Source organism: Burkholderia pulmonis (assembly GCF_984667975.1).
On sequence record NZ_OZ480187.1, the window covers coordinates 909,421 to 964,384 of the forward strand.

Below are 54,964 nucleotides of genomic sequence, written 5' to 3' on the forward strand. Positions count from 1 at the left end.
ATTCGACCCGGTGCGTGCGGTGATCGAATCGCTCAGTTTCGTCACCATTGTGTGCAGCCCGTCGGGCCAGGTCAGCACCGCGCCGTCGCTCGCGTCGCCCGCATGGCCGCCGCGCGACGAGAAGTAGTGCAGGCCGGCCCAGGCCGACACATGCTCGTAGCCCGCGCCGTAGTCGTCGCGGCAGCAATAGTTCAGGTACCAGTGCAGCGCCTTCGCCGTGTAGCCTTCGTCGAGCAGCCACTGGCGGAACGAGCGCCGGTCGAGCGCGCGCCAGCGCGGGTCGCGCGACGATTCCGCGATCGGGATGCAGAACACCTTGCGGCCGTCGGCGCCGCGCGCGGTGCGCAGCCCGTCCGTGTATGCGAAGAAGCGCGCCTGCTGCGCGAGTTCGTCGGCGCCGAGGCCGGCGGTCGGCACGATGCCGTCCTGCCACTGGCCGCCGATGAAGAGCCGTTCGTCGGGGGCGTGGACGAGCACGCGCTCGTCGTACACGGGGCGCGCGGAGAACGGCGCGGATTCGATCACGCCGAGATCGGCGAGCATGTCGCGCAGATGCGCGGATTCGAGCGAAGGCAGCGGCAGGTAGTGCGCGCCTTTCGGATAGCCGAGATCGCCGAAGCGGCCGCCGGCCGCATTGCCGCCGAATTCGGGGCCTGCGAGCACCGTGAAGCGCTGGTGGCCGGCGCGCGCGAGCTGCCACGCGCACGACAAGCCGGCTGCGCCGGCGCCGAGGATCGCGATATCCGTCTCGATCGTGCCGGAAGGCAGCGGCAGCGTGGCATGGTCGCGCAGCGCATGGCCTTCGCGCATGCCGGGGTAGCCGATGCGCGGCGTCGTCTCGATCCAGCCGGTGCGGCCGCAGGCGGCGAGCGACGCGGCGGCCGACGCGACGAGGAACGTGCGGCGGTCCATCAGCGCAGCACGTGTTTCCAGTCGTCGTCGAAGCGGCGCACGAGCGGCTGGTCGTTGAGTTCGTTCGGCGACATCGGCAGCGCCGGCATGTCGGCCGGGAAGTGGAACATCTCGACGGCCGTCTGCGCATCGAGCCAGCGCGTCGGCACCGAGTAATGCGTCGGCACCGTGAAATCGCGGCGCTTGCCGGCGATCACGAAGCCCCAGTCGCCGAACGACGGCACGTAGCAGTGGTACGGCCACGTGTTGAGCCCGGCTTCGTGCAGCGTCGCGATGATGGTCCAGTACGCATGCGGCGCGAAATACGGCGACGTCGACTGGATCACCGCATAGCCGTTCTCCGACAGGTGGCGCGCCAGCAGCCGGAACACCGGCACCGAATACAGCCGGCCGAGCCCGAAGTTGGTCGGATCGGGGAAGTCGACGACGATCGCGTCGTACACGTCGGCATTCGATTCGAGCCAGCGCACGGCATCGTCGTTGATCACGTGTACGCGCGGATCCTTCAGCGACCCCTGGTTCAGCTTGACGAGCGGCGCGGACGTCGAGAACAGCTTCGTCATCGCGGGATCGAGATCGACGAGCGTGATCTGTTCGAGATTGCGGTGCTTGAGCAGTTCGCGCACGGCGAGCCCGTCGCCGCCGCCGAGCACGAGCACGCGCTTCGCCCACGGCAACGCCTCGATCGTCGGATGGATCAGCGCTTCGTGATAGCGGTGCTCGTCGCGCGACGAGAACTGCAGGTTGCCGTTCAGGTACAGCCGCATGTCGTCGTGCCACTGCGTGAGCACGATGCGCTGGTACGGCGTCGTTTCCGAATAGATCGTCTCGTCGCCGTACACGCCGTGCTCGGCCCAGTGCGTGATGCGGTCCGACAGCGCGAACCCGGCGACCAGCAGCCCGATCACGAGCGCCGCGCGCATCAGCTTGCCGCGCACGTTGCGGATCTCGTCGCGGAACAGGTGCGTCGTCCACAGCGCGACGAACGCGTTCAGGAGGCCGAACAGGAAGCTCGTGCGCAGCAGGCCGAGACGCGGCGCGAGCACGAGCGGGAAGATCAGCGATACGGCGAGCGAGCCGAGATAGTCGAAGGTCAGCACTTCGCTGACGGTATGGCGGAACGCCTGGCGCCGCTGCTGGAACGCGCGCATCACGAGCGGGATCTCCATCCCGATCAGCAGGCCGAGCGCGAGCACGAGCGCGTAGAGCGCCGCGCGGAACGGTGCGGCGAGCCACGCGAACACCGCGAACAGCAGCGCGGCCGACACGCCGCCGAGCAGGCCGACGAGCAGCTCGATGTCGACGAAGCGGTCGAGCACGTCGTCGTCCTCGACAAACTTCGCGAGCCACGAGCCGATCCCCATCGCGAACAGGTAGCAGCCGATCACCGACGAGAACTGCAGGATCGAATCGCCGAGCAGGTAGCTCGACAGCGCGCTGCTGATCAGTTCGTAACCGAGCCCGCACGACGCGAGCACGAGGATCGACAGGACGAGCGCACGCTTATGCAGCATGGGGCATCCGTTGTGCAGTGTTCGGCAATGTGGATATACTGGCGCGGATTTTCGTGGGGCGGCCATCTGTCGGCGGGCCCCGCAAAATCCGGCCGGCGGCGGGGCGGCGAACCGAGCACAAAATCCGAGGGAAAGAATGAATAGTGCCTATCTTTATGCGGTTCATTTACTGTCGGCGTTCGTGCTGCTTCTTGTGTTCGCGGCAGTGTACCTGAAGGTCACCCCGTTCGACGAACTGGCGCTGATCCGCGACGGCAATGCGGCCGCGACGCTGTCGTTCGGCGGCGCGCTGGTCGGTTTCTGCCTGACGCTCGCGTCCAGCATCGCGCACAATTCGACGCTCGGCGATGTCGTGCTCTGGGCGGTCGGCGCGATGATCGTCCAGCTGATCACCTATGCGGCGCTGACGCGCCTGATGCCCGGCATGAATCATGCGATCGAGGATCGCAACGTCGCGATGGGCGGCCTGATGGGCACCGCGTCGCTCGTCGTCGGCATCATCAATGCCGCCTGCCTGACCTGACGCACCACGCGTTTCGAGGAGACCGACATGAGTCTGGGTTCATTCATCCGCAAGCAGTTCATCGACGTCCTGCAATGGACGGAAGACACCGACGGCGTGCTGGCCTGGCGCTATCCGATGGAAGACCAGGAAATCCAGTACGGCGGCAAGCTGACCGTGCGTGAAACGCAGGTCGCGATCTTCGTCAACGAAGGCAAGGTCGCCGACGTGTTCCAGCCGGGGCTGTACACGCTGGAAACGCATACGCTCCCGGTGCTCACGTACCTGAAGAACTGGGACAAACTCTTTCAGTCGCCTTTCAAGTCGGACGTCTATTTCTTCAGCACGCGGCTGCAGCTCGGCCGGCGCTGGGGTACCGCGCAGCCGGTGACGATCCGCGACCGCGAGTTCGGCTTCGTGCAGGTGCGCGCGTTCGGCATCTACTCGTACCGGATCGTCGATGCGGCCGCGTTCCACCGCGAAGTCAGCGGCACGCGCGCGGCGTACACGGTCGACGATCTCGAACAGCAACTGCGCAACCTGGTCGTCACCGCGATGAGCACGACGTTCGGCTCGGCCGACGTGCCGTTCGTCGACATGGCGGCGAACCAGTCGCTGCTGTCGCAGCGTGTGGCCGACGCGCTGGCGCCGGTGTTCACGCGCTACGGGCTCGCGCTCGACGCGTTCGCGGTGGAAAGCGTGTCGCTGCCGGCCGAGCTGCAGAAGGCGCTCGACCTGCGGATCGGCGCGGGCATGGCCGGCGATCTCGCGCGCGCGACGCAATACCAGACCGCACAGGCGATTCCGCTCGCCGCGCAGAACCCGGGCGGCATCGCCGGGGTCGGCGCAGGGCTCGCCGCGGGCGCGGCGATCGGGCAGGCGATGGCCGGCCAGATCGCGGGCGCCGCGCAACCGGCGCCGGCCGCGCCGCCCGCGCCCGTCGCGGCGCCGGTGGCCGCCGCGCCGGCGGAGAGCACCGATTACGTGCAGCGGCTCGAGCAGCTGAAGGCGCTGTTCGACAAGGGCCTCGTGACCGAAGACGAATATTCGCGCGCGAAGGCCGAGATCCTCGCGAAGCTCACCCGGTAAGCGTCGCGCATGTTCAGTACTTCGTGCCCCCAGTGCGGCGCGCCGGTCGAGTTTCGCTCGGCGGCGGCGGTGATGGCCGTCTGCGCGTCCTGCCGCAGCACGCTGCTCAAGCGCGGCGCCGACGTCGAGCGGATCGGCGAACTCGCCACGGTGCTCGACGATGCGTCGCCGATCCAGATCGGCACGGCCGGCCGCTACGGCAAGCGCATGTTCACGGTGCTCGGCCGCATCCAGATGACCTACGACGCCGGCGCGTGGAGCGAGTGGTACGTCGTGTTCGACGACGGCACTTTCGGCTGGCTGTCGGATGCGTCGGGCCAGTACGCGATCACCGTGCGCGAGCCCGACGACGCGTCCGGCGGCGCGTGGCCTGCATTCGGCACGCTCGAGCCGGGCATGCGGATCGATCATGGCGGCCGCGCGTATCTGGTTTCCGACGTGCGCACCGCGCGTTGCACGGGCGGCGACGGCGAGCTGCCGTTCCGCGTCGACGCCGGCTGGGAGGCGCGCGTCGTCGACCTGCGCACGGGCAATGCATTCGCGACCTACGACTATTCCGACGCCGATTCGAACGGCGGGAGCCCGGCCGTCTATACGGGCGAGGCGCTGGAGTTCGACGCGCTCGCGTTCACCGGGCTGCGCGATACCGAGAACGACACACGCGAGAAGCGCGGCGCGGAAATGGTGCCGTTCGCCTGCCCGAGCTGCGGCGCACCGCTGTCGTATGCACCGAACGTGGCCGACTACGTCGTGTGCGGCAGCTGCCACGCAGGCGTGCAGTGCACGGCCGAGCAGCAGACCGTATTCGCGGCGCAGCGCAAGCTCGAATCCGTGAAGGGCGCGCTGGCGCTCGGCGCGATCGGTACGTTCGACGGCGTGAAGTACACGGTGATCGGCATGATGCGTTGCCGCGTGCCGGGCGACGACGAGACGTGGGACGAATACCTGCTGCTGAACCCCAAGCGCGGCTTCCTGTGGCTCGTGCAGAGCGAAGGGCGCTGGGAGCGCGTACAGGTGCTCGATCAGTGGCCGACGATCGGCAGCGAAGCCGACGTGACCGACGGCGGCAAGACCTACCGGCTGCGCGAGGAATACGATTCGGAGGTCGTCTACGTGGTCGGCGCGTTCAACTGGCGCGTGCAGGTGGGCGATCGCACATCGATCATCGACTACGGCTGGCAGAAGGACAAGCTGACGCGCGAGCGCAGCGATGCGGAAATCGTCTGGTCGCGTGCACGGCCGCTGTCGGGCAGCGCGCTCGCCGAACGGTTCGGTACGCCGGCGCTCGCGACGGCCGCGGCAGCCGCTACGGGCGCCGCATCGACGGGCCTGTTCGGCGGAAAGGGGCCGCACAGTTTCGCGCCGCTGCCGTGGGTGTTCAGCGCGTTGCTCGTGATCTTCAACATGGGGTCGCTGTTCTCGTTCAGCGGCCGCACCGTCTACGTGCTGGTCGGCCTGCTGGTGCTGTGGCTGCCGGAATGGCTGTGGAAGGGATTTGCATCGGACGGGGGCAAGTCGTGATCCGGTACATCCTCTACGGCATCTACGGCCTGATCGTCGTCACGCTGTTCAGCTGCGCCTCGATCGGCGGCAGCGGGTCGGGTGGCAGCGGCTGGGGCAGTTCGTCGGCCCGCAGCGGTTACTCGTCGTACGGGTCGCACAAATGACCGCACGCGACGGCATCGCGCCGCCACGCTCGGCGCTCGGCTCACACGTGCTGGCGGACCTGGCCGGCATCGATGCGGCGCTGCTGCGCGACGCCGCGCGGCTCGAGACGATCCTCACCGACGCCGCGCGGCAGGCCGGCGCACGCGTGATCGGCGCGCACTTCCATCACTTCGGCGGCGAGCATGGCGTGACGGGTGTCGTGCTGCTCGCCGAATCTCACATCACGATTCATACGTGGCCCGAGCATCGCTTCGCGGCCGTCGACGCGTTCATGTGCGGCGCGGCACGCGCGGCCGAAGCGATCGATGCGATCGCCGCGGCGCTCGGCACGCACGCGCAAGTCCGGCAACAGGTGGCACGCGGCGGTACGCCGGCCTGAAAGGGCGTCGCTCAATCGTTACCGACATGCGTAAAAGAGCCGGAATCGCCGCCTTGCTCGGCCTGGTCTGCTTCGCCGGCAACCTTGCCGCGGCGTCGGAGTCGCCTCCAAAGCCGCCCGGGCCGGCCGTGATGATCCATTTCGATTACGACGAGAAGGACAAGGCACGGCTTCATGCGCTGGAGCAGCGGCTGGATCGCGCCGTGCGTCAGGCAGGGGCGGGCGAGCTCGGCGAGACCGAACTGCATCGCGACGGCAACGACGGCTACCTGTATTTCTATGGCGCCAGCGCCGATCGGCTGTATGCGATTGCACGCCCGATCCTGAAATCGTCAGGATGGCTGACCGGTATGGAAGTGACGTTGCGTCGCGAGGCGGGGGCGGCAGCACCTTCGATGGATCGGCCCGCCAGGCCTTAGCGCGCCGGCGTCCAAATGCCGCAGATCGGGCCGGAAAGTGCGCTGCTACCATTCGGGCGCATTGTCGGGCAAGCCATTGCGCCTGCGTTCGCCATTGGCGACGGGCGCGTCGTCTGCGCCGACGAGATTGCGGTGAAGCCGCGTGCCGGCGCCAGGGAGCGTGACAATGATCGATCGAGAAGTGATTGTTCCGCCGACGATGCAGCGTGTCGTCGAGCGTGCGGGGTATGCGCCGGCCGTGCGGGTCGGTGCGACCGTTTACTGCGCCGGACAGGTCGGGCGCACGCCGGATCTCGACGTGATTGCCGATCCCGAGGCGCAGTTCCTCGCCTGCTGGGACAACCTGCGCACGGTGCTGGAGGCGGCCGGCTGCACGTTCGACGACGTGGTCGACATGACGACGTACCACGTCGGGTTGAGCCGGCACATGGCGACCTTCCGCGACGTGAAGAACCGGGTGTTTCCGCGCGGGACCTGCGCGTGGACCGCGATCGGCGTAGCCGAGCTTGCGCATCCCGGGCTACTCGTGGAAATCAAGTGCGTGGCGGTCAGGCGGGATCCTCCGGCGGCATGAGCGATCGCAGCCGCGTGCGCCGTTTCCGTCAGCGATCGAACCGGAACGTCGACACGCTGTGCAGCGTCGCGTCGTCGGTGTCGACGATGCCCTGCGTCCCCGCGACGGCCGAGCGCTTGCCGTTGCTCAGCACGGCCCAGTAGCATTCGCCCGCGGCGGCGTGAAAGCCGGTTTCCGGATCGCTGATGCCGCACGTGATCGTCGCGCGCATGCCGCGCCAGCCGGGGCCGGAGAAGCGCTCGACTTCCTGCGGGATGCCGGGGCCGTATGACGTGACCCACTTGCCGTCGTCCTGCCGCACGAATCCCGCTTCTTTCTCGGCGGCCTGCTCCAGCGCGCCGTCGACGATGTCGAACGAGATGAAGCTGCTGCTGTAGGTCATGTTGCGGCCGACGATCGCGACGCAATGGTCGCCGCCGCCTTCGGGGCAGGGCTTCTTCACCTGGCGGTTCGCGAGGTATTCGAACGAGATGCCGAGCGCCGGGTCGTGATAGGTTTTCCAGCCTGCGCGCTTCACCTGCTTCAGCGCCGCGGTGCGGTCGCGGTAGGCGGTGGCGATGCACGCAGCGTCGGTGCAGGCGTCGCGCTTCACGAGCCATGCACGTTGCGACCGGATCAGGCCCTGCTGGTCGGCGGCGATGCCGATCGTGTCGTAGTAGTCGTTCGACAGCGTGCTGTCGGCCGACACGAGCGCCTTGTCGCTGCAGATCAGGCGCTCGATGCGCGTCTTCGCGCGCGCGCAATCGATGCTGTCGGCGTGGGCCGGCAACGACAGGCAGATCGCGGCCAGCGTGAGGCCCAGTCGAATGCCGAACATGGACGTCTCCTCGTCGGGTTGGAGCGGACGGCTGTCACGCAGCCGTCATGTGACGCGGCGGCGCGCGGTTCGACGACCTTGTTCGAGCGCGCGCCGGGTATCGCAATGCGTTTCAGCGATTGATTTCGTCCGCCGAGATCAGTTCGGCCACCAGCACTTGCGCGGGCCCCTGCAGGTAATACTCGTGCTCGAGCGGTTCGCGCAGCTTCATGTACGTTTCCGCGCCGATCTGCATCGTTTCGCCCGCATGCATGCGCGCCCCGCTTTCCAGCAGGTAATGCATCACGTTGTTGAAGATGCCCGAATAGCGTTCGCCTTCGTGATGACCTGCGGCGAGCGCGGCAAAATCGGGCAGGCCGAACAGGTCGGCGCCATAGGTGCGCATCCACACGCCGTCCACGCCCTCGACTTCGTATTTCACGAAGCCGCAGAAGAACAGGTTCAGCGGGATATCGCGCAGCACCTCGAGGCTTTCCGCGCCCAGTTCCTTCGCATTGAATACGCCGGCCGGCAGCGACGTATGCGCGTGCTCGTTCAGCACCGCGAGGCCGTTCTGTTCGGCCAGCGCGCCGGCGACGGCTGCCAGCGCGACATACTGGTCGAGCGGATTCGCTTCGTACCCGGCGTAGTAGAGGATCACGTGGCTGCGGCTCGCGCGCACCTGCTGCTTCAGGTCCTGCCCGTAGTGGGCGGGCGCGACGCATGCTTCCAGCGCTTCCGACGGGAAAGGTGCATCGAAGCCGACCAGCTTGACGACGTGGTTGCCCCAGCCGGCGAGCCCGAATACCTGTTCCAGCGTCGGCTCGGTTTCGACGCGTGCCTGCTTCATGCTCGGGTGGTACGCGCGCAACGCGGCGGTCAGCGCGGCGATATCGACCTGCAGCGGGCCGTCGAACACGACCGTCACGCTCAGTGGATTGTCGACGTCGGGGGCTGCGACCAGCCCGACGGGGTTTTCGGGTTCTTCCTTGCGGCCGAAGAATCGTGATATGAGGCTCATCGGATTATCTTTGTGTCGATGCCGTTACAGGGAGGCGTGCCCCGTTCTCTCGGTCGGGGCGGGCCGTCGGGATGACGGTGGCCCGTAGTTTCCCCGGGTTCGGCGAATCTGGCAAATATCCGGTGGCGCGGCCGGCGGCGCGCGCCGGTCAGCGCGGCAGCGCTTCGGCTTCGGCCCAGCGCTTGAACGAATCGAGGCGCCGCCGCGTCTGCACGAGATAAAACGCACCGATCAGCGGTTCGAGCAGCCAGCGCAGCCAGGACGGCTGGACGCGGAAGTTGTACGTGAACTTCACCTCGGTCGACCCGGGCGTGTGCTCGGTGAAGTTCCAGCTGCCGCTGAAGCGTTCGAGCACCTTCGGCCCCTCGACCATCTCGACGGCGGCGACCTGCGGCGGACGGTACGAGATGTAGCGCGACACCATGGTCGCGCCCGACTGGCTGCGGCAGAACGCGTCGACGCCGACGTTGGCCGTCGTTCCGTCGAGCAGATAGGCGTCGGTGAGGAAGCTGTCCCACACGAGCCGCCGCGCGTAATCCTGCGACCACGTGAAGAGGCGTCTGCGATCGACGCCGACGGTACGGCTGACTGAGATCCTCATGATGGCGGGCGCCGGGGCGCGGATTGGGATGAAATCGAGTGTAACCCGCCAATAACACGTGTTTCGTCAGACTTCGTCAAGTCGAGCGTGCGCTCGAATGAGCCTGATTGACGCACCCCGGGATTTCCCCTAGGATTCATTCCAACCCTTCGGGACAGACCCGGAGCGTTTCAATCTCTTGAGGGAGCCTCATGAGTACGCAACAGAACCGGCGCTTCGACGCGCTCGTTTTCATTGGTCGTTTCCAGCCTCCGCATCGTGGTCACCTGAACGTGCTGAAGTCGGCACTGAGCCGGGCCGAGCGCGTGTGCGTGCTGATCGGGTCGACCGACAAACCCCGCACCATCAAGGATCCGTTCTCGTTCGACGAGCGCCGCCAGATGCTGGCTTCGCTGCTCGACGCGTCCGAGCGCGACCGCGTGACGATCGCGCCGCTGCAGGATTCGACCTACAACGACGGCGACTGGGTGCGCTGGGTGCAGGAGGTGGTCGCGTCCACGCTCGGCGATATCGCGCACCGCAAGGTCGGGCTGATCGGCCACGAGAAGGACGCCACGTCGTATTACCTGCGGATGTTCCCGCAATGGGAGCTCGTCGACGTCGATGCGACCGAAGACATTTCCGCTACCGAGATCCGCGACCAGTATTTCGCCGAACGCACCAACAGCTTCGTGCAGTGGGCCGTGCCGGAACCCGTGTTCGGCTGGCTCGAGCGTTTCCGCACGCAGCCGGAATTCGCGCAGCTGAAGTCGGAAGCCGAATTCATCGCCGGGTACCGCAAGGCCTGGGCGGCCGCGCCGTATCCCGTCACGTTCGTGACGGTCGACGCGGTGGTCGTGCACTCGGGCCATATCCTGCTCGTGCGCCGCCGCAGCGAGCCGGGCCGCGGCCTGTGGGCGCTGCCCGGCGGGTTCGTGAACCAGGACGAGCGGCTCGATGCGGCCTGCATCCGCGAGCTGCGCGAGGAAACCGGCCTCAAGCTGCCGGAGCCCGTGCTGCGCGGCTCGATCCGGGATCGCCAGGTGTTCGATCACCCGACGCGCTCGCTGCGCGGCCGCACGATCACGCACGCGTGCCTGTTCAACTTCCCGACCGGCGAGCTGCCGCGCGTGAAGGGCAGCGACGACGCCGACAAGGCGCGCTGGGTGCCGCTCAACGAATTCGCGCAGATGCGCAACGTGATGTTCGAGGATCACTTCGACATCGCGTATCACTTCCTGGGGAAGCTGTGATCCGCTGATTCCCCGCATTCCGTCCGCCGCGACAGACGCGGCGGCACTTCAACGGCCTAGAGGAGCTCTAGCCATGCAAAACGATCCCGGCGGCTTTGCCGCGGTTCTCGCCAATCCGATCCTCAATACGGATTCCTACAAGGCTTCGCACTTCCTGCAATATCCGCCCGACGCGTCGGCGATGTTCTCGTACGTCGAATCGCGCGGCGGCCGCTACGACCGCACGGTGTTCTTCGGCCTGCAGATGCTGCTGAAGGAATATCTGTGCAAGCCGGTCACGCAGGCGATGATCGACGAGGCGCGCGATTTCTTCACGGTACACGGCGAGCCGTTCAACGAAGCGGGGTGGCGCTACATTGTCGAACGCTACGACGGTTACCTGCCGGTGAAGATCCGCGCGGTGCCCGAGGGCTCGGTCGTGCCGGTGCACAACGTGCTGATGACTGTCGAATGCGATGATCCGGAGGTGTTCTGGCTCGCGTCGTACCTCGAGACGATGCTGTTGCGCGTGTGGTATCCGGTGACGGTTGCGACGCGCAGCTGGCACGTGCGGCAGACGATTCGCGGCTTCCTCGAAAAGACCGACGACGATCTCGCGCAACTGCCGTTCAAGCTGCACGACTTCGGCGCGCGCGGCGTATCGAGTGCGGAATCGGCCGCGATCGGCGGCGCCGCACATCTCGTGAACTTCATGGGCTCGGACACGGTGCTCGGCGTGCTGGCCGCGAACCGCTTCTATCGCGAGCCGATGGCCGCGTACTCGGTGCCGGCGGCCGAGCACAGCACGATCACGTCGTGGGGGCGCGAAGGCGAAGCCGACGCGTATCGCAACATGATTCGCCGCTTCGGCTTGCCGGGCGGGATCGTATCGGTCGTGTCGGACTCCTATGATCTGTTCGCCGCGCTCGATCTGTGGGGCGGCGAGCTGCGGCAGGCCGTGATCGATTCGGGGGCAACGCTCGTCGTGCGCCCCGATTCGGGCGATCCCGTGGCGATCGTGCTGCAGACCGTGCGCGCGCTCGACGCGTCGTTCGGTTCGACCGTGAACGGAAAAGGGCGGCGCGTGCTGAACCGCGTGCGCGTGATCCAGGGTGACGGTGTCGACGAACTGTCGATCGACGCGATTCTCGCCGCGCTCGACGACGCGGGCTATGCGGCCGGCAACCTCGTGTTCGGGATGGGTGGTGCACTGCTGCAGCAGGTGAACCGCGATACGCAGCGTTTCGCGATGAAGTGTTCGGCGATCCGGCGTAGCGGCGTGTGGCACGACGTCCGCAAGGATCCGGTGACCGACCAGGGCAAGCGTTCGAAGAAGGGGCGGCTCACGCTGCTGCGCAATCGCCGTACCGGTGAGTATCGAACGGTGACGCTGCCCGTTGCGTGGGACGACCGCACGCTGGAAGGCGAATGGGACGAGGCGCTCGACACGGTGTTCGATACCGGGCGCCTGCTCGTCGATACGTCGTTTGCCGAGGTGCGGGCGAGGGCGCACGCGGGCGAGGTGTGACGCAGGCGGCGGGGTGTCCCGCCGCCTCGCTCCCGCTCAGGTGGCCTGGGCGACGAGCGTGCGCAGCACGGTGTCCGCGTCGATTTCTCCCTTCAACACGTCCGCAGGCGCCGATGCGAAATCGATCCAGCCTTCGTTGAAGCCGTCGAGCATGCGCATTCGCGGTTCGGGGTGGCGCATCTGCTGCGTATCGAACAGGGCGGCCCACGTGTCGCGCGGCACGGCTTCGGCATGCACGGAGCGCCCGAGTACGCGGGCGAACGCGGCGGCCAGGTCGTTCGGGCTGACTCGCCGCGGCCCTTCGAGTTCGACGACACGTGTGCCGGTCCATTCGTCCTGCAGCAGGGCCGCGGCCGTGCGGCCGACGTCTTCGGTGGCGACCATCGGCACCGGCCTGTCGAGCGGCTGGAGAAAGCTGCGAATCACGCCGGCGTCGCGTGCTGTCGCGACGTCCCAGGCTGCATTTTCGAGGAACCACGCGGGGCGCAGGAACGCGACGGGCATCGGCAGGTCGCCGAACGCTTCCTCGATCATCGTCAATTGCGTCAGCAGGTTCACCTGCGTGGCCTGCGCACCGATCGTCGACAGGCAGACGATCTTGCGTGGCCGCGCGGTGCGCAACGCCGTGCCGACCGCGTCGATCACGGCGCGCGTTTCGGGGAATCCCGGAGACGGGTCGAAGCACGGCGGCAGCAGCACGAATGCACCGTCCGCGTTCGAGAAGGCCGCGGTCAGCGCGGCGGCGTCGGTCATGTCGGCGAGTGCGACGTCGCAGTTGCGGGCGGCCCAGGGCGCGGCGCGATGCACGTCGCGCGCGACGGCCCGCACGGGGCGGCCGGATGCGAGCAGCGTCCGGGCGAGCGCGCCGCCCACCTGGCCGGTGATGCCGGTAATGGCGTACATGATTCGAAATCCTCATCGAGAAACAGGGAGCGCGCATGCCGGGATGGCCGGGCGCCGGATCTGCGTGTCGCGTTCGGGCTTGCCGGTGCGATGCATCGGGTTGCATGATAGAGACCGGTGATTCCTGATGGAATCGAATCCATGTCATTTGATTGGTGATCTTTTGTCATGAGTGAAATCATGAGCATCGACGGGCGGATTCTGGCGAACGTCGGCGTACTGGCTGCGATCGTCGAGAGCGGGAGCTTTGCGCGCGCGGCGGACGCGCTCGGCCTGTCGCCGTCCGGCGTCAGCCGTGCCGTGGGCCGGCTCGAGGCGCGCGTCGGCGTGCGGCTGCTCGATCGCACGACGCGCTCGGTCACGCTGACGGACGAAGGGCGCCGCTTCTACGAAGACATCGGCCCGCTGCTCGCGGGCATTGGCGATGCGGTCACGCTGGCAGCCGGGTCGGCCGCGGCCGTGCGTGGCAGGTTGCGCGTGAATGTCGACGCGTATTTTTCGCGGCGCGTGCTGGCGCCGCATCTTCCCGCGTTCCTCGCCCGCCATCCCGATCTGTCGCTGGAACTGGCGGCACGCGAGCAGCTCGGCGATCTGGTCGCCGAAGGGTTCGACGTCGCGGTGCGGTTCGGCGAACCGCCGTCATCGTCGCTGGTGGCGCGCAAACTGCTGGAAACGCGTGCGGTGACGGTTGCCGCGCCCGCCTATGTAAAACGGTACGGGCGGCCCGAAGCGCCCGCCGATCTCGTCGGCCATGCGTGCATCCAGATGCGCAACACGCTGACGGGCCAGCCGCTCGAATGGGTCTATCAGCTTGGCCGCAAGCGCGTGCCGGTGAAGACGACGGGCAGGCTGCTCGTCAACGACGCCGGCACGATGCTCGGCGCCTGCCTGGCTGGCGCCGGCATTGCACGCTTCAAGGCGAGCGGGGTGGCGGGGCTGATCGAACAGGGGCGGCTCGTCGAGCTGCTTGCGGATTGGCGCGGCGAGGCGTTCCCGCTGTTTGCGTACTACCCGTCGCGTCATCTGCCGCCCGCGAAGGTGCGGGCGTTCGTCGATTTCGTCGCGGAGATCGTGTCGGCCGGCAGTTAGTACGTCGGCTCGTCGTCACGATTCGCGAGCGAGCACGTGCGCGGTCGTGTCGGCGGCGCGCGCCGCGTCCATCGCCCGCGCGAGCGCATCGAACACCACAGGCCCCTTGCAGCGCGACACGTTGAAACGCATGTACGACGTCGCGCCGTGCGACGGACTGAACACGTTGCCCGGGGCCAGCACGACGTCGTGGTCCAGCGCGTGGCGTGCCACGCGCGCAGCGTCGAGCCCGTCGGGCAATTCCGCCCACACGAACAGGCCGCCGCGCGGCTCGGTCCAGATCCCGAGCCCGGCCCGGGTGAGGCGCCGGATCGTTTCGCCCATCGCATCCGCAAGACGCGTGTGCAAGCTGTCGAGGTGGCGCCGATACGTGCCGTCGATCAGCAGTCGGTGCACGACGTTCGCACCGATCTGCGCATTGCCGAATGACGTCGCGAGCTTCAGGTCGACGAGCGCTTCGATCCATTCCGGGCGCGCGGCCACGTAGCCGCAGCGGATCGCGGCAGACAGCGTCTTCGAGAAGCTGCCGATCGACACGACGCGCGACAGCCCGTCGAAGGCCGCGAGGCGCGGCGCGGGCGTGCTCTCGAAATCCGCGAAGATGTCGTCCTCGACGATCAGCAGGCCGTGCTCGGCCGCGAGCGTCAGCAACCGGTGCGCGACGGGCGGCGCGAGCGTCGCGCCGGTCGGGTTGTGCAGCGCCGCGTTGGTGATGTACAGGCGTGGGCGGTGTTCGGCGAGCACCTGTTCGAAGCGCACGAGATCGGGGCCGGTCGGTGTGTACGGAACGCTGACGACCCGTGCGCGGTGTGCGCGCAGCAGCGCCTGGAAATTGAAGTAGCACGGATCGTCGAGCACGACCGTGTCGCCGGGCTCCAGCAGCAGGCGGCACACGAGATCGAGCGCATGCGTGCCGCCGTCGGTCAGCATGATCTGCGTGGGCTCGGCGTGGACGCCGTGCTGCGCGAGCCGCCAGGCGAGCTGTTGGCGCAGCGCGGGCAGGCCGAGCGGCGTCGCGTAGTCGGTCAGCACGTCGGCCTCGTCGCGCGACACGGCGCGCAGCGCGCGGCGCAGGCTCTCGTCCGGCAACCACGATGACGGCAGCCAGCCGCAGCCGGGCTTGACCGATGTCGGTGCCGCTTCGAGCGACTGGCGCGACAACCACAGCGGATCGAGCTCGCGGTCGAGGCGCGGGCCGAGCTCGGCGAGCGCAAGCGGCGGCGCGTGGCCCGACACGTAAAAGCCCGAGCCGCGCCGTGCGACCAGCACGCCTTCGCTCGCAAGCCGCTCGTAGGCATCGACGACCGTCGATTTCGACACACCGAGCGCGTCGGCCATCATCCGGATCGACGGCACGCGCGCACCGGGCATCAGCGCACGGCTCGCGATCCGCGCGCGCAGGGTGTCCATCACGGTTTCCACGCGCGTGCGCGACGCGGCGGGCGGAACGGGAGTCGGGGCGGAATGGCTCATTTCGAAGAATGAACTGTACGGCCAGTTGTCCAGTACAGTTTGTCCGAATTGTATTGGGCTGTAGCTTACGCGCTTTTCACGGGCGGCGGATCATCGGTCATCCACTTTCCCCGTTCAGGATTTCCCGTGCAAAAGACGACCGACGGATGGCTCAGCGGCTTGCTGGGCGTGATCATCTTCAGTGGCTCGCTGCCTGCGACGCGTGTCGCGGTGCAGGGCCTCGACCCGCTGTTCCTTACATTTGCACGCGCGACGATCGCCGGTGCGCTCGGCCTGTTGCTGCTCGTCGTGCTGAAGCAGCGGCGGCCGACGCGTGCCGAGGCCGTGTCGCTGGCCATCGTCGCGCTCGGCGTCGTGGTCGGCTTTCCGTTGCTGACGGCATTGGCGCTGAAGCACGTGACATCCGCACACGCGATCGTGTTCGTCGGGCTGCTGCCGCTGGCAACCGCGCTGTTCGGCGTATGGCGCGGCGGCGAGCGGCCGCGGCTGCCGTTCTGGATCTTCTCGATCGTCGGCAGTGGCGCGGTGGCTGCATTCGCGCTGCGCAACGGCGGGCGGACGTCGGTCGTCGGCGATGCGCTGATGCTGGCCGCGATCGTCGCGTGCGGGCTCGGCTATGCAGAGGGCGCGCGCCTGTCGCGCCAGCTTGGCGGCTGGCAGGTGATCTCGTGGGCGCTCGTGCTGTCGCTGCCGCTGATGGTGCCGCTCACATGGTTCACGTGGCCCGCGTCGTTTGCCGCCGTCGATGCCGCCGCGCTGTGGGGGCTCGCGTACGTGTCGCTGTTCAGCATGCTGATCGGCTTCGTGTTCTGGTATCGAGGGCTCGCGCTCGGCGGGATTGCCGGCGTCGGCCAGTTGCAGCTGCTGCAGCCGTTCTTCGGGTTCCTGCTGGCGGCCGGCCTGCTGCACGAGACGGTGCCGCCGTCGATGGTTGTCGTGACGGTCGTCGTGGTCGGCTGCGTGGCGGGCGCAAAGTACTTCTCGAAGATGGCGCCCGTGCAGCGCGCGGGGTGACGGGCGGGCCGGAATGAACGCGCGGGCGCGACCGGTCGTCGGCCCGCCCGCTTTCGGCTATTGGTCCGGCATGCACACGCGCAACCGATGGCCGTCCGGGTCGAGCGCGACGAACGTCAATCCGAACACGGCCTTCATCGGCGGCTGTTCGAACGGCACGCCGAGCGCCTGCCACGCGTCGAACAGGCGTTCGACTTCGTGTTCGTCGTCGACCATGAACGCCAGCTCCGAACGATGGCCGGTGCCGCCCGATACGAAATCGCGCGCGCCGGTCGACCACAGGCCCAGATGCAGCCCGTTGTCGAACGTGAAGGCTGCATACGTGGGAAACGCGGCAACGGGCGGGCATCCGAACAGGCGCTCGTAGAACTGCGCGCTGCGCGTCGGGTCCTCGACATACAGAAGCACGAGATTCGGGGAAGTCATGCGGGGCCGTCCTGGTATCGATTAAGATGCGTGCCATTCTATGGACGGATGCTGTCAGAAAATGGCAGCATTGAACGATGACGCGCGCCGAACGATTGCTCTCGCTACTGCAGATATTGCGACGCCACCGCCTTCCGGTGAGCGGCCGCGTGCTGGCCGAAGAACTCGGCATCAGCCTGCGCACGGTGTATCGCGACATCGCGTCGCTGCAGGCGCAGGGCGCGGACATCGACGGCGAGCCGGGTGTCGGCTACGTGCTGCGTGCCGGCTTCATGCTGCCGCCGCTGATGTTCTCGCAAGCGGAGCTGGAAGCGCTGATGCTCGGGTTTCGCTGGGTCGGCAAGTTCGCCGATGCACAGCTCACGACGGCCGCATCCGATGCGCTCGCGAAGATCTCCGCGGTGCTGCCGGCCGAGCTGCGCCGCGAGATGGAATGCACGACGCTGCTCGTCGGCCCGCGGACGGTCGAGGATCGGGAAACGATCGACATGGGTGTCGTGCGCACGGCGATCCGCACTGAAAGCAAGCTCAGGATTCGCTATGCGGGCGAGGGCCGGAAGGCTATCGACGAACGGATCGTATGGCCGTTCGCACTCGGCTATTTCAATGACATGCGGATTCTGGCCGCGTGGTGCGAAGAGCGGAACGATTTCCGGCATTTCCGCACCGATCGCATCGTCGAGCTGGAGCGGCTGGAGGGGCGCTATCCGCGGCGGCGCGGCGCGTTGTTGAAGGCGTGGCGCGCGGCAGGCGCCGATGTGCGCGTGGCGGTGAGGTAGCGCGCGAGCACAGGCGGGGCGCACAAGCCGCGCGCCCCGTTCGGCGAAGCAGGCGTTACTCGAACGTCTCGAGCGAGAGCAATTCCTCGATCGTCTGCCGGCGGCGGATCAGCCGCGGCGTGCCGCGATCGACGAGCACTTCCGGCGCGAGCGGCCGGCTGTTGTAGTTCGAGGACATCGATGCGCCGTACGCGCCCGCATCGTGCAGGAACAGCAGGTCGCCGATCTGCGGCTGCGGCAGCTTGCGGTGCGTGACCACGCCGCCCGCATCCTGCGTGAACACGTCGCCCGATTCGCACAGCGGCCCCGCGATCGCGAGATCGGCCAGCGGCCGGCCGGCGGGCAGCGCGCCGTCGTGCGCATGCACGGATACCGCGTGGTAGCTGCCGTACATCGACGGGCGCATCAGGTCGTTGAAGCCCGCGTCGATCAGCACGAAATCGTGCTTCGGCCGGCGGTTGACGGCCTGCACTTCGGTGACGAGCGTGCCGGCTTCGGCGACGAGGAAGCGGCCCGGTTCGATTTCGATGCGCACCGGGTGGCCGAGGTGCCGTTCGATCCGCTTGCGCGCGGCGTCCCACTGGCTGAAGTAGTGGCCGACGTCCACGCGCGGCTCGCCGTCGCGATACGGGATCGACAGGCCGCCGCCGGCCGAGATCGCGTCGATGTCGTGGCCGAGCGACGTGACGAGGTCGACCATCGCATCGCACACCTGCGACAGGTGGCCGTAGTCGACGCCCGAGCCGATGTGCATGTGGATGCCGACGAGCTTCAGCCCGTACTGGCGCACGATCTCGATCGCGCGCGGCACGTCGTCGATCCAGATGCCGTGCTTGCTCTGCGGGCCGCCGGTGTTGGTCTTGTTGCTGTGGCCGTGGCCGAAACCGGGGTTCACGCGCAGCCACACGCGGTGGCCCGGCGCGTGCTCGCCGATGCGCGCGAGCATGTCGAGCGAACCCGCGTTCACGGTCACGCCATGCTTCAGCACGGCCGCGAGCGTCGGGCGGTCGATCAGGTCGGCCGTGAACACGACGCCCTCCGGCTCGCCTGCCGGGCTGAAGCCGGCTGCGAGGCTGCGCTCGATTTCGCCGAGCGACACGGCGTCGACGCACGCGCCTTCGTCGCGCATCAGCTTCAGGATATGAACGTTCGAGTTCGCCTTCTGCGCATAGCGGATCACGTCGAACTGGCGCAGTTGGGCGATGCGGTCGCGGATGACGTCGGCGTCGTACACCCACAGCGGGGTGCCGTATTGCTGCGCGAGCGTCGCGAGCTGGCGGGAATCGAGGGACATGGCGAATGAATCGGGTCGAATGAACGGATAGCGTGGATGATGCACCTGAACGTATATACAGTAAAATGCCTGTTTATCGATACTCGATTCATTCCTGATATATACGATCATGCTTACGCACCGTCACATCGAGGTGTTTCGCGCGCTGATGGTCACCGGCAGCACGACACGCGCGGCCGAGATGCTGTACACGTCGCAGCCGACGATCAGCCGCGAGCTCGCGCGGATGGAGCAGGTCGTCGGCTTCGCGCTGTTCGAGCGCACGCATGGCCGGTTGCGGCCGACGATGGCCGCGCTCACGCTGTTCGACGACGTGCGGCTCGCGTATGTGGGGCTCGAGCGTGTCGCGGCGACGGCCGCGCGCCTGCGCGAGTTTCGCGACGGCCAGTTGTCGGTGATCGCGCTGCCGGCGTTTTCGCACGCGATCCTGCCCGGCGCGTGCCGGCGCTTTCACGATGCGCACGCGGGCGTCAGCGTGTCGGTCGCGACGCAGGAGTCGCCGGTGCTCGAAGAGTGGCTCACCGCGCAGCGTTACGATCTCGGGCTGACCGAGCATGACGTCGCGCCGGCCGGCACCGTGCTCACGCCGCTGCTCGAAGTGGATGAAGTGTGTGTGCTGCCCGATGGCCATCCATTGCTCGCACAGGACGCGATCGACCTGCTCGATCTCGCCGACCGTCCGTTCGTGAGCCTGTCGCTGAACGATCCGTACCGCATCCTGATCGACGAGGCGTTCGCGCAGCTCGGCGTCGCGCCGCGTTCGGTGGTCGACACGCCGTCGGCCGTGTCGGTGTGCGCATTCGTGCGGCAGGGGCTCGGCGCCGCGATCGTCAATCCGCTGACCGCACTCGATTTCGTCGGGCGCGACCTGCATGTGCGGCCGCTCACGCGGTCGTTTCCGTACCGGGTCAGCATGATCGTGCCGGAGCATCGACCGAAGAACCTGCTCGTCGATGCGTTCGCCGCTGCGCTGCGCGGCGAGGCGAAGGCGATCCGCCGCCGGCTGGCCGCACACCTCGGCTAGCGGCACCGTATGATGGGTGTTTCGCCGCCATCGTCGTCATTTTCCGGAACCTCGTCATGACCGCCGCATCGTCTTCCCTCGAACAACCGACCCTCACCGGCGAACGCGTCGTCCTGCGTCCGCTCGCCGCCGCCGACCGGCAGGCCTTGCTGGATGCCGCGGCCGACGGCGAGCTGTGGAATCTGAAGGTCACGGTCGTGCCGGGCGCGCAGACGGTCGACGCGTATATCGATACGGCATTGCAGGGGCGGGCGACGGGTACCGTGATGCCGTTCGTCATCGTCGATCGCGCGTCGGGCCGTGTAATCGGCAGTACGCGCTTCTGGAAGATCGACCGCAAGAATCGCAAGCTCGAGATCGGCCACACGTGGCTGAGCGAATCGGCGCAGCGCACGCGCGCGAATACCGAAGCGAAGTGGTTGCTGCTGGCCTATGCGTTCGGCACGCTGCAGTGCGTGCGCGTGCAGTTCACGACCGACGAGCTGAACGAGAAATCGCGCGCGGCGATTTTGCGGCTCGGGGCGAAGCAGGAGGGCATCGTGCGTCACGAACGGATCATGCCCGACGGCCGCAAGCGCAATTCGGTGCGCTTCAGCATCATCGACGACGAATGGCCGGAGGTGAGCGCGCGGCTGACGGCGAAGCTCGCGACGTAACGTGTGATGCGTGATGCGCGTCGCGCCGCCGGCAGGGAAGGCGGCAGCGCGACGACGGGGGGAACGGTACACCGCGCGCGAAGCGCGGCGCTGCATCGCGTTACTGCGCCGATGCGAGGTGGTGACGCTGCGCGAGCTTCTGCGCGTCCGCGTAGTGCGCCTGCAGGATCGGCAGCGACTGGCGTGCGACTTCCTTCAGCTTCGTGTCGCGGCCCGATGCGATTTCAGCCTGGAATGCCGAGATTGCCTTCTGCTGGCCGGCGAGCGCGACCTGCTCGATATACGCCTTGTCGAACTCGGCGCCGCGCAGGTTCTTGATGCTGCCCAGCACGGTGGTGTCCGGGTCGTTGGCCGGCACGTCGACACCGCGCGGGCTCGCCGCGCGCATCGCCTGGATGATCTTTTCATCGTCGGTGGACACGCGTTGCGCGAACGCCTTGACCTGGCTGTCCGACGTGCGCGAATCGGCGATGCGTGCGGCGTCGTGCTGCGTCGACACGGTCTTCGTGCCGTCCGTGATGAAGGCCTGGTCGGTTTCGTGGATGCGCGTCGCGGCCGCGGCCGGCGCGGCAGGTGCCGCGGGCGCCGGTTGCGCGGTTTGCGCGGTCGCCGTCACGGCGACGAGAAGCAGGCCAGCGGCAGACAAGGCAAGGCGCGAGATGTGGGGAAAGCGGTTCATGGGACCTCCTTTCGATCGGGGCTCTGGTTGAAAAACGGATCACGCGATCCGTTGCTGTGCGAGAGACCGGGCGCGCCCGGGCCGGATTCGACCGCCGCTCTGCCGCGGCGCCGGTCGAAGTGTTTCCCGGCCCGACTGATTCTAGGAGCGCGATCGGATGGCAGGTGCAACCGTGCTGTGGCTTGTGTAACGGTTGGTAAGACGAATCGATGGGCGCGTGTGCGGACAGGTATTGCGTACCTGATGCGCATGCAGCGGCGGCAATTTTTGCGTGCGCGCGGAGCATGCAATGCATGCAGGGCGCGTGTGCGTCACCTGCATTTCACCGGTGTATTGCTGTCGTTGTCGTGTCGTGTATGTCGAGCGACGTAACGCATGTGAGCCTGCGACGCGCGCGCAAGCGTCACACGCGATCGAGCAGCATATCGAGGCGCGCCAGCAGCGGCGTCGCGCAATGTGCCTGCAAGGCTTCGGGCGCCGTGTAGCCCCATGCGACGCCCTGGAAGGCGATGTGTGCGCGTCGCGCCGCTTCGGCATCGCGGATTTCGTCGCCGACGTACAGCACTTCGTCGGCATGCACGCCGGCCTCGCGAACGAGCGCGCGCAGGCGACGCGCCTTGCCGAACAGCGGAATGCCGCAGGCGAAATGGTCGACGCGGCGGCAGGCGTGCGGGCCGAGTCGGTCGCGCACGATGTCTTCTGTATTTGACGTGGCGATCGCGATGCGGATGCCGCGCGCGGCGAGTGCGTCGAACGTTTCGTCGACGCCGGGGAACAGCATCACTTGCGCGACGCGCGGCTGCATCAGGCGGCGCATGTCGATCGTCACGCGCGGCACTTTCCACATCGGCACGTCGAGCGCGCGGATGATGTCGCGCGCCGTCATCCCGCGCAGCGCGGGGCGCAGTTCGGGCGTGGCGTCGCGAAAGCCGTGCATGCGCGACGCCTCCGACAGCGCGGCGAGAAAACTGTCGAGCGAATCGGCGAGCGTGCCGTCGAAGTCGAATGCGATGAGGCGGTAGGGCATGAAGCGTTGGCGCGGATTTACTGGGCAGGCGACATTGTCACCGAATCGAGGCCTGTCGCCCGCACCGTTGCTTGCGCCTGCGGCGATGCGAGATAGTCGAGCAGCTTCTTCGCGTCCTCCGGGTGATCGGCGCCGACCGGAATGCCGCCCGCGAAGCGCGTGACCGACTGCACCGATTCGGGCACCTTGCCCGCATACGTGACGCCCGGCACCGGCAGCAGTTCGCTGACCTGCTGGAAGCCGATTTCGTAGTCGCCGTTCGCGACGACGGACGCAACCGGGATGCGCGGAATCATCTTCGCCTTGGGTTTCACCTGATCCTCGACGCCGAGCTTCCGGAACATTTCCTTTTCGACGTAGACGCCGCTCGCGCTGTCCGAATACGCGACCGATTTCGCGTGCAGCAGCACGTCCTTCAACCGGTCGACGGTGCCGATGTCGGGCTTCGGCGCGCCGGCGCGCACGACCATGCCGATCCGCGAATCGGCAAGCTCGACGCGCGATGCGGGAATCACCTTGCCTTCCTTGATCAGCTGGTCGAGTGCGTAGCCGACCATGATCAGCACGTCGGCCTTTTCGCCGTGCGCGAGGCGGTTCGGAATCGCTTCCTTCGACTGGCCCATCGACGGGCCGGAGATCGTGTCGAGCGTGTCGCCGGATGAAGCCGTGAAGCCGGGCCCCAGTTGCTTGTACGCGGCGGTGAAGCCGCCGGAGATCATCACGCGCAGTTCGGCCGCATCGGCCGGCAACGCAGCGTATGCGAACGCGGCGGCCGCGAGCCAGCGTGCGGCGCGGCGCGCGAGGGGATGGCGGGTGGCAGCGGTGGCGGGTACGGCCTGGGCGCGCATGGGCATGTCTCCTTCTTGTCCGTCGTTGTCGGCGTGCGCGGTCGCGGATGATCGGCACGGGCTCCATGATCCACCGAAATGCATGCACGTGTCGCGCGGCGCCTGCGCTTCCGTTGGGGGCGCGACGCGTGAAGGAAAGCCCGGTATGCTGTCCGGCGTCCGCGATGGCGGTTTACCGAGGTTTCCTTCCGGCTGGATCCGATCAAATGAAAATCGCTCGTGCCCGTTGTGCGATGTGGGTGCTCGGCGCAGCCTTCGCGTTGACCACCGCTACGGAAGTGGCCGCTGCTCCGGTAAAACGCTGCGGATGGCTCGAGAATCCGACACCGGCCAACTGGTGGCTGGACGACAAGGACGGCAGCTGGACGCTGTCGACCATGGGCAACGAGCCGGTGCCGGGCCTCGACGAGATGCCCGACATGTCGACCCGCGGTTGGGTCGTCACCAATGCCGGCGGGCACGGCTACGGCTGCGCGTGCCTCGATCTGGAGATCGATCCGCATACGCACGAGGTGACGCGGATCGTGGCGGCGAAGCCGCTGCCGCTGAAGCGCTGCAAGGCCGACAGGACGTTGCCGGCGCCGTGAGCCGGGGAGGCAGGCGCGGGGTGACGCTTCGTGCGAACTGTCCGTTGGCCGCACCTGCAGGTGTCCCTTGTCCCCCGCCGCACAGCGCGGTATCGTCGATGCTCCGCCTTCCGCCCCTTTGACCGGAGAACAGACGTGCCCGCAGCCACCCCCGCCACGCTGAGATTTTCCACCGACAAGCGCGAACTCGACATCGACGCGATCTTCGACTTCCTGCATCGCGACGCATACTGGTCGCAGGGCATTCCGCGCGACGTGGTCGAGAAGGCGATCGAAGGCTCACTGTGCTTCGGCGCGTATGTCGGCGACCGGCTCGTCGGGTTCGCGCGGCTTGTCACCGATCACGCGACGTTCGCGTACCTGTGCGACGTGTTCGTGTTGCCGGCCGAACGCGGCAACGGCTACGGCCGTGCGCTGATCGACCATGTGTTCGCACAGGACATGGTGCAGCGGCTGCGCCGCGTCATGCTCGTGACGACCGATGCGCACGAGCTGTACCGGCCGGTCGGCTTCGGGCCGTCCGCGAATCCCGAACGGCTGATGGAGATCCGCCGCCCGGACATCTACGCGAAGCGCTGACACGCGCGCAGCGCATACAATACGCGCTTTCCGTTTTTGCCGAAGAGAAGCACACCATGACCGAACAGGAAGCCGAACAGCTCGCGACGCACCGTCACTACAAGGGCGGGCTGTACCGCTACATCGGCGTTGCCCGCCATTCCGAAACCGAGGAATCGGTGGTCGTGTACGAGCATCTGTGGCCGCATGCGCGCGGGCTGTGGGTGCGGCCGGAAGCGATGTTCAACGGCAACCTCGAAGACGGCACGCCGCGCTTCCGCAAGCTGCGCGACTGACCTGATCCGCAGCCGGCTGCGTGAGCGCTGCCGAGCGGGCCGGCTGCGTGGACGTTGACCGTTACGCGCCGGCCAGCGCCTGCATCAATTCGGGTGGCGCATGCCTGACCGTCACCTCTGGCGTGCCGTGCCACGCCGCCAGTTTCTTCACGGCCTTCGCCACGTCGGCCGCGAGCCCCGTGCCGAAGCGCACGCCCGGCTCGACGTGTACGGCCTTCAGTTCGAACGTGCCGAGCGTGCGATGCGCTTTCGCATCGACGCGGCCGACCAGCCGGCCGCGATGCAGCACGGGCAGGCAGAAATACCCGTAGCGCCGCTTGTGTTCGGGCGTATAGCACTCGATCGTGTAGTCGAAGCCGAACAGCGTCGACGCGCGCCGCCGGTCCCAGACGACCGGATCGAACGGCGACAGCAGCGTCGTGACCGTCGAGCGCAGTGTGTCGGCCTCGGCGGCCGGCAGCCACGCGTCGAGCGAGCGATGCACGTAGGCCGGTTCCTTCCAGTCGTCGATCCGCACCGGAATCAGGTCGCCCGCTTCCGCGAGCCGCTCCAGCTCCGCGTGGTACGAACGGCGCGGCAGCCGGTAGTAGTCGGCCACCCAGTCCGCGCGCACGACGCCGAGCGCGCGGCACGTGTAGTCGAGCAGCGCCGGCAGCACGGTATCGCGCGGCGGCAGGTCGCGTGTGTCGTCCCAGCCGGGCAGCACGCGCTCGCGGACGTCGTACACGCGCTGGAAATTGCGGCGTTCCGACACCATCAGGTCGCCCGTCGTGAACAGTACCTCCAGGTGCTGTTTCTCCGGCTTGCGATCCCACCAGCCGTTGCCCTTCACGCCATCCTCGCGCGCGAAGTCGGCCGACCGAACCGGTCCTGCTTCGCGAATCCGCGCGAGCAGCCGCTCGATGTCGGGCCGGTTCTGCTCGTGCCATTCGGCCGCGTATTTCCAGCCCATCCCCGACGGATCGAGCATCTTGTAACGCATCAGCCCGAACTGCTCGACCGGCAGGAAACACGCTTCGTGCGACCAGTACTCGAACAGGCGCGCTTCGGCGAGATGTTCGTCGAGCCATTGCGGTGAGAAATCGCCGAGACGGCTGAACAGCACGAGATACGGGCTGCGCGCGACGACGTGGATGGTGTCGATCTGCAACTGCGCCATTCGGCGGATCGTGTCGAGCACGTCGGCCTTGGTTGCCTTGCGGCGGGGCGGCGTCAGCAGGCCTTGTGCGGCGAGATGCAGCGCGCGGGCGGCGGCGGGCGAGAGCGTGAGCATCGGAGGAGCGGTCGAGGGTGGCGATCGGGGACCACTTTAGCGCGAAAGCCGCGCGCGCGTACGACGTGCCGCTGCAACGCGTCTGACAATGGTTGACAGATGCGTTTCGCAAGTTTCCCTATAGTGCAGTTCATGGCGCGACGACAAGTGCGCGCAACGATTCCGCTTCCGACGCACATATGTCCATGGCACGCAGGAAGCGAATCCGGGATTCTCAACCCCCATCGGGAGACCCGGAGCCCTGAGCGGACATCCATGCGGCTGTGCACCGGCCCCGTGTGGATGTCCGCTGATTTTTTTGTTTTTCCGGTTTTTCTCCTCCATCGCGCGACCCGTCAGGCTGCGGGACTCGTTTCCCCGGGCTGCAGCGCGCGCGACAGGTCGTAGTGTCTTGCCGCACCGTAACGCGGCGACCCGAAGTGCCAGTCGTAGTTGCCGCGAATGTACGCACGGGCGTCGTCGAGCAGGCGCAGCGACGCACGGTCGTCGGTGCGCGCATGCACGCGTTTTTCCAGATCCAGATATTGCGCGAGATACCCGTTGTGGATCGCGGCCGCCGCATCGAGCGCGGCTTGCGGCGCGAGCTTGCGTTCGTGCATCAGGACGCAGACGAGATTGCTGCTCGATTCGCCGGCTTCCTTCGGATACGAAAAGATGTCGTTGCAGAGGCACAGGATCAGGCCGGACAGCTTGCGCAGGCGCTGCACGTCTTCATCGGCGTAGAACGCGGCAGGCGCTTCGTAGCCCGCGGCGATATCGATCAGCGCGAACGCGCCTTCGCCGCATCCGTTGTACGTGCGCCCGGAAATGTATTCCGCCTCGCCCGGCACGACATCGGTCGCGTATCGGCCGGCTTCCCATAGCGTCGAGAACAGGAACGTCATCATGCCTGCCGTCCAGCGTGCGTATTGCGCACGCGTGGACGCGGCCGCGATACGCACGCACACGTCCTGTGTCGCCCGTTGCAGCGCGGGCAGGAACGCGGCCATGTGCGGCAGGCGCGCGGCCAGCGCATCGCGCAGCGGCACCGGATCATGGCCGGTCGGATCGGCAATCATCTCGTACAGCCACAGGTACAGCGCGCCGAGGTCGCCGGGGGAGCGCGCGACGCCGTGCAGGCTGCACAGGCCGTCGTCGATCGCGAAGATCCAGCCGTATGCGCGGGTCGCCGAGCACAGGCCGTCGAAGGTCGAGTGTGCATAGACGCGTGCACAGTACTCGCCGACCTTGCCGTGGCGGATGCCGCTGGCCCAGCGCGGATCGTCGAGCAGTCCATGGCCGTTCATCCACGCCTGCAGGTCGGCTTCCGCGCGATCGGCATCGGGATGCATGGGCGTCTGGAACGGGTGGAACAGGTGCGGCAGCGTCAGTGCGGGCGCGGCGGCTTCGGCGGCGACGGTTTCGACGGTGGACATGGCGTACCTCGCGGATGGCGGGTGGCAACAGGTGTCGTGAAGGGCGGCCCGGCCTACTTGCCGAACCGGCGTGCGCGCTTGCCGTACGCGTCGATGGCCTGTTCGAAATCGTCGCGTCCGAAATCGGGCCAGCACGTCGGCGTGAAATAGAACTCCGAGAAGGCGGTCTGCCAGAGCATGAAATTCGACAAGCGCTGCTCGCCGGACGTGCGGATCACGAGATCCGGCTCCGGCTGGCCGGCCGTATAGAGCCGGCTCGCGATCAGTTCCGGGCTGAGCTGCGCGAGCAGCAGATCGACGGTGCCGGCCGCGACGTGCTCCTCGATCAGCGAGCGGATCGCGTGAAGCAGGTCGAGGCGGCCGCTGTACGCGATCGCGATGTTCACGTCGAGCCCGTGCGCGTGGGCCGTGCGTCGTTGTGCGGCGTCGATGCGTCCGGCGGTGGCGGGCGGCAGCTTCGTCAGGTCGCCGATCACGTGCAGGCGCCAGCGGCCGCTGGCGGCGAGTTCATCGAAGACGTCGCCGATCACCGCGAGCAGCCCGCGCAATTCGTCGGCGTCGCGGTTGAGGTTTTCGGTGGACAGCGGCCACAGCGTCACGAACGGGATGCCGGCTTCCTCGCACCACGACAGCAGCGCATGCACGTTGCGCCCGCCGGCACGGTAGCCGTCGGCGGCCGGCAGCCCGAGCCGGTCGGCCCAGCGCCGGTTGCCGTCGAGAATGACGGCGAGATGCGTAGGCAGCGGTTGCGGCACGACACCCGGCGCGGCAGGCGGATCGACGGCGAACGTATCCGGCGCGGGCAGAATCAGCTCTCGAGTCATGGCGACTCCTTCGAGGCGAGGAAGCGATCGAAACGTGAAACAGCGGATGGGATTGTTATGGAAACTGTCCGAATGCCGGCGTGGGGATCATGTTCGCACCGATGCGGCCGCTCATTATTGGCCGATATATTGCGGATTTTCAAGTAATCCGCGTGAATGAATCGCAGCGTCCCGGGCGCGAGGCCGGGCGGGCGTTGCGCCGGGCTTGTGGAGGGCGGGAATGACTCCGTGCCCGTGGCCTTTCAGCCCGATGTCGTTTTTCGATTGCGATTCCGGTCGACGCTTGCCGGCATTTCGTTTTATTGAATAAACCGGGAATCGGAAAATGAAAATCGGTGTAATTCGCCGGCGGCGCGATCGCGGCGGAAACGCTTTCGCCGCACCGGCGATTTATGCCCGCTTGCCGCGCGCGACTTCGTCGCCGGCGCCGGGTGGCAGCCGCCGCGTGATGGGAATCGACGCGAACGAGCACAGCCCGACGACGACGAACGCAGGCCAGAAATCCGACCACACCATCGCCTGGTGGCCCTGCAGCCAGTGCGACACGTGCAGCACGAGGCCGGCCACCGTCACGCCGAGGCCGAGCGACATCTGCTGCACGACGCTGCCGAGGCTCGTCGCGCGGCCCGCGTCGCGCGGCGAGATGTCCGCGTAGATCATCGAGTTCAGGCTCGTGAACTGCAGCGCGGGGAAAATGCCGCCGACGAGCACGATCAGCCAGATCGCCCAGGTCGACATGCCGGGGTGGAACACGCCGTACGCAGCGATCGCGAGCCCCGCGAATGCCGCGTTGTAGATCAGTACCGTGCGAAAGCCGAAGCGGCGCAGCGTGTGCGTGGCCGTCGAGCGGCTCACCGCGCCGCCGAGCGCGGACGCGCAGGTGATGAGCCCCGAATGGAACGCGCTCATGCCGAGCCCTTCCTGCAGCGCGAGCGGCAGCAGGAACGGCACCGCGCCGAGGCCGATGCGGAACAGCGACCCGCCGACGACGCTCGCGTGATACGTCGGGATCTTCAGGAAGCTGAGGTCGAGCACCGGGCGCTCCTTGCGGCGCGCGTACGGCACATAGAGCGCGAGCATCGCGGCGCCGGCCACGCACATGAGGATCGCATTCGAGCGCGACGTGAGCGAGCCGTCGATCAGCGTGAGGCCCATCAGCAGCAGCGCGGCGCCGCTGGCCGACAGCAGGAAGCCGAACCAGTCGAGCGGGCCCGGATGGGGCTCGTGCGTGTTCGCGATGTGCTTGCTCGCGAGATAGATCCCGTAGATGCCGATCGGCACGTTGATGAAGAAGATCATCCGCCAGTGCAGGTAGGTCGTGATGAAGCCGCCGACGAGCGGCCCGACCGTGGGCCCGAACAGCGCGGGAATCGCGAGGTAGTTCATCGCGCGCACGAGATCGGAGCGTGGCACCGCGCGGAAGATGATGATGCGGCCGACCGGCACCATCATCGCGCCGCCGACGCCCTGGATGAAGCGTGCGAACGTGAGTACGCCGAGGGAGTTGGACGCCGCGCACATCAGCGAGCCGACGACGAAGATGCCGATCGCGGTGCGGAAGACGGCGCGCGCGCTGAAGCGGTCGGCGAGCCATCCGCAGATCGGGATGAATACGCCGAGCCCGACCACGTAGGACGTGATCGCAATGTTCAGTGTGACGGGGTTCTGCCCGAAGTCCCTCGCCATCGCGGGCAGTGCGGTGACGATGATGTTCGCGTCGACGCTTTCCATGAACAACGCACAGGCAACGATGAGCGGTGCTAGAAAGACGGGCGACATGGGCTGGGCGCGCGGTAAAGACGCCATTATGCCCACAATGTGACCGCTGAGTCACGCGTGACAACAGTTGTTCCGCATGTTGCAACAGTCGTCTTTTCTTGCAGGCGGTGCAGAAGGAACGACTGCGCACACACAGCGCATGCACGTGGCCGGCGGACGGCGTGGCGTGTGCGCAGCCGGCTCACACGCGTTCCCGACACCCGGCGGGATCTCGACGCTGTCGATGCAGCGATTGCGGAAAGGGGCTCGCGCAGTGCCTCGGCCACGCGCTCGTATGCGTGACGATCCTGCGCGATTCCTTTTGACGAAGTGGGCATGCGTTTCTAGAATATGAGCGTTTGCTCATGTTCTAAGCTTGTATTCCCGCCATGTCCGAATCGTCTTCGCGCATTCCTCTGGCGCCCCGCAAGGCGCCGCGCCAGCGTCGCTCGGTCGCCACCGTCGATGCGATCGTCGAGGCCGCTGCCCGCATTCTGGAGCGCGACGGCTTCGACGGTTACACGACCAACGCGGTCGCGGCGCTGGCCGGCGTGAGCATCGGCTCGCTCTATCAATACTTCCCGAATCGCGATGCGCTGACGGCCGCGCTCGTCGAACGCGAGAGTGCGCATCTGCTCGACGACGTCGACCGGGCCGCTGCGCTGTCGTCCTGCGACGACGTGCTGCGCACGCTGGTGCGCGGGGCGGTTGCGCACCAGATGCGCCGGCCCGTGCTCGCGAGGCTGATCGATTTCGAGGAAGCGCGGCTGCCGCTCGGCGCGCGCACCGCACGCGTCGTGGATCATATCCACGCGACGCTGCTGCATGCGCTCGGGCAGCGCGATGCGCCGCGCGTTGCCGCGCCCGACGTCGTCGCGCACGATCTGCTCGCGATCGTGAAAGGGATCGTCGATGCGGCGGGGGCGCGCGGCGAGACCGATGCGGACGCGCTCGAAGCGCGTGCGTGGCGGGCCGTGCGCGGTTATCTGCGAGAATCGCGCGAATCGAAACTTGCTTGATGCGCACGTTTCGTGCGACAGTCGGACCCATCCGCACCACAACATGACGCGTATCGATCGAGGGCCATCGAGACGAACGCGCGCGCGAACGAGACCTCGTGCCGATCCACTCACCATCGAAAGGAGGGGACACGTCATGACGTCACGTCGTGCCGCACCGATTGCTTCTCGCTTCTCATCCCGTCTGTCACCGCATCTCGCACCGCCCGCATCGCGCCTTCGCTGGGCCGCCGCGCTGGCCGTCGCCTATCTCGCCGTCGCCGGCTGCGCCGCGCAGGCCGACAACGCGAACCAGGCCGCTGCGCAAGCGGCCGGCCAGTCCGCAGTCGCGGCCACTCCCGCGGCGGCGGTGCCCGCATCCGGCACGTTGTTGCCGCCGCCGAGCCAGCTCTACGGCGACCTGTTCGTCGCGGTGCAGACCGCGCAGATCTACCCCGACCAGAAGACCTTCGTCGACGCGACGCCCGATACCGACCCCGCGACGATCGTGCAGTTGTATCAGCAACAGAAATCGCAGCCGGGCTTCTCGCTGAAGACGTTCGTCGGCCAGCACTTCACACCGCCCCCGGAAGGCGGCGTGACGCCGCCGCCGAACCAGACGCTGCGCCAGCACATCGACTGGCTGTGGCCGCAGCTCACGCGCACGAGCACGACGGTGCCTCAATACGGTTCGCTGATTCCGATGCCGAAGCCTTACGTCGTGCCGGGCGGCCGCTTCCGCGAAGGCTACTACTGGGATACCTATTTCACGATGCTCGGGCTGCAGGTGTCGGGCCGCGAGGATCTCGTCGACGACATGCTCGACAACTTCGCACATCTGATCGATACGATCGGACACATCCCGAACGGCAATCGCACGTACTACGCGAGCCGCTCGCAGCCGCCGTTCTTCGCGTACATGGTCACGCTCGCCGCGCAGGCCGAGGGCGACAAGGTCTACCAGAAATACCTGCCGGAACTGCGCAAGGAACATGCGTACTGGATGCAGGGCGAAACCACGACGCCGCGCGGGCAGGCGGCGCGCCACGTGGTCGCGATGCCCGACGGCGCGGTGCTGAACCGTTACTGGGACGCGAGCGACACGCCGCGCGACGAGTCGTATCTCGAGGACGTGACGACCGCGAAATCGGTGCCGTCCCGTCCGGCGAACGAGGTGTACCGCGACCTGCGCGCGGGTGCCGAAAGCGGCTGGGACTACAGCTCGCGGTGGTTCGGCGACGGCAAGACGCTCGCGACGATCCGCACGACGTCGATCGTGCCGGTCGACCTGAACAGCCTGATGTTCCATCTCGAGACGACGATCGTGAAGGGCTGCACGGTGACGCGCGACGTTGCATGCGTGACCGATTTCTCCGGGCGCGCGGCGCGGCGCGCGGCCGCGATCAACCGTTATCTGTGGAATCGCCACGGCTATTACGGCGACTACGACTGGCAGTTGCGCAAGCCGCGCGACGGCGTGACGGCGGCGACGCTGTATCCGCTGTTCGCGGGCGTCGCATGGCCCGAGCGCGCGAAGGCGACCGCCCGCGAGGTGCGCAAGACGCTGCTGCAGCCGGGCGGGCTCGCGACGACGACCGAGAACACCGGCCAGCAGTGGGATGCGCCGAACGGCTGGGCACCGCTGCAGTGGATCGCGATCGACGGGCTGCGCCGCTACGGCGAGCCGGCGCTCGCGAAGGACATCGGCACGCGCTTCCTGTCGGACGTGAAGCATGTGTATGCGACCGAAGGCAAGCTCGTCGAGAAGTACGTGGTCGAAGGTGCCGGCACGGGCGGCGGCGGGGGCGGCGAATATCCGCTGCAGGACGGCTTCGGCTGGACCAACGGCGTCACGCTGAAACTGCTCGGGCTGTACGGCGAGTAATACGCGGCGCGCGCCACGCACCCGGCCGGTCAACAAGCATACGGGCCGGACTGTCGCGCAAGCGGCCGTCCGGCCCGTGTCTTCATGCGGCCTGGATCAGAACGTGATCGTCGTGCGGACGCCGACCACCGTTTCGTCGCCGATGCGCGCACCGGCCGCGTTCGGGTTCGGGATGCCGCCGCCCGGACGGAAGAAGTGCTGCAGGTCGGCCTGCAGCTGCCACCACGGCGTGACCTGGTACTGGTAGGTCGCTTCGACGACGGTTTCCGCACGGCGCACCGGATAGCCTGGGGTCGTGTACACGCCGGTGTCGCCGTCGAGGCCGCGCGCGTGCGAGCCGATCTTCGCGTAGCCGACCGCGATGCCGGCGACGTCGTTGTCGCGTCCGGCGAACGGCGCCTTCAGCGTCACGCCCGCATTGGCGGCGAAATCGACGATATTGCGATCGCCGGGCGCACCCATCACGCGCGCGAACACGCCGACCGAGCGCGGGCTGTCGGCCGACGGCCGCCACACCATCTGATCCGCGACCGCATAGAAACCGTAGTTGCCGCGATGCGTGGCGGGCGTGCCGTTGCTGGCCGGATCCGCGAGCGACAGGCCGTCGGTGCCGTAGCGCGGATCGTTCGTGTGCTGCGACTGATACCAGAAGCCGAGCTTGTACGTGCCGGGCAGGCCGGCCGGTTGCGGCGCCTTCGGATCGGCGGGCGGCGCGTTCAGCGCGTACTGCACTTCGCCGATCACGAATGCGCCGCTGCGCAGGTTGAAGTTGGTGCCATGCGCGTTCAGCACCTGCGCATCGCCGTCGGTGCGGCCGGCCGGGTTGCCGTCGAACACGCCGACCATCGCGGTCCACGCGTCGGCCGGTTTCACGCGCAGCCGCACGCCGAGCGACGACAGCGGATAAGCGGGGCCCCCTGCCGGCAGGTCGGTCGACGGCAGCACGGGCCAGCCGAACGTCGCGTTCATGAACGTCGCCGCGTTCTGGCTCACCATGAATTCCTGGTCGACGCTCTGCTGGCCGACCTTCACGTCGACCTTGCCGTCGAGCAACGACTGCTGGTACCAGAGTTCCCACAGGCGCGTGGTCGAATTCGCTTCGATGCCGGTCGCGGTCTGCAGCGTCTGCAGGTAGCGCTGCGTGAGGTTGGTGCCGTGGATCTGCAGCCCCGACACGTTGAAGGTGCCGCCCGGCAGGCCGATCGCCTTGCCGGTGTCGACGTTGAAACCGAACTGCGTGAGCCCCTGGTACGCGCCGCCGCGATTCGTACCGCCCGACGTGTTGTACAGGTACTCGCTGGTTTCCTGCAGGCTCAGCGTGACACCGTGGTCACCGAGCAGATCGCGCAGGCCGCCCATGTTGCCGAGCAGGTTCGAACGCTCCCAGAAGCCGGTGGGGGCGGGCGCGGCAGCATCGGCGGCCTGTTGTGCGGGCGCGGCGGCGTCGCTGGCGCCGGCCGCCGGTTCGGCCGCGGCCGGCGACGACGCTTGCGCGAACACGGGCGCGGCGGCGAGCGACAGCAGCAGCGTGGCGAGCGCATTGAGACGAAGCGTGCGCGGGACGGGTTCGAGATGATTCTTCATGTGGGTTCCGTTGACGGTTTGATTAGTTGATCTGAAGAAACGAGAACGTGATGCGGGAAACGCGGCGAGACGATCGCGCGGCGGCCCAGGCGAGTGGCGCCGCCGCGCGGCGGGGGGATTACGGCAGCCAGCCGCCGACGCGCCACACCTGGGCGAAGCCGAGGCGCGACGCAGCCGAGCACAGCAGCGCGGCGAGCGCGATGGCGGCCGCCATCGCGGCGACGAGCACGCAGTCGAGCGGGCGGGGCGCCGTCGGCACGTGGTCGAGCGCCGTGCCGCGCCAGTTGCTGAATGCGTGGGCGAGCGGCGAGAGGCCGGAAACGAACGAGCGGTCGCACGCGACGTGCACGATGCGCTTGAGTCTGACCGCGAACGATTGAAGAAACATGACGCTGCCTCCGTCCGGTCCGGCGCGGGCCGGACGACGTGTTCGAGCGCGGGCGCACGATGCGGCCTGCGATCGGAGGGTGGAACGTAATGGAGCGTGCGACTGACGAGGCGGCGAAGGCCGGCCTGGAAGGAAGCGCGCTAACCCGACGAATGCGAGCTAGCGGCGTAAGACATGCGTCTGGCTGCTATCTCGCGATGGCTTGGCCGGCCTGGACCGGCATCGAACTACAACTAGAGCATGTGTCCACGGAGGGACTCCCTTGATGAATTGCGGCGGATTGTAGTCGGGACTTTTGCTGCGGTGCAAGTAAAAAACGCATAAAAAACGATCTGTGTGGCGGGCGCGTCGAAACGGGCGGCTGCGGCGCAGCTGCGACACGGAATGAGGATGAAGGGCGGCCGACGGGGTGCCGCGTCGTTGCTCCGACACATCGGCGCGTGACTGCATCGTGACGCGCTGAAAGGTTCGCGCACGTCATTTCAAGGGCAAATCTTTCAATGGCGGAAGGCGGGAAATTTATTTCGAGAAACGTGGTTCGGAGGGGTTGACTTCACTTTCGGGCGGTCCATAGAATCCGCCATCTTCACTCTTGGGGCCGCCGCCTTGGACGCCTGCAGTAGTCGATCTTCGAACGAAATTTCCGCCTGAGCGACCAACGTCCGCGCCTCATCGAAGCCGCCGTTTGTCTCCCAGGCAAACGGTGCGCGCAGCAGTATTCCGCAGCAAATTCCTACGTGCACCCTGATTCGCGCCGGTTAGCGTGATGCGTTTTCGCATGCGTTGTCCGGTTTCACCGCCGCCTGGCTGGCGGCCGCGTTCGCGCACGCCTTTTTCACGGCTCGCGAGTGTCGGCCCCCGGGCCTGACGGCGGTCAACCGTGTTCTCCGGAACACCGCACAGGAGCCGCCATGAACGACAGTGACAGTTGTCCCTTATGCCCGTTGCACGCACCGACCCTTTTGAACCCGGGTCGCAGGGACAATCCGGCCGACTAGCCTGACACGTCGTTCAGGCCCCGGACTGGCCCCGCGCCCAACACGCGGCCGGCACGCCTGCCGTCGCCGCACGGAGCCAGACCATGAACTTCGGCCTTCTGCTGTCGAACCTTCCGCACGTCACGGAATCGCGTAACCACTACGACGCGATGCTGACGCTCGACGCCCGTCCGCGGGTGTTCTCCCGCCTGCTGAAGCAGCTGAAATCGTTGATCCACTGAAACGAAGCGCCGAGCGCGCCTCGGCATGCGCACGCGCGGCCGCCTTCGAGCGGCCGCCCCGCGCGCATTCCAAGGTCACACGCTCATCAGATAACCCTTAGCCGTACGGAACAAATCATGTCCACGCCATCCAACGTTTCTCCACCGATCGCCGTCGAACGCAGCGCCGTGCTCGACGAAGCCCACCTGGGCGACATCCGCGGTGCGCTCGGCACGATCGCACGTCACGACACCGGTGCACGCGGCACGTGGTGGGCGCGTCTGCGCACGCTGCTCGCGATCATCGGCCCCGGCCTCATCGTGATGGTCGGCGACAACGACGCCGGTGCATTCGGTACCTATACGCAAGCCGGCCAGAACTACGGCACGACGCTGCTGTGGACGCTGCTGCTGCTCGTGCCGGTGCTGTACGTGAACCAGGAAATGGTGCTGCGCCTCGGCGCGGTCACGGGTGTCGGCCACGCACGCCTGATCTTCGAACGCTTCGGCAAGTTCTGGGGCGCGTTCAGCGTGATCGACCTGTTCCTGCTCAATGCGCTGACCATCGTCACCGAGTTCATCGGCATCACGTTCGTGCTGGATTTCTTCGGGCTGCCGAAGGTGGCCGGAGTGTGCGTGGCTGCCGCGCTGACGATGGCCGCGGTGAGTACCGGCGATTTCAGGCGATTCGAGCGGTTCGCGATCGGGCTGTGCCTGCTGAGCCTGCTGCTCGTGCCGGTGCTCGTGTCGATCCACCCGCCCGTCGCACAGATGACGCGCGATTTCTTCGTGCCGAACTGGCCCGCGCACGCGAAGCTGTCCGACGTGATGCTGCTCGTGATCGGCATCGTCGGCACGACGGTGGCGCCCTGGCAGCTGTTCTTCCAGCAGAGCTACGTGATCGACAAGCGCATCACGCCGCGCTTCATGAAGTACGAGAAGGCCGACCTGTGGATCGGGATCGCCTTCGTGCTGGTCGGTGCGGTGGCGATGATCGCGTTCTCCGCCCAGTTGTTCGCGGGTCATCCGGAATTCGGCAACTTCACCGATGCAGGCGGCGTCATCGCCGGTCTGGAGAAGTATGCGGGCCGCACGAGCGCGACGCTGTTCGCGGTGGCGCTGCTCGACGCGTGCATCATCGGCGCGGCGGCCGTGTCGCTGTCGACCGCCTATGCGATCGGCGACGTGTTCAAGATCCGCCACTCGCTGCACCGTAACGTGTCCGACGCGAAGGGCTTCTATCTCGTCTACTTCGGCATCGTCGCGGCTGCTGCCGCGCTGGTGCTGATCCCGGGCAGCCCGCTGGGCCTGCTGACGGAAGCCGTGCAGACGCTCGCGGGCGTGCTGCTGCCGAGCGCGACCGTGTTCCTGCTGCTGCTCTGCAACGACAGGCAGGTGCTCGGCCCGTGGATCAACTCGACGAAGCTCAACATCTTTACGGGCGCGGTGATCTGGGTGCTCGTGATGCTGTCGATCATCCTGACCGCATCGGTGATGTATCCGGACATCAGCGGCGAAGCGATCGTCGACGTGCTGGTCGGCGGTAGCGTGTTCGCGATCGTCGGCTATCTCGCGACGGTGCTGATCCGCCGCAACAAGCGTGTCGTCGAGCCGGGTGTCGACCGTTCGAAGCGCGACACGTGGCGCATGCCGCCGCTCGACACGCTCGAGCCGCAGAAGATGACGCTGACGACGCGCGTGTGGATGACCGTGCTGCGCGGCTATCTCGTGATCGCGGTCGGTCTCGTGATCGTGAAGGTCGTCCAGATGACGCTGCTGAAGTAACGCAGGACGTCGTCTGACAGGAAGCGGCGCCGGACCCGGCACCGCGCCGCAACCCGCCCATGCCGGCCCGCGAGGCCGGCATGGGCGTTTACGCGTTTGACTTCATGAAGCGGCGCTGCGCGGCCGTCAGATCAGTTCGAGCTTCGACGTCATGTACGTGAGCTGGATCCGGTTCGCGACGCCGAAGCGCTTGCGCAGCTTGCGCAGGTGATAGTCGACGTTGTGCGCGCTGGTGTCGAGGCGCCGGCCGATCTCCTTGTCGGATGCGCCTTCGGCGATGCCGAGCAGCAGTTCCTGCTCGAACGGCGTGAGGCCGTTCACCGCGCGCTCGCGCGATGTCGAGATCAGTTGTGGCGACGCGAACTTGTGCACCGACAGCCCGATCGACAGCGCCTGCTCGATCGTCGCCGGCGTGATCCATTCGCGCGTGCGGCGCGGCGCGGTGAAGCTCATGAACGCGTGCAGCCGCGTGCCGGGCACGGCCATCGAATACATGATGCCGCTGCACATCCCATCGTCCTGCATCGTCTGCAGGAAGCCGTCGAGCGCGGCCGGGATCACGTTGGGGCGGTCGTCACGCTCGCGGTGATCGCGGCGCAACTGCTGCAGGTCCCACACGATCGGCATGTTGCACACGCGCGCGCCGAGCGTGCGCGGATCGACGTCATGATGGTTGTGCCGCACGTAGTCGCCGCGATAGGTGGCCGGCGTGAACGCCTCGTGCAGGTAGAGGCTCTCGACCCGCTCGCGCGCGAATTCGAGCGCGAAGTACGCGAACGTCGAGAAGCCCGTCAGATGCAGCAGGCTCGTCACGATCCGGTTGCGCTCGGCCGTGCTCTGCGCGTGCGCGAGCGTATCGGCGACGCCGAGCTTCGGCGCGTGCGGCTGCGCGACGTCGCCGCGCTTCACGTCGTCGCACCAGACGACCTGCACGGCGCGCTCGCGCAGCGCATCCGCGCATGTGCCCGACCCGCGGCGGGACAAGGTGGTTGGGGCGACCGCTTCTTCATGCAATGCAATATCGGACATGAGCCATCCCTCGGAATCGACGCGCATCGCCTGGCGGCGGCCGTATCGTGAACGGCATTCGCGGCGGTGCGATCGCGCATCGTTTTGATATGCGCCGATCGTCATCCCTGACGAAACGCGGGGGCATTGTACAAAAATGCCCGTGTCCGCGTAATATGCCGTAATACTAATTGCGGCGAAAGGCTCATATACGCACGCATATATCGACGACCAGAAAATCATAAAGAAAAGACCAAATCGTGACGGGGCGCAGTTTCACATATTGGGAAAGGGCGGGCTCCTCATGACATATGCTGACGGCGCACCACGCGTCGAGTGGTTCTCACAAGCCGATATAGCGGCCGCTGCCGCTTATTCGAACGAATATCAGGCAATCGAGCGCGACGTTTTTACCGGTATTCAAATCGGACCCGGTAAAACCGACCTTGCGCCGATCGATTTCGCGCAATGCCATGCGCGATTGCGTCAAATCGGATTCAGCACGCTCGGTTACGGCGCCTACGAAATGATCGGGCGGCGCATTCTGTGCGCGCATCTGCTGCGCGACCTCGCGCCGGCGACATTCATGCAGCCGTTCATCGAGGGGATGCTCTACGAGAGCGACCCGCGCTTCGCGCAGGTGCGGCAGAGCGGCTTTCCGGTCGCATGGCGGCTCGACGAGATCGAGGCGGCCGCGCAGGGCAGCGGCGACCGCAAGGTGCTGGCGCTCGCCGGCCATCTGCGCGCGCATGCGATGAACAGCGGCGTGATCTTCAGCCTGTCGGCGCCGCGTCTCGATCTGCGTGTCGCGGTGAACGTGACGTCGGAGACGCACGGCACCGAGTGGATCGACGATCGCGTGATCGGCGGTGCGCTGTCGGTCAGCCTCGCCGTGCATCGCGTTGCGCTGCCGTTCCTCGAGGCGCGCATCGCACGCATGCGCGGCTTCGCGCTCGGCGACGAGCAGCAGCAGGTGCTCGAGCGGCTCGTGCACGGGCTGTCGGACCAGGAGATCGCCAGCGCGCTGCGCACGTCGCTGCACAAGGTCGGCCACCACATCCGCTCGCTCGAAAAACTCTTCAACGTGCAGAACCGCGCGCAACTCGCCTATCTGGCCGCGCGGCGGTTGCCTTCCTGACGCGGTTCGCGCCCCCGATTTCACGATGCGCCCGATGACCGTCGTACCGGCCGGTTCATGGCCGGTGCGACGCGTCGTTGCGGCCGCGCGCCGCGATGCTTTACGCCGCTTTTTTGGAGCACTCGCGACATTCACCCATGAATTATTGCTGATTTATTTCTTCGTAAGATGGCTCGACCGTCACGCCGGACGGCGGGCCGCGAGGTTGCGCCCTGCGTGACGGACCAGGTCAAACAGGGGCGGACAAATCAAATGTGCGGAATCGACGGCTTCTTGAACAGTGTCGCTTTCGATGAGGAGACTGCGCGCGGCACGCTCGCGCGAATGACGACGAGCCTCGCGCATCGCGGGCCGGACGGGCAGGGGATCTGGGTCGACCCGGAAGCCGGCATCGCGCTCGGCCACCGGCGGCTGGCGATCGTCGACCTGTCGGTACACGGCCGACAGCCGATGGCATCCGCGTGCGGCCGCTACGTCATGGTCTTCAATGGCGAAATCTACAACCATCGCGAACTGCGCGCGGAGCTCGAGCGCGCGGGGCGTGCTCCGGCGTGGCGCGGCCACTCCGACAGCGAGGTGCTGATCGCGGCGATCGTCGCATGGGGTGTCGAGGCAACGTTGCGCCGCGCGACCGGCATGTTCTCGATCGCGCTGTGGAACCGTGCGTCGCGGGTGCTGACGCTCGCGCGCGACCGGATCGGCGAGAAGCCGCTCTACTACGGCAGGATCGGCGACGCGCTCGTGTTCGCGTCCGAGCTGAAGGCGCTGCGCGGTTATCCGGGCTTCGACGGTGCGATCGACCGCGACGCGCTGTGCCTGTACCTGCGCCAGTCGAGCGTGCCCGCGCCATACACGATCTATCGCGGCATTCACAAACTGCCGCCCGGCACGTACATCCAGTTCGAACATGCGCGCGACACGCCGCGCGTGCGGGCGTACTGGACGCTCGAACAGGCGATCGAGGAGGGCCGCGCGCAGCCGTTCGAGGGCAGCGCCGACGAGGCCGTCGGCCAGCTCGACGCCGTCCTGCGCGTGGCCGTCGCACGGCAGATGGAAGCCGACGTGCCGCTCGGCGCATTCCTGTCGGGCGGCGTCGATTCGTCGGCGATCGTCGCGCTGATGCAGGCGCAATCGTCGACGCCGGTCGACACGTTCACGATCGGCTTCCACGAAGCCGGCTACGACGAGGCCGGTTACGCGAAGGCCGTCGCGCGCCATCTCGGCACGCGCCATACCGAGCTCTACGTCACGGCCGACCATGCGCTCGGCGTCGTGCCGAAGCTGCCGTCGATCTACGACGAGCCGTTTTCCGATGCGTCGCAGATCCCGACCTTCCTCGTATCGGAGCTGACGCGCCGGCACGTGAAGGTGAGCCTGTCCGGCGACGGCGGCGACGAGCTGTTCGGCGGCTATACGCGCTACTTCCTGACGCCGCGCCTGTGGCGCAAGCTGCATCGCGTACCGGCCGCCGTGCGCGCACGAATTGCCGCCGCGCTGCATGCGTTGCGGCCCGATCACGCGGACCAGCTCGCGGCCGTCGCGCAGGGTGCGTGGGGCAGCGTGGAGGCGCGCGAATCGGCGACGCGCATCGGCGACCGGCTGCACAAGCTGGGCCACGTGATGACGGCCGAGAGCCGCATCGGGCTGTACCGGCTGCTGATGTCGTCGGTGCATCATCCGGAGCGCATCGCGCTGTCGGGGCAGGAGCCGCCGACGCCGCTCGACACGGTTGCCGCGTGGCCCGCGCACCTGAGCTTCGCCGAGCAGGCGATGGCGATCGACACGCTCACGTACCTGCCGACCGACATTCTCGCGAAGGTCGATCGCGCGGCGATGGCCGTGAGCCTCGAGACGCGCATGCCGTTCCTCGATCATCACGTCGTCGAATTCGCGTGGCGCGTGCCGGCGGCGCTGCGCTTGCCGGAAGGGCAGCCGAAGGCGCTGCTGCGCCGGCTGCTCGACCGGTACGTGCCGTCCGCGCTGATCGATCGGCCGAAGCAGGGCTTCTGCGCGCCGATCGACCACTGGCTGCGCGGCGCGCTGCGCGACTGGGCCGAGGCGCTGCTGCGGCCGTCGCGTTTGCGCGAGGAAGGCTTCTTCGATGCAACGGCGGTCGAGCGGCTGTGGCGGCAGCACCAGACGGGCCGGATGAACTGGCAGCACCAGCTGTGGACGGTGCTGATGTTCCAGGCGTGGCTGGAGGCGCAGCGCGCGGCGTGACGCCGCGCGTCGTTACTGATCCAGGCAGCGCATGCAATGCCGCTTCGCGTCGTTCGAGTGCAAGCCGCGGCACATCGTCGTCACGGCGCGCGCATGGCACGAAGGCCGATCGGCGGAGGTCACCGGTGCCGCGGTGCGGTGCGCGCGCTCGGGTGGCGTCGTTGCCACGGCGTCCATGCGTCGCTGACGCGCGGGCGGTGTTTCGGGCGTGGCATCTTCATTCGCATTGCCCGGCGCGACGGACGCGACGTGAAGCGCATGGTCGTCCGCCGCGTGCGCGACGCGCGGGGCAGCACCGGCAAGCGCGATGAGCGCGGCCACGCAGACGGCGACGGTTCGCGAACCTCGCATGCTCATGGTCATTCCGTTGGTGTCGAGCCGGTGGCGTCCGGCGGTTGCGTCGATTGTAGAGGCGGAGCGCACCGCACACTGCGGCGGAATGCGTGGTCGCGCATATTTTACGGCGGCGGCCTGGGGGGCGAGCTACGAAACGCGATTGCGGTGAATGGCTCGACGGCGGGTGCTCAAAAGCAACCGCCGCCCGGAGGCGGCGGTCGGGTCGCGACTGGCTGGCGGGCCGGGCGGCGTGCAGGCCGCGCCCGGGCGGCGGGCCGCGAGGCGCTGCGAATTCGTGCAGCGCGGTGGGGGGAGCGTTGCGGGCGCGCCGCGAACGGGTGGCGCGCGGGTGAAGCGTTACGCGTAGTCGGCGGCCATCGAGGGTTGCGGCGCCGCGCGCAGGACCGGCGCCGCATCGTGGCGCTCGACGTGCGTCATGGCCGCACCGAACAACACCAGGCGATAGCCGACCGCGTAGATCGGGATGATGCGGAGGTTCTTGTCGTGTTCGAGCTGCAGCTTCGAACGGATCCGCGAGATATGGGTGTCGAGCGTGCGCGACGACACGCCGAGCTCACGGCCCCACACCGCTTCCTGGATTGCGTGCCGCGGCACGATCTTGTTCATGTTGTCGAGCAGGAATTCGACGACGTCGAATTCGCGCGGCGTAACGTCAACGATCTTGTTATCGATTTCGATCGTGCGGCGCACGAAGTTGATTTTTATGTTGTCGATGTACAGGTATTTGCAATCCATGGTGGCCCTCGCATGTCCATAAAGGAGTGTTTGCGGGTCCTGTGTTGCAACTTCCGGGCCAGGGGGAGGGGTGCCAGGCGGCGATGGCCGCCGGAACCGGCCCGGACGGCGTTGCGGCCTTGAATTTAAAAGAATTTTTAACGAAGAGTGGGCGGAGGGCGTGAAGGGGTCGGAGCAATATTGAAGGATTGTTACGTAGCATCGCGGGACGACGTTACGGGCGTTACGTCTGACGTAACGTGCGGGGAGCGGCGGGTTTCGGGGCCGGTCGCGAGACGTTTTCATCCCGCGACCGGCGTTCCGGCCCGTCAAGCCTTCGCGCTATCCGCCGAATCGAACGGCAGCACGTAATGCCGCTTGCCCGTCGCCGCGAAGATCGCGTTCGCGACGGCCGGCCCGACCGGTGCGACGCCCGGTTCGCCGACGCCGGTCGGCGCTTCAGCCGACGGCACGATATGCACTTCGACCTTCGGCATCTCGGCCATCCGCAGCACGTGGTAGCCGTCGAAGTTGCGCTGCTCGACGTGTCCGTCCTTCAGCGTGATCGCGCTGTGCATCACCGCGCCGAGCCCGAAGCCGATGCCGCCCTCCATCTGCGCGGCGACGATGTCGGGATTGATCGCGATCCCGCAGTCGACCGCGCACACCACGCGCTCGACCTTCACCTTGCCGTCCGCGTCGACCGACACCTCGGCCACCTGCGCGACGTAGCTCTTGAACGCCTCGGCGACCGCGATCCCGCGCCCGCGGCCCTTCGGCAGCGGCTTGGCCGGATCCCAGCCGGCTTTCTGCGCGGCCAGCTCCAGCACCGCGCGCATGCGCGGCTCCTTCGCGAGCAGGTCGCGGCGGAACGCGTACGGATCCTTGCCGGCCGCGTGCGCGGCTTCGTCGATGAACGCCTCGACCGCGTAGGCGGTGTGCGAGCTGCCGACCACGCGCCACCACAGCACGGGCAGGCCGACCTTGGTGGTGGTGAGTTCGACCGACACGTTCGGCACCGCGTACGGCAGGTTCGCCGCGCCCTCGACCGACGTCGCGTCGACACCGTTCTTGACCATGAACGCCTCGAACGGCGTGCCGGCGAGGATCGACTGGCCGACGATCCGGTGGCGCCAGCCGACCAGCCGTCCGTCCGCGGTCAGCCCCGCGTCGAGCTTGTGGAAGTACATCGGCCGGTAGAAGCCGCCCTGAATGTCGTCCTCGCGCGTCCATTGCAGCTTGACGGGCTTGCCGTCCGCGCCGAGCGCCTTCGCGATCGACACGGCCTCGACCACGTAATCCGACCACGCGTTCGCGCGCCGGCCGAAGCTGCCGCCCGCGTACAGCGTGTGGATCTGCACCTGCTCGGGCTTCAGGCCTGCCGTCCTGGCCGCGTTGGCCTGGTCGACCGTCTGGAACTGGTCGCCGGCCCAGATCTCGCAGCTGTCCGCCGTCAGCTTGACGACCGCGTCCAGCGGCTCCATCGGCGCGTGCGCGAGATACGGGAATTCGTACGTCGCGCTGATCTTGCGCGTCGCGCCCGCGATCGCCGCATCGGCGTCGCCGTCCTTGCGCGCCGACGTGCCCGGCTTGTCGGCGAGCTGCCGGTATTCGCGCATGATCTCGTCCGAGCCGCGCTTTTCGGCGTCGGTTTCGTCCCATTCGACCTTCAGCGCGTCGCGGCCCTGCTTCGCGGCCCAGAAGCCGTTCGCGACGACTGCGACGCCGTGCGACACCTGCACGACCGACACGACGCCCGGCACGGCCTTCGCGGCCGTCGCATCGAACGACTTCACCGTCGCACCGAAGCGCGGCGGGCGCTGCAGCAGCGCGACGCGGATGCCGGGGAACGTGGTATCGAGCGTGAAGTGCGCGGTGCCGTTCGATTTTGCCGACGCGTCGACGCGCGGAATCCGGTGCCCGATCAGCCTGAAATCGGCCGGCTGCTTCAGCGTGACCTTGTCCGGCACGGGCAGCTTCGACGCATCGGCGACGAGCGTGCCGTACGCAGCCGTCTTGCCGCTCTTCGCGTGCGTGACGACGCCGTTGGCGGTCGTCAGCTCGCCGTCCGGCACCTTCCAGCGGGCCGCGGCGGCCGACACCAGCATCGCGCGCGCCTTGCCGCCCGCTTCGCGCAGCTGCTGCCATGAGTTCGCCATCGCCGAGCTGCCGCCCGTGCCCTGCATCGTGCCGAACGCGAGGTTCGCGTAGCGCTTCGCATCGGCCGGCGCGCTTTCGACGCGCACGTTCGACCAGTTCGCGTCGAGCTCCTCGGCGACGATCGTCGCGATGCCCGTATACGCGCCCTGGCCGAGTTCGACGTGCTTCGCGATGACCGTGACGGTGCCGTCGGGCGTGATGCGCAGGAACGCGTTCGGCGCGAAATCGCCGGCGGGCGCGGTCGCGGCGAGCGCGCGGCGGCCGAGGCCGGCCCATTCGAAGCCGATGGTCAGGCTGACGGCGGCAGCTGCCCCCGCGGCTTTCAGGAACGTGCGGCGCGAAGGACGCACCGAACCGGTGTTGTCGAGTTCGATCGTCATGGTCAGGCTCCCAGCGTCGTGGCCGCGTCGTGGATCGCGGCCCGGATGCGGGCGTAGGTCGCACAGCGGCACAGGTTGCCGTTCATCGCGGCGTCGATGTCAGCGTCGGTCGGCTTCGGGTTCTGTTCGAGCAGTGCGGTGGCCGACATGATCTGGCCGGACTGGCAATAGCCGCACTGCGGCACCTGCAGCTTGACCCACGCGGCCTGCACGGCCTGCGCGGGCTTGCTCTGCAGGCCTTCGATCGTCGTGATGTGCTTGCCCGCGATGCCGGCGAGCGGGAGCACGCACGAGCGGACGGCCTGGCCTTCGAGATGCACCGTGCACGCGCCGCACTGCGCCATGCCGCAGCCGAACTTCGTGCCGGTCAGTCCCGCGTGTTCGCGAATCGCCCAGAGGACGGGCATCGACGGATCGGCGTCGAGCGTGACGTTCTTGCCGTTCAGGACAAACGAGGTAGGCATTTTGATTGTCTCCGTGGGGAAAACCCGGCATGCGCCAGGTTAGCGGGCAGTGTGCGCGAGCCGTCCGAATTTGCGTCTACCCAATCCTGCAAATTTATTGAACAATCCTGCAAATCCCCGGCACGCGGCGGGCCGTTTCGCTATGCTCCCGCGACACGAGGAAATCAATCGAGGATGCGTCATGGACATGACCGATATCGTCGCGTCGCGCGAATCCGGGCGGCGCGAGCTGGCGTCGCTGATCGGCCGTTTCGCGCCCGCGGACGGCTCGCATTCGACGGCCGTGGCGGGCCTGATGCTGCATCGGCACACGCGCCCGGTCGATCTCGGCTGCGGTGTGTCGCGCGCCGCGCTCGTGATCGCCGCACAGGGTGCGAAGCGCGTGATCGTGGCCGGCCAGGCTTACGAATACGACACGCACAATTGCCTGATTACATCGATCGACTTGCCGATCCTGTCGCGCGTGACGCGCGCGTCGCCCGAGGCGCCTTACCTGTGCCTGTCGCTGACGCTCGATCCGCAGCGCATCGTCGAGCTGGCGGCCGAGATGCGGTTGCCCGAGCCTGAAGCGGGCCCGGAGGGCGAAGGGATCGCGCTTGCCGAGCTGACGCCGCCTCTGCTCGACGCCGCGCTGCGGTTGCTGCGGCTGCTCGATACGCCGGCCGACATTCCGGTCGTTGCGCCGCTGATCGAAAAGGAACTGCTGTACCGGCTGATGACGAGCGGGCAGGGCACGCGGCTGCGGCACATGGCGATCGCGGGCAGCCAGACGCACCGGATCGCGCGCGCGATCGAATGGATCCGCGATCACTTCGCGGAGCCGATGCGCGTCGAGTCGCTCGCGCAGGCGGTCAACATGAGCGTGTCGTCGCTGCACCATCATTTCAAGCACGTGACGACGCTGAGCCCGCTGCAGTACCAGAAGCAGCTGCGGCTGCACGAGGCGCGGCGGCTGTTGCTGCGGCAGGGCGGCGACGTCGGGTCGGTGGCGGCCGTCGTCGGCTACGAAAGCGCGTCGCAGTTCAGCCGCGAATACAGCCGGCTGTTCGGCGCGCCGCCGATGCGCGACGTCGTGCACCTGCGCAAGAAGGAACTGCTCGGCTGACGGGCGGCCGGGCGCGGCTCATTTCGCGACGACCGTCGTCTGCAGGAACGCCGGCGCGATCCGCCAGTCCGGCACATAGTGCGCGGGCCATGCGCCGGGCGTATCGACCGCGTTGAAATAGACCACGGCCTTCAGCAGCGGATAGCGCCACAGCGAGCGCTGGAATTCGTCGAGCTCCTCGCGCTTGCGCGAATTCGAGCCGTCGACGCCGAGCTCCGTGACCATCACCGGCAATCCATAGTCGGTCACGCGGTCATACTTGGTTCGCAGGATGCTCGCGGCCGAGAAGTGGCCGCCGGGCGGCCAGATCGCGCAGCGCGGGCAGTCGAATATCGACAGGCCGACGTCGTCCACATAGCCGCGGCCCGGAAAGTAGTCGTCGAGATTCCGGTTGCCGGCCGGCGACCACACGAAGCGGATCTGGTCGGTCATCGTGCGGCAGGTGGTCACGACGCGCCGGTACGCGTCGACATAGGCCGATGCGTCGCCGACGGCCCACGGATAGCGCCCGGTGTCCGCCTCCATCTCATGGCCCCACCGCACGAACACGGGCCCTTTCAATGCCGCGAGCGCCGAGCAGGTCGCGGCGATCCTCACGTCGTAGCGCCCGTGCGCGATATCCGCCAGCAGCGTGTCTTGCCGCGTGTCGCCGGCCGCCCACGGCTCGATGGTCAGCATCAGCGAACGGTTCCGGGTCAGCGCGGTCCGGTACGCATCGCTGATTTCCGCGCCGAGGTCGGGCGCGTTCCACGAGACGAACACATGATCGAAGGCGAGATCGGGATCGGCCGCGAGCGTCTTGTCGGGATCGTAGGCGCCGAGTTCGGGCTGCTTCACCGGTTCGCCCGGCACGGGGGCCGCCATCGCCACGGCCGGCAGGCCCGAGCGCCACATCATCGCCTGCCAGCCTTTCGGCGCGCGCAGCCCGATACCCGTCAGCAGCATCGCGAGCGCGAAGACGAACAGCGCGTTGCGCACGGGCAGGCGGCTGACGAACATCTGCCTGAACGTCGACGCGGCGAGCCCTTGCTCCCTGCCGTGATTCACCGCGACGACGGCCGCGATCACGAGATACAGGATGCTCGTCAGCGTCGAGAACAGATAGAAGCCGGCGGCGTTGCGCGGGTTTTCGACCGCGACGACCGGCAGGCTGCAGAACAGCGAGATCAGCAGGTAGGGCGCGACGACGCGCAGCGGCGCTTCCTGTTCGATCGTGCCGCTTTTCGGCGTGACCTTGAACGGAAATTCCTTGCCGCGGATGCAGTCCAGCAGCGCCGACAGGCAGCCGAGCACGACCCACGGCCAGCGCGCGAACACGAACGCGAGCCCTTCCCACGACAGCAGCTTCGTATTCAACGGCCGGCACGACTGCGTCGTATGCGTGGCCCACGTCACGACGCACAGGATCAGCACGGTGAGCGGCAGCGCGTAGGTGAGGTAGGTCAGGTAGTCGACGTGCGCCCATACGCGGCCGGTCAGCAACGCGACGACCGGAATCACGACGCTGCCGGCCATCGCGAGCGCACATAGCGGATACCACAGCTGGCAGAACAGGAACTGCGCCTTCAGCTTCAGCGGCAGGCCCATGAAATAGCGGCGCGTGTAGCGCAGCATGATGATCATCACGCTCTTCGACCACTGGAATTCCTGCGTGGCGAGATCGCCGAACGTGCGCGGCCCTTCGCCGTTCGCGATCGCGTTCAGCGCGTGCATGCCGCGCCAGCCTTTCGAGTTGAAGATCATCGTGGTCGAGTGATCCTCGGCGAGCTCGGGCCCGAGCCCGCCGATCTCGCGCAGCGCGCGGCAGCGCACCGCATAGTGCGAGCCGATGCACAGCGGCGCGAGGCCGCCCGCGTAACCGGCCTGCATCGTGCCGTGCAGCGGCCCTTCGACGTTCACGCGGCCGCGCGCGCTCCAGCTTGCGGCCGCGTTGCTGTCGCAAATGCTCGGCGCCGACACGTAGCCGACTTCCGGATCGACGAACGGCCGCAGCATCTCCTCGAGATAAGTGCGCGTCGGCACGTGGTCGGCGTCGAGCTGCGACACGAAATCGTAGTTGTCGTAGCCGTACATGTCGTAGAAGTACGCGAGGTTGCCTTCCTTGCACCTGGTCCGGCGCGGCCAGCTCGTACGGTGGTACGCGGCGATGCCGCGTCGCGTCGACACGAATACGCCGTGCTCGCGGCACCAGTCGAGCGTCTCGGGCGACGGATCCTCGTCGGCGAGCCATGTGTCGTGCGGGTAGGTCTGGTCGAGCATCGCGAGCAGCGTCGTGCGGACGATGTCGAACGGCTCGGACGGCGCCTTGGTGACGACCATCGCGACGCGCCAGTCGAGCGGTACGGGCAGCGCGGGGTTCGGCACGACCGCCGTGCGGATGATGAAGATGAAATAGCCGGGGATGAAGGTGGTCCAGAACAGCACGAAACAGTTGACGCCGAAACGGAATGCATCGACGTAGTGCTCGTCGCGCAGCCACCAGCGCCAGAAGATGCCCAGCGCGACGAACCAGCACAGCGCGAGGATCTGGAACACGATCCGGGTTTCGTTGTCCATCAGCGGGACGACGAGCGGGATGTCCGTCTGCTGCGAGTCGACGCGACCCGATTCGGCATCCGTCGTGTCGGTGGCGCCCGGCGCAGGGCCGCCGGCAAGCGACGCAACCAGCTTCTTCATGGTGTTCTCCCGTTACGGTCGGACCATCAGTGCTGAAGCAGGCTGCGATGCAGCCGGGTGTCCTCGCTGGCTTGCGGTTGCTCCGTTGCCGGGTCGGCCGGCGCGCGTTCGCCGCACGAGCGGCCCACGCGTTCGTAGCGGCGAAAACCGCTGTCGACGGCCAGCCGTTCGCTGTACAGGTTGCGCATGTCGAGCATCACGGGATCGGCCATGTGATCCGCGAGGTCGGCGAGATCGAGCGTCTCGAACGCTTTCCATTCGGTCATCACGACGACGGCGTCCGCGCTGCGCACCGCATCGACCGCGGAGCCCTCCATGAACACCTGCGGCAGCAGCCGCGACGCTTCGTTCGGGCGCGCCGGGTCGTATGCGCGGATATGCGCGCCCGCGCCGACGAGCAACTGGATCACGTCGATGCTCGGGCTCTCGCGCACGTCGTCCGTCTGGCCCTTGAACGTGAGGCCGAGCACCGCGATGCGCTTGCCCTTGATCGAGCCGCCGCACGCGTTCTCGATGCGGTGGAGGATCTGCTCCTTGCGCAGCGCGTTCGATTCGATCGCCGCGCTGACGATGCGCATCGGTACCGCATGCCTGGAGGCCGTCGCCTTCAGCGCGCGCGTGTCCTTCGGGAAGCACGAGCCGCCCCAGCCGGGGCCGGCCTTCAGGAACGACGCGCCGATGCGGCGGTCGAGGCCCATCCCGTTCGCGACCAGCTCGACATCGGCACCGACCGCTTCGCACAGGTCGGAGATTTCGTTGATGTAGCTGATCTTCACCGCGAGGAACGCATTCGCCGCGTATTTCACGAGCTCGGCCGTCTCGATCTCGGTCGCGAGCACGAGATGGCCGGCTGCTTCCAGCGGCGCATAGATCGCCTTCATGATCTCGATCGCGCGCGGATGCTCGGCGCCGAACACGACGCGATCCGGGTGCATGAAATCGTCGATCGCCGACCCTTCGCGCAGGAATTCGGGATTCGATGCGATCGCCGCGTCGACGCCGTCCGGCGCGCAGCACTCGACGATTCTCCCGACGACGCGGTTGGTGCCGACCGGCACCGTCGACTTGGTGACGACCACCGTGAAGCCGGTCAGGTTCGACGCGATTTCCCTGGCGGCCGCCTCGACGTACCGCAGGTCGGCGTGATCGGTGCCCGGCAGCGTCGGCGTGCCGACCGCGATGAACACCGCGTCGCGATCGCGCACGCTTGCCGCCAGGTCGCTGCTGAAGCGCAGCGTGCCGCGTTCGACGTTGCGTGCGACGACGGCGTCGAGGCCCGGTTCGTAGATCGGCATGCGGCCTTCGTTCAGCGCGTCGATCTTGCCGCGATTGTTGTCGATGCAGACGACGTCGTGCCCGAGATCCGCAAAGCACGCGCCGCTGACCAGTCCGACGTAGCCGGTGCCGACGATGGCGATCCGCACATTCATGGTGGTTCCCCTGGGTGGTTGTCGATGACGCTCGTGTCGTTACCTGCTGGGTTCGAGTTGCCGCTCTTTCCGGCACCACGCCGCGGCGTGTTCGACCATCGGCTCGATCGCGGTGAAACGCGGCCGCCAGCCGAGCACGTGCGCGGCCAGCGTTGCGTCGGCGTACAGTGCGGGCGGGTCGCCTGCACGGCGCGCGGCCATCACCGTCGGCACGCGGCGGCCCGTCACGGTTTCGACGGCGCGCAGGGCTTCGAGCACCGAAGTCCCTTTGCCCGTGCCGAGGTTCAGCGCGATGCTGCGGCCGTCGCCGCACAGATGGTCGGTTGCCTTCAGGTGCGCGTCGGCGAGGTCGCTCACGTGCACGTAGTCGCGAATCGCCGAGCCGTCGGGCGTCGGGTAGTCGGTACCCATGACCCGGAAGGGGGCGCCCGTGCCGAGCGCCGCGCGGATCGCGAGCGGAAGTGCGTGCGTTTCAGGCTCGTGGCATTCGCCGATCACGCCGTCGGGATCCGCGCCCGCCGCGTTGAAATAGCGCAGTGCGACCCATTTCAGCCCGTACGCGCGCTCGAAATCGGCGGCCATCCGCTCCATCGCGTATTTCGTGAAGCCATAGGGATTGATCGGCCGCTGCGGCGTGCGCTCCGAGATCGGCAACGCGTCGGGAATGCCGTACGTCGCGCACGACGACGACATCACGATCCTGCCGACGCCCGCCGCGTGCATCGCGCTCAGCAGCGTGCAAGTGCCCGTCACGTTGACCGTGTAGTAGCGGTCGGGCGCGAGCACCGATTCGCCGACATAGGCGAGCGCGGCGAAATGGATCACGACGTCGGGCCGATACACGGCGAGCGCCTTCGACAGCGCGTTGCGGTCGAGAATGTCGGCCGCGACGAGCGGTCCCCACCGGACTGCGTCGCGATGGCCGGTCGAGAGATTGTCGTAGGCGACCGGCTCATGTCCCGCTTCCGCGAGCGCCTTGCACGTATGGCTGCCGATGTAGCCCGCTCCACCTGTCACGAGCACTTTCATGCGACTGCTCCGGTCCTGCGCAGCACCGGTTCGAGCCACAGTTCGCGGATGAAATAGTCGACGGTCCGGCGCAGGCCTTCGTCGAGCGCGATGACCGGCCGCCAGTCGAGCTCGGTCGCGGCGACCGAGATGTCGGGCCTGCGCTGGTGCGGATCGTCGATCGGCAGCGGCCGGAACACGATCTCCGAGGTCGAGCCCGTCATCGCGAGCACGTGCTCCGCCAGCTCGATCATCGTGAATTCGCCGGGATTGCCGATGTTGACCGGCGTGCCGACGTTGCGCGCTGCGCCCATCAGGCTGAAGAAGCCGTCGATCAGGTCGCTGACGAAGCAGAACGAACGCGTTTGCCGACCGTCGCCGTAGATCTCGATCGCCGCGCCGTTGAGCGCGGCGACGATGAAGTTCGACACGACGCGGCCGTCGCGCGGTGACATGCGCGGCCCGTAGGTATTGAAGATGCGCGCGACGCGCACGTCGATGCCGTGCGTGCGGTAGTAGTCGTAGCACAGCGCCTCGGCGGCACGCTTGCCTTCGTCATAGCACGCGCGCGGGCCGATCGTGTTCACGTTGCCGCGATAGGTTTCCATCTGCGGATGCACGCCCGGGTCGCCGTAGATCTCGCTGGTCGATGCCTGGAACACGCGCGCACCGGTCTTGCGCGCCAGCGCGAGACAGTGGTTCATGCCGAGCACGTTCGTCATCATCGTGTGGACGGGATCGGTCTGGTAGGTGGGCGGCGAGGCCGCGCACGCGAGATTCCAGATTTCGTCCACCTGCAGCTGCGGCAGGCCGAGCGTCACGTCGCCCTTCACGAACTCGAACCGGCCGGACGTCTTCAGGTCGGCGATGTTGAGCTTGCGTCCCGTCAGCAGGCTGTCGACGCACGTGACGGATGCGCCTTCCATGACGAGGCGCTCGCACACGTAGCTGCCGAGAAAGCCGGCGCCGCCCGTCACCAGCACGCGCTGACCGGCGCGCGTTTCGATCGCGACCCGGTCATTCATGGCCGTCTCCTTCGTCGAGCGCATCGAGGAACCACACGTCCATCTGCTCGACGGCGGCGCGCACACGCTCCATCCCGTCGAACGGGCAGCGCTTGGGCAAGCGACGGTCTGCATGTGCTGAGGTCGACGAAGCGCCGCGACAGGCACTCCGGTTTCGCTGACTACCCCGTTGATGCTTGAACGACGCAAGCGCCGATCGATCGCTGGTGATCTTCATCGCCTTTCCCCGACACGCTGATTGACGAGCGGGCCGCCGCCCGTGTTCTGTATGCCGTGGCGTGCCGCTCGATTGGAGCCGGATATCAGGCAATCGGCATGCCATGGGCGACGCAGTCCCGCTGTGCGCGGGGGCGGACGTGCGACGGCCGTTCAACCGGCGCGCTTGTGTTTCACGCGTGTATCGTGGGGACAGGGAAATGGCCTGAACGGTGACGGGATCGATATGATTCGATACGACGAAACCCGTGATAAATCAGGCTTTTGCGAAATTGTTAACGAAAAATCGGGTGGCGACCTGCGTGTTTCAGCAATGAGAATCGAATGGGTGAGCGCTTGAAAACGTTGCGTCGACGTATCGCTGTCGGACGGAATCGGGGGTGAAAGGAAGGCTGGGTGAAAATGAAAATCGGGCGTAACGGATTTGGCCGGAATCGCCTGTTTTCATTTGTTTTAATTATTACGCCGGTAACGGCCGAAATGGCAACCTCGACGTCGCGTGATCGAGTCGGTATTTTCACGAATGAATCAAATTCGTTCAGTCGTTCGGGGCGAATGCGAGCCGCAGACACGTCGCAGGCCGCTGCGTCCGGCCAGGGAACAGGATGCGGCGTGAATCGATTCTCGTTCGCTTTCGTGCCGGAGGGAGGCCGCACGCGCCGCGATGCGCGGTTCGTACGCGGAAAGCGCGCTGGCGCCCGGCTTGGGCGGCGGTGCGTTTCTCAAGTTTGAAACACCCGTTCATCTGGCCATCCGGCAAGGGGCAGCGGGCCGGATTCGTCCGTCTAATCCCGGTATTGCTTCGCGGCGCTCAACGATTGCAGCGGGAGCCAAACCTTTGCCGCGATACATTCCTGAAACAAAAAATGTCGTTCCTTGCGATCCACGCAGGCGCGGCGGCCCTGTGTCGAGTGCAGCGGGCGGTGGAATAACGCATGGCACGCTGCTTGCGGTATTGAGCGCACCGGCGAGCGGTCGACACGGTGCAACAACGAAGTGGGGGCGACCAACTCGTCAATAAGCAGTCGGGGAAACGGCGATGAAGACCATGAGCAGTAGCTTGATCGGCGCGTACTTTACGCACCATT

General features: G+C 67.2%; 52 protein-coding genes (1 of these 52 cut by a window edge). 25 read left to right on the forward strand and 27 right to left on the reverse strand.

All coding sequences use genetic code 11. The features are described from left to right. Window positions 1-912: the 5' portion of an NAD(P)-binding protein gene (locus AC5LXK_RS20810; RefSeq protein ID WP_493393341.1), read on the reverse strand. It extends 708 nt beyond the left edge of the window; the window shows 912 of its 1,620 coding nt (coding positions 1-912); it begins with the start codon at window positions 910-912; its stop codon lies off the left edge, out of view. Then, complete coding sequence (locus AC5LXK_RS20815; RefSeq protein ID WP_493393342.1) at window positions 912-2,426, reverse strand: polyamine aminopropyltransferase; 1,515 nt, start codon at window positions 2,424-2,426, stop codon at window positions 912-914. The genes AC5LXK_RS20810 and AC5LXK_RS20815 overlap by 1 nt, the downstream gene beginning before the upstream one ends. Window positions 2,427-2,562: 136 nt before the next feature. Between AC5LXK_RS20815 and AC5LXK_RS20820 the strand changes: the two genes are divergently transcribed. The 7 genes from AC5LXK_RS20820 to AC5LXK_RS20850 all read left to right on the forward strand — a co-directional run bounded on the left by AC5LXK_RS20820 (window position 2,563) and on the right by AC5LXK_RS20850 (window position 7,057). Further along, window positions 2,563-2,949 (forward strand): DUF350 domain-containing protein, encoded by a 387-nt coding sequence (locus AC5LXK_RS20820; RefSeq protein ID WP_493393343.1) that lies wholly within the window; start codon window positions 2,563-2,565, stop codon window positions 2,947-2,949. A 27-nt stretch (window positions 2,950-2,976) separates the two neighbouring features. Then, window positions 2,977-4,017, forward strand: a complete 1,041-nt coding sequence (locus AC5LXK_RS20825; protein ID WP_493393344.1) for an SPFH domain-containing protein — start codon at window positions 2,977-2,979, stop codon at window positions 4,015-4,017. 9 nt (window positions 4,018-4,026) lie between these two features. Beyond that, on the forward strand, window positions 4,027-5,538 hold the full coding sequence (locus AC5LXK_RS20830; RefSeq protein WP_493393345.1) for a DUF4178 domain-containing protein: 1,512 nt from the start codon (window positions 4,027-4,029) through the stop codon (window positions 5,536-5,538). Further along, window positions 5,535-5,684, forward strand: coding sequence for a hypothetical protein (locus AC5LXK_RS20835; RefSeq protein ID WP_155291822.1), 150 nt, complete (start codon window positions 5,535-5,537; stop codon window positions 5,682-5,684). Before AC5LXK_RS20830 ends, AC5LXK_RS20835 begins: the two co-directional genes overlap by 4 nt. Next, window positions 5,681-6,064 (forward strand): adenosylmethionine decarboxylase, encoded by a 384-nt coding sequence (gene speD / locus AC5LXK_RS20840; protein ID WP_493393346.1) that lies wholly within the window; start codon window positions 5,681-5,683, stop codon window positions 6,062-6,064. Before AC5LXK_RS20835 ends, speD begins: the two co-directional genes overlap by 4 nt. A gap of 53 nt (window positions 6,065-6,117) precedes the next feature. After that, window positions 6,118-6,483 (forward strand): hypothetical protein, encoded by a 366-nt coding sequence (locus tag AC5LXK_RS20845; RefSeq protein ID WP_493393347.1) that lies wholly within the window; start codon window positions 6,118-6,120, stop codon window positions 6,481-6,483. Between the two features lie 166 nt (window positions 6,484-6,649). Next, window positions 6,650-7,057, forward strand: coding sequence for a RidA family protein (locus tag AC5LXK_RS20850; protein ID WP_493393348.1), 408 nt, complete (start codon window positions 6,650-6,652; stop codon window positions 7,055-7,057). A gap of 28 nt (window positions 7,058-7,085) precedes the next feature. Here the strand turns inward: AC5LXK_RS20850 and AC5LXK_RS20855 are convergent, their stop codons facing one another. The 3 genes from AC5LXK_RS20855 to AC5LXK_RS20865 form a co-directional block, all read right to left on the reverse strand. Continuing rightward, entirely contained in the window at window positions 7,086-7,874 is a 789-nt protein-coding gene (locus AC5LXK_RS20855; RefSeq protein WP_493393349.1) for a lysozyme inhibitor LprI family protein, read from the reverse strand. Between the two features lie 112 nt (window positions 7,875-7,986). Next, window positions 7,987-8,874: a DUF4261 domain-containing protein gene (locus AC5LXK_RS20860; protein ID WP_493393350.1), complete on the reverse strand. Its 888-nt coding sequence runs from the start codon at window positions 8,872-8,874 to the stop codon at window positions 7,987-7,989. Window positions 8,875-9,022: 148 nt separating this feature from the next. Beyond that, entirely contained in the window at window positions 9,023-9,475 is a 453-nt protein-coding gene (locus tag AC5LXK_RS20865; RefSeq protein WP_176049989.1) for a type II toxin-antitoxin system RatA family toxin, read from the reverse strand. Window positions 9,476-9,666: 191 nt separating this feature from the next. On the opposite strand from AC5LXK_RS20865, the gene AC5LXK_RS20870 reads away from it, so the two are divergent. Together AC5LXK_RS20870 and AC5LXK_RS20875 are read left to right on the forward strand one after the other, a co-directional pair. After that, window positions 9,667-10,707 (forward strand): bifunctional nicotinamide-nucleotide adenylyltransferase/Nudix hydroxylase, encoded by a 1,041-nt coding sequence (locus AC5LXK_RS20870; protein ID WP_493393351.1) that lies wholly within the window; start codon window positions 9,667-9,669, stop codon window positions 10,705-10,707. Window positions 10,708-10,780: 73 nt separating this feature from the next. After that, a complete protein-coding gene (locus AC5LXK_RS20875; protein WP_493393352.1) occupies window positions 10,781-12,214 on the forward strand; it encodes a nicotinate phosphoribosyltransferase in 1,434 nt (477 codons plus the stop codon). A 36-nt stretch (window positions 12,215-12,250) separates the two neighbouring features. On the opposite strand, the gene AC5LXK_RS20880 is transcribed toward AC5LXK_RS20875, so the two are convergent. Continuing rightward, entirely contained in the window at window positions 12,251-13,117 is an 867-nt protein-coding gene (locus tag AC5LXK_RS20880) for an NmrA family NAD(P)-binding protein (RefSeq protein ID WP_493393353.1), read from the reverse strand. A gap of 180 nt (window positions 13,118-13,297) precedes the next feature. Here AC5LXK_RS20880 and AC5LXK_RS20885 point away from each other — a divergent pair, with 180 nt between their 5' ends. Then, window positions 13,298-14,206 (forward strand): LysR family transcriptional regulator, encoded by a 909-nt coding sequence (locus AC5LXK_RS20885; RefSeq protein ID WP_493393354.1) that lies wholly within the window; start codon window positions 13,298-13,300, stop codon window positions 14,204-14,206. A 15-nt stretch (window positions 14,207-14,221) separates the two neighbouring features. On the opposite strand, the gene AC5LXK_RS20890 is transcribed toward AC5LXK_RS20885, so the two are convergent. Further along, a complete protein-coding gene (locus AC5LXK_RS20890; protein WP_493393355.1) occupies window positions 14,222-15,679 on the reverse strand; it encodes an aminotransferase-like domain-containing protein in 1,458 nt (485 codons plus the stop codon). 126 nt (window positions 15,680-15,805) lie between these two features. Here AC5LXK_RS20890 and AC5LXK_RS20895 point away from each other — a divergent pair, with 126 nt between their 5' ends. Continuing rightward, on the forward strand, window positions 15,806-16,693 hold the full coding sequence (locus tag AC5LXK_RS20895; RefSeq protein WP_493393356.1) for a DMT family transporter: 888 nt from the start codon (window positions 15,806-15,808) through the stop codon (window positions 16,691-16,693). 57 nt (window positions 16,694-16,750) lie between these two features. Here the strand turns inward: AC5LXK_RS20895 and AC5LXK_RS20900 are convergent, their stop codons facing one another. Next, on the reverse strand, window positions 16,751-17,119 hold the full coding sequence (locus tag AC5LXK_RS20900; RefSeq protein ID WP_493393357.1) for a VOC family protein: 369 nt from the start codon (window positions 17,117-17,119) through the stop codon (window positions 16,751-16,753). A gap of 77 nt (window positions 17,120-17,196) precedes the next feature. Between AC5LXK_RS20900 and AC5LXK_RS20905 the strand changes: the two genes are divergently transcribed. Continuing rightward, complete coding sequence (locus tag AC5LXK_RS20905; RefSeq protein WP_493393358.1) at window positions 17,197-17,898, forward strand: helix-turn-helix transcriptional regulator; 702 nt, start codon at window positions 17,197-17,199, stop codon at window positions 17,896-17,898. Between the two features lie 55 nt (window positions 17,899-17,953). On the opposite strand, the gene lysA is transcribed toward AC5LXK_RS20905, so the two are convergent. Further along, a complete protein-coding gene (gene lysA / locus AC5LXK_RS20910) occupies window positions 17,954-19,192 on the reverse strand; it encodes a diaminopimelate decarboxylase (RefSeq protein WP_493393359.1) in 1,239 nt (412 codons plus the stop codon). Between the two features lie 109 nt (window positions 19,193-19,301). Here lysA and AC5LXK_RS20915 point away from each other — a divergent pair, with 109 nt between their 5' ends. Continuing rightward, window positions 19,302-20,216 carry a LysR family transcriptional regulator gene (locus AC5LXK_RS20915; protein WP_493393360.1) on the forward strand — a complete coding sequence of 305 codons (915 nt, stop codon included), beginning with the start codon at window positions 19,302-19,304 and terminating at the stop codon, window positions 20,214-20,216. Window positions 20,217-20,272: 56 nt separating this feature from the next. Further along, window positions 20,273-20,872 (forward strand): GNAT family N-acetyltransferase, encoded by a 600-nt coding sequence (locus tag AC5LXK_RS20920; protein WP_493393361.1) that lies wholly within the window; start codon window positions 20,273-20,275, stop codon window positions 20,870-20,872. Between the two features lie 100 nt (window positions 20,873-20,972). On the opposite strand, the gene AC5LXK_RS20925 is transcribed toward AC5LXK_RS20920, so the two are convergent. From AC5LXK_RS20925 to AC5LXK_RS20935, 3 genes are all read right to left on the reverse strand, one after another. Next, the gene (locus AC5LXK_RS20925) at window positions 20,973-21,551 is read right to left on the reverse strand and encodes a DUF4142 domain-containing protein (protein ID WP_493393362.1); all 579 of its coding nucleotides are present in this window, start codon (window positions 21,549-21,551) and stop codon (window positions 20,973-20,975) included. Window positions 21,552-21,954: 403 nt separating this feature from the next. After that, window positions 21,955-22,578 carry an HAD hydrolase-like protein gene (locus tag AC5LXK_RS20930; RefSeq protein ID WP_493393363.1) on the reverse strand — a complete coding sequence of 208 codons (624 nt, stop codon included), beginning with the start codon at window positions 22,576-22,578 and terminating at the stop codon, window positions 21,955-21,957. A gap of 17 nt (window positions 22,579-22,595) precedes the next feature. Then, window positions 22,596-23,426, reverse strand: a complete 831-nt coding sequence (locus tag AC5LXK_RS20935; RefSeq protein WP_493393364.1) for a substrate-binding domain-containing protein — start codon at window positions 23,424-23,426, stop codon at window positions 22,596-22,598. Window positions 23,427-23,632: 206 nt separating this feature from the next. Between AC5LXK_RS20935 and AC5LXK_RS20940 the strand changes: the two genes are divergently transcribed. The 3 genes from AC5LXK_RS20940 to AC5LXK_RS20950 all read left to right on the forward strand — a co-directional run bounded on the left by AC5LXK_RS20940 (window position 23,633) and on the right by AC5LXK_RS20950 (window position 24,867). After that, the gene (locus AC5LXK_RS20940; RefSeq protein WP_493393365.1) at window positions 23,633-24,013 is read left to right on the forward strand and encodes a DUF4087 domain-containing protein; all 381 of its coding nucleotides are present in this window, start codon (window positions 23,633-23,635) and stop codon (window positions 24,011-24,013) included. A 135-nt stretch (window positions 24,014-24,148) separates the two neighbouring features. Beyond that, the gene (locus AC5LXK_RS20945) at window positions 24,149-24,592 is read left to right on the forward strand and encodes a GNAT family N-acetyltransferase (RefSeq protein ID WP_493393366.1); all 444 of its coding nucleotides are present in this window, start codon (window positions 24,149-24,151) and stop codon (window positions 24,590-24,592) included. 56 nt (window positions 24,593-24,648) lie between these two features. Then, window positions 24,649-24,867: a DUF1653 domain-containing protein gene (locus AC5LXK_RS20950; protein WP_006480837.1), complete on the forward strand. Its 219-nt coding sequence runs from the start codon at window positions 24,649-24,651 to the stop codon at window positions 24,865-24,867. Window positions 24,868-24,928: 61 nt separating this feature from the next. Here the strand turns inward: AC5LXK_RS20950 and AC5LXK_RS20955 are convergent, their stop codons facing one another. The 4 genes from AC5LXK_RS20955 to AC5LXK_RS20970 all read right to left on the reverse strand — a co-directional run bounded on the left by AC5LXK_RS20955 (window position 24,929) and on the right by AC5LXK_RS20970 (window position 30,158). After that, window positions 24,929-26,140 carry a winged helix-turn-helix domain-containing protein gene (locus AC5LXK_RS20955; protein ID WP_493393367.1) on the reverse strand — a complete coding sequence of 404 codons (1,212 nt, stop codon included), beginning with the start codon at window positions 26,138-26,140 and terminating at the stop codon, window positions 24,929-24,931. Window positions 26,141-26,475: 335 nt separating this feature from the next. Then, a complete protein-coding gene (locus tag AC5LXK_RS20960; RefSeq protein WP_493393368.1) occupies window positions 26,476-27,555 on the reverse strand; it encodes a terpene synthase family protein in 1,080 nt (359 codons plus the stop codon). A 53-nt stretch (window positions 27,556-27,608) separates the two neighbouring features. Then, on the reverse strand, window positions 27,609-28,379 hold the full coding sequence (gene uppS, locus AC5LXK_RS20965; protein ID WP_493393369.1) for a polyprenyl diphosphate synthase: 771 nt from the start codon (window positions 28,377-28,379) through the stop codon (window positions 27,609-27,611). A 390-nt stretch (window positions 28,380-28,769) separates the two neighbouring features. Continuing rightward, a complete protein-coding gene (locus AC5LXK_RS20970) occupies window positions 28,770-30,158 on the reverse strand; it encodes an MFS transporter (RefSeq protein WP_493393370.1) in 1,389 nt (462 codons plus the stop codon). 368 nt (window positions 30,159-30,526) lie between these two features. Between AC5LXK_RS20970 and AC5LXK_RS20975 the strand changes: the two genes are divergently transcribed. Both AC5LXK_RS20975 and treA read left to right on the forward strand, forming a co-directional pair. Then, a complete protein-coding gene (locus AC5LXK_RS20975) occupies window positions 30,527-31,156 on the forward strand; it encodes a TetR/AcrR family transcriptional regulator (RefSeq protein WP_493393371.1) in 630 nt (209 codons plus the stop codon). 136 nt (window positions 31,157-31,292) lie between these two features. Further along, complete coding sequence (gene treA, locus AC5LXK_RS20980; RefSeq protein WP_493393372.1) at window positions 31,293-33,020, forward strand: alpha,alpha-trehalase TreA; 1,728 nt, start codon at window positions 31,293-31,295, stop codon at window positions 33,018-33,020. Between the two features lie 96 nt (window positions 33,021-33,116). Here the strand turns inward: treA and AC5LXK_RS20985 are convergent, their stop codons facing one another. Together AC5LXK_RS20985 and AC5LXK_RS20990 are read right to left on the reverse strand one after the other, a co-directional pair. Beyond that, complete coding sequence (locus AC5LXK_RS20985) at window positions 33,117-34,604, reverse strand: carbohydrate porin (RefSeq protein ID WP_493393373.1); 1,488 nt, start codon at window positions 34,602-34,604, stop codon at window positions 33,117-33,119. A 118-nt stretch (window positions 34,605-34,722) separates the two neighbouring features. Then, window positions 34,723-34,992 (reverse strand): hypothetical protein, encoded by a 270-nt coding sequence (locus tag AC5LXK_RS20990; RefSeq protein ID WP_493393374.1) that lies wholly within the window; start codon window positions 34,990-34,992, stop codon window positions 34,723-34,725. Window positions 34,993-36,073: 1,081 nt separating this feature from the next. On the opposite strand from AC5LXK_RS20990, the gene AC5LXK_RS20995 reads away from it, so the two are divergent. Next, window positions 36,074-36,211, forward strand: a complete 138-nt coding sequence (locus AC5LXK_RS20995) for a hypothetical protein (RefSeq protein WP_493393375.1) — start codon at window positions 36,074-36,076, stop codon at window positions 36,209-36,211. Window positions 36,212-36,328: 117 nt separating this feature from the next. Next, a complete protein-coding gene (locus tag AC5LXK_RS21000) occupies window positions 36,329-37,975 on the forward strand; it encodes an NRAMP family divalent metal transporter (RefSeq protein ID WP_493393376.1) in 1,647 nt (548 codons plus the stop codon). Window positions 37,976-38,101: 126 nt separating this feature from the next. Here the strand turns inward: AC5LXK_RS21000 and AC5LXK_RS21005 are convergent, their stop codons facing one another. Further along, window positions 38,102-39,004: a helix-turn-helix transcriptional regulator gene (locus AC5LXK_RS21005; RefSeq protein WP_493393377.1), complete on the reverse strand. Its 903-nt coding sequence runs from the start codon at window positions 39,002-39,004 to the stop codon at window positions 38,102-38,104. A 283-nt stretch (window positions 39,005-39,287) separates the two neighbouring features. On the opposite strand from AC5LXK_RS21005, the gene AC5LXK_RS21010 reads away from it, so the two are divergent. Genes AC5LXK_RS21010 through asnB form a run of 3 tightly spaced genes read left to right on the forward strand, consistent with a single transcriptional unit; the run spans window position 39,288 to window position 42,341 of the window. Beyond that, window positions 39,288-40,121 (forward strand): helix-turn-helix transcriptional regulator, encoded by an 834-nt coding sequence (locus tag AC5LXK_RS21010; RefSeq protein ID WP_493393378.1) that lies wholly within the window; start codon window positions 39,288-39,290, stop codon window positions 40,119-40,121. A 34-nt stretch (window positions 40,122-40,155) separates the two neighbouring features. Then, window positions 40,156-40,341 (forward strand): hypothetical protein, encoded by a 186-nt coding sequence (locus AC5LXK_RS21015; RefSeq protein WP_493393379.1) that lies wholly within the window; start codon window positions 40,156-40,158, stop codon window positions 40,339-40,341. 32 nt (window positions 40,342-40,373) lie between these two features. Further along, window positions 40,374-42,341 carry an asparagine synthase (glutamine-hydrolyzing) gene (gene asnB / locus AC5LXK_RS21020; protein ID WP_493393380.1) on the forward strand — a complete coding sequence of 656 codons (1,968 nt, stop codon included), beginning with the start codon at window positions 40,374-40,376 and terminating at the stop codon, window positions 42,339-42,341. Window positions 42,342-42,353: 12 nt separating this feature from the next. On the opposite strand, the gene AC5LXK_RS21025 is transcribed toward asnB, so the two are convergent. The 4 genes from AC5LXK_RS21025 to AC5LXK_RS21040 form a co-directional block, all read right to left on the reverse strand. Continuing rightward, on the reverse strand, window positions 42,354-42,704 hold the full coding sequence (locus AC5LXK_RS21025) for a hypothetical protein (protein WP_493393381.1): 351 nt from the start codon (window positions 42,702-42,704) through the stop codon (window positions 42,354-42,356). Window positions 42,705-43,034: 330 nt separating this feature from the next. Continuing rightward, a complete protein-coding gene (locus AC5LXK_RS21030) occupies window positions 43,035-43,433 on the reverse strand; it encodes a winged helix-turn-helix domain-containing protein (protein WP_493393382.1) in 399 nt (132 codons plus the stop codon). Window positions 43,434-43,741: 308 nt separating this feature from the next. Further along, window positions 43,742-45,952, reverse strand: coding sequence for a xanthine dehydrogenase family protein molybdopterin-binding subunit (locus AC5LXK_RS21035; RefSeq protein ID WP_493393383.1), 2,211 nt, complete (start codon window positions 45,950-45,952; stop codon window positions 43,742-43,744). Window positions 45,953-45,954: 2 nt separating this feature from the next. Further along, window positions 45,955-46,416 (reverse strand): (2Fe-2S)-binding protein, encoded by a 462-nt coding sequence (locus tag AC5LXK_RS21040; protein ID WP_048245609.1) that lies wholly within the window; start codon window positions 46,414-46,416, stop codon window positions 45,955-45,957. A 181-nt stretch (window positions 46,417-46,597) separates the two neighbouring features. On the opposite strand from AC5LXK_RS21040, the gene AC5LXK_RS21045 reads away from it, so the two are divergent. Beyond that, window positions 46,598-47,521, forward strand: a complete 924-nt coding sequence (locus AC5LXK_RS21045; RefSeq protein ID WP_493393384.1) for an AraC family transcriptional regulator — start codon at window positions 46,598-46,600, stop codon at window positions 47,519-47,521. Between the two features lie 18 nt (window positions 47,522-47,539). Here AC5LXK_RS21045 and AC5LXK_RS21050 read toward each other — a convergent pair whose 3' ends face one another. From AC5LXK_RS21050 to AC5LXK_RS21065, 4 genes are read right to left on the reverse strand one after another with little or no spacing between them, the layout of a single operon-like run. Continuing rightward, window positions 47,540-50,197, reverse strand: a complete 2,658-nt coding sequence (locus AC5LXK_RS21050) for a glycosyltransferase (protein ID WP_493393385.1) — start codon at window positions 50,195-50,197, stop codon at window positions 47,540-47,542. Window positions 50,198-50,223: 26 nt separating this feature from the next. Further along, complete coding sequence (locus AC5LXK_RS21055) at window positions 50,224-51,627, reverse strand: UDP-glucose dehydrogenase family protein (protein ID WP_493393386.1); 1,404 nt, start codon at window positions 51,625-51,627, stop codon at window positions 50,224-50,226. 39 nt (window positions 51,628-51,666) lie between these two features. After that, window positions 51,667-52,656 carry a UDP-glucose 4-epimerase GalE gene (galE, locus tag AC5LXK_RS21060; protein WP_493393387.1) on the reverse strand — a complete coding sequence of 330 codons (990 nt, stop codon included), beginning with the start codon at window positions 52,654-52,656 and terminating at the stop codon, window positions 51,667-51,669. After that, window positions 52,653-53,660 carry a UDP-glucuronic acid decarboxylase family protein gene (locus AC5LXK_RS21065; protein ID WP_493393388.1) on the reverse strand — a complete coding sequence of 336 codons (1,008 nt, stop codon included), beginning with the start codon at window positions 53,658-53,660 and terminating at the stop codon, window positions 52,653-52,655. Before AC5LXK_RS21065 ends, galE begins: the two co-directional genes overlap by 4 nt. Window positions 53,661-54,964 lie beyond the last annotated feature (1,304 nt).

Bases quoted from the DNA above. Each gene is read 5' to 3' on its own strand.
- AC5LXK_RS20970 (WP_493393370.1), bottom strand. From the start codon at position 30,158: ATGTCGCCCGTCTTTCTAGCACCGCTCATCGTTGCCTGTGCGTTGTTC.
- uppS (WP_493393369.1), bottom strand. From the start codon at position 28,379: ATGACTCGAGAGCTGATTCTGCCCGCGCCGGATACGTTCGCCGTCGAT.
- AC5LXK_RS21000 (WP_493393376.1), top strand. From the start codon at position 36,329: ATGTCCACGCCATCCAACGTTTCTCCACCGATCGCCGTCGAACGCAGC.
- lysA (WP_493393359.1), bottom strand. From the start codon at position 19,192: ATGTCCCTCGATTCCCGCCAGCTCGCGACGCTCGCGCAGCAATACGGC.
- AC5LXK_RS21015 (WP_493393379.1), top strand. From the start codon at position 40,156: ATGACCGTCGTACCGGCCGGTTCATGGCCGGTGCGACGCGTCGTTGCG.
- AC5LXK_RS20940 (WP_493393365.1), top strand. From the start codon at position 23,633: ATGAAAATCGCTCGTGCCCGTTGTGCGATGTGGGTGCTCGGCGCAGCC.
- AC5LXK_RS20855 (WP_493393349.1), bottom strand. From the start codon at position 7,874: ATGTTCGGCATTCGACTGGGCCTCACGCTGGCCGCGATCTGCCTGTCG.
- treA (WP_493393372.1), top strand. From the start codon at position 31,293: ATGACGTCACGTCGTGCCGCACCGATTGCTTCTCGCTTCTCATCCCGT.
- AC5LXK_RS21035 (WP_493393383.1), bottom strand. From the start codon at position 45,952: ATGACGATCGAACTCGACAACACCGGTTCGGTGCGTCCTTCGCGCCGC.
- AC5LXK_RS20955 (WP_493393367.1), bottom strand. From the start codon at position 26,140: ATGCTCACGCTCTCGCCCGCCGCCGCCCGCGCGCTGCATCTCGCCGCA.
- AC5LXK_RS21045 (WP_493393384.1), top strand. From the start codon at position 46,598: ATGGACATGACCGATATCGTCGCGTCGCGCGAATCCGGGCGGCGCGAG.
- AC5LXK_RS20885 (WP_493393354.1), top strand. From the start codon at position 13,298: ATGAGCATCGACGGGCGGATTCTGGCGAACGTCGGCGTACTGGCTGCG.
- AC5LXK_RS20815 (WP_493393342.1), bottom strand. From the start codon at position 2,426: ATGCTGCATAAGCGTGCGCTCGTCCTGTCGATCCTCGTGCTCGCGTCG.
- AC5LXK_RS21040 (WP_048245609.1), bottom strand. From the start codon at position 46,416: ATGCCTACCTCGTTTGTCCTGAACGGCAAGAACGTCACGCTCGACGCC.
- AC5LXK_RS20870 (WP_493393351.1), top strand. From the start codon at position 9,667: ATGAGTACGCAACAGAACCGGCGCTTCGACGCGCTCGTTTTCATTGGT.
- galE (WP_493393387.1), bottom strand. From the start codon at position 52,656: ATGAAAGTGCTCGTGACAGGTGGAGCGGGCTACATCGGCAGCCATACG.
- AC5LXK_RS20975 (WP_493393371.1), top strand. From the start codon at position 30,527: ATGTCCGAATCGTCTTCGCGCATTCCTCTGGCGCCCCGCAAGGCGCCG.
- AC5LXK_RS20825 (WP_493393344.1), top strand. From the start codon at position 2,977: ATGAGTCTGGGTTCATTCATCCGCAAGCAGTTCATCGACGTCCTGCAA.
- asnB (WP_493393380.1), top strand. From the start codon at position 40,374: ATGTGCGGAATCGACGGCTTCTTGAACAGTGTCGCTTTCGATGAGGAG.
- AC5LXK_RS21030 (WP_493393382.1), bottom strand. From the start codon at position 43,433: ATGGATTGCAAATACCTGTACATCGACAACATAAAAATCAACTTCGTG.
- AC5LXK_RS20935 (WP_493393364.1), bottom strand. From the start codon at position 23,426: ATGCGCGCCCAGGCCGTACCCGCCACCGCTGCCACCCGCCATCCCCTC.
- AC5LXK_RS20930 (WP_493393363.1), bottom strand. From the start codon at position 22,578: ATGCCCTACCGCCTCATCGCATTCGACTTCGACGGCACGCTCGCCGAT.
- AC5LXK_RS20995 (WP_493393375.1), top strand. From the start codon at position 36,074: ATGAACTTCGGCCTTCTGCTGTCGAACCTTCCGCACGTCACGGAATCG.
- AC5LXK_RS20890 (WP_493393355.1), bottom strand. From the start codon at position 15,679: ATGAGCCATTCCGCCCCGACTCCCGTTCCGCCCGCCGCGTCGCGCACG.
- AC5LXK_RS20990 (WP_493393374.1), bottom strand. From the start codon at position 34,992: ATGTTTCTTCAATCGTTCGCGGTCAGACTCAAGCGCATCGTGCACGTC.
- AC5LXK_RS20925 (WP_493393362.1), bottom strand. From the start codon at position 21,551: ATGAACCGCTTTCCCCACATCTCGCGCCTTGCCTTGTCTGCCGCTGGC.
- AC5LXK_RS20905 (WP_493393358.1), top strand. From the start codon at position 17,197: ATGACGCGCGCCGAACGATTGCTCTCGCTACTGCAGATATTGCGACGC.
- AC5LXK_RS20820 (WP_493393343.1), top strand. From the start codon at position 2,563: ATGAATAGTGCCTATCTTTATGCGGTTCATTTACTGTCGGCGTTCGTG.
- AC5LXK_RS21065 (WP_493393388.1), bottom strand. From the start codon at position 53,660: ATGAATGACCGGGTCGCGATCGAAACGCGCGCCGGTCAGCGCGTGCTG.
- AC5LXK_RS20985 (WP_493393373.1), bottom strand. From the start codon at position 34,604: ATGAAGAATCATCTCGAACCCGTCCCGCGCACGCTTCGTCTCAATGCG.
- AC5LXK_RS21050 (WP_493393385.1), bottom strand. From the start codon at position 50,197: ATGAAGAAGCTGGTTGCGTCGCTTGCCGGCGGCCCTGCGCCGGGCGCC.
- AC5LXK_RS21055 (WP_493393386.1), bottom strand. From the start codon at position 51,627: ATGAATGTGCGGATCGCCATCGTCGGCACCGGCTACGTCGGACTGGTC.
- AC5LXK_RS21005 (WP_493393377.1), bottom strand. From the start codon at position 39,004: ATGTCCGATATTGCATTGCATGAAGAAGCGGTCGCCCCAACCACCTTG.
- AC5LXK_RS20875 (WP_493393352.1), top strand. From the start codon at position 10,781: ATGCAAAACGATCCCGGCGGCTTTGCCGCGGTTCTCGCCAATCCGATC.
- AC5LXK_RS20865 (WP_176049989.1), bottom strand. From the start codon at position 9,475: ATGAGGATCTCAGTCAGCCGTACCGTCGGCGTCGATCGCAGACGCCTC.
- AC5LXK_RS20850 (WP_493393348.1), top strand. From the start codon at position 6,650: ATGATCGATCGAGAAGTGATTGTTCCGCCGACGATGCAGCGTGTCGTC.
- AC5LXK_RS20915 (WP_493393360.1), top strand. From the start codon at position 19,302: ATGCTTACGCACCGTCACATCGAGGTGTTTCGCGCGCTGATGGTCACC.
- AC5LXK_RS21010 (WP_493393378.1), top strand. From the start codon at position 39,288: ATGACATATGCTGACGGCGCACCACGCGTCGAGTGGTTCTCACAAGCC.
- speD (WP_493393346.1), top strand. From the start codon at position 5,681: ATGACCGCACGCGACGGCATCGCGCCGCCACGCTCGGCGCTCGGCTCA.
- AC5LXK_RS21025 (WP_493393381.1), bottom strand. From the start codon at position 42,704: ATGACCATGAGCATGCGAGGTTCGCGAACCGTCGCCGTCTGCGTGGCC.
- AC5LXK_RS20920 (WP_493393361.1), top strand. From the start codon at position 20,273: ATGACCGCCGCATCGTCTTCCCTCGAACAACCGACCCTCACCGGCGAA.
- AC5LXK_RS20860 (WP_493393350.1), bottom strand. From the start codon at position 8,874: ATGAGCCTCATATCACGATTCTTCGGCCGCAAGGAAGAACCCGAAAAC.
- AC5LXK_RS20830 (WP_493393345.1), top strand. From the start codon at position 4,027: ATGTTCAGTACTTCGTGCCCCCAGTGCGGCGCGCCGGTCGAGTTTCGC.
- AC5LXK_RS20960 (WP_493393368.1), bottom strand. From the start codon at position 27,555: ATGTCCACCGTCGAAACCGTCGCCGCCGAAGCCGCCGCGCCCGCACTG.
- AC5LXK_RS20900 (WP_493393357.1), bottom strand. From the start codon at position 17,119: ATGACTTCCCCGAATCTCGTGCTTCTGTATGTCGAGGACCCGACGCGC.
- AC5LXK_RS20950 (WP_006480837.1), top strand. From the start codon at position 24,649: ATGACCGAACAGGAAGCCGAACAGCTCGCGACGCACCGTCACTACAAG.
- AC5LXK_RS20880 (WP_493393353.1), bottom strand. From the start codon at position 13,117: ATGTACGCCATTACCGGCATCACCGGCCAGGTGGGCGGCGCGCTCGCC.